This is a genomic window from Mycolicibacterium obuense (assembly GCF_055397605.1).
In genome coordinates this window covers 2,554,573-2,611,389 of record NZ_AP043663.1, presented here as the reverse complement: position 1 = coordinate 2,611,389, position 56,817 = coordinate 2,554,573, and the positions used below count along the sequence as shown (strand labels likewise).

At 67.7% G+C, this 56,817-nt stretch carries 54 protein-coding genes and 2 tRNA genes (1 of these 56 only partly in view); 24 read left to right on the top strand and 32 right to left on the bottom strand.

Annotation, left to right across the window (positions count from 1 at the left end; all coding sequences use genetic code 11):
- The 3 genes in view from argC to pheS are tightly spaced (at most 54 nt apart) and all read right to left on the bottom strand, a layout consistent with a single transcriptional unit that may run on beyond the window.
- Window positions 1-559, bottom strand: the 5' portion of a protein-coding gene (gene argC, locus ACZ50N_RS12515) for an N-acetyl-gamma-glutamyl-phosphate reductase (RefSeq protein WP_464475494.1). It extends 479 nt beyond the left edge of the window; the window shows 559 of its 1,038 coding nt (coding positions 1-559); the start codon lies at window positions 557-559; its stop codon lies off the left edge, out of view.
- A gap of 54 nt (window positions 560-613) precedes the next feature.
- The gene (gene pheT, locus ACZ50N_RS12510) at window positions 614-3,115 is read right to left on the bottom strand and encodes a phenylalanine--tRNA ligase subunit beta (protein ID WP_464475493.1); all 2,502 of its coding nucleotides are present in this window, start codon (window positions 3,113-3,115) and stop codon (window positions 614-616) included.
- Window positions 3,115-4,158 (bottom strand): phenylalanine--tRNA ligase subunit alpha, encoded by a 1,044-nt coding sequence (pheS, locus tag ACZ50N_RS12505; protein ID WP_464475492.1) that lies wholly within the window; start codon window positions 4,156-4,158, stop codon window positions 3,115-3,117. The genes pheT and pheS overlap by 1 nt, the downstream gene beginning before the upstream one ends.
- A gap of 43 nt (window positions 4,159-4,201) precedes the next feature.
- Between pheS and ACZ50N_RS12500 the strand changes: the two genes are divergently transcribed.
- On the top strand, window positions 4,202-5,779 hold the full coding sequence (locus ACZ50N_RS12500) for an FMN-binding glutamate synthase family protein (protein ID WP_464475628.1): 1,578 nt from the start codon (window positions 4,202-4,204) through the stop codon (window positions 5,777-5,779).
- Here ACZ50N_RS12500 and ACZ50N_RS12495 read toward each other — a convergent pair.
- Together ACZ50N_RS12495 and ACZ50N_RS12490 are read right to left on the bottom strand one after the other, a co-directional pair.
- A complete protein-coding gene (locus tag ACZ50N_RS12495) occupies window positions 5,686-6,552 on the bottom strand; it encodes a rhomboid-like protein (RefSeq protein ID WP_464475491.1) in 867 nt (288 codons plus the stop codon). The genes ACZ50N_RS12500 and ACZ50N_RS12495 overlap by 94 nt on opposite strands.
- An 8-nt stretch (window positions 6,553-6,560) precedes the next feature.
- Window positions 6,561-7,406, bottom strand: coding sequence for an adenylate/guanylate cyclase domain-containing protein (locus tag ACZ50N_RS12490; RefSeq protein ID WP_464475490.1), 846 nt, complete (start codon window positions 7,404-7,406; stop codon window positions 6,561-6,563).
- A gap of 145 nt (window positions 7,407-7,551) precedes the next feature.
- On the opposite strand from ACZ50N_RS12490, the gene ACZ50N_RS12485 reads away from it, so the two are divergent.
- The gene (locus tag ACZ50N_RS12485) at window positions 7,552-8,586 is read left to right on the top strand and encodes an oxygenase MpaB family protein (protein ID WP_464475489.1); all 1,035 of its coding nucleotides are present in this window, start codon (window positions 7,552-7,554) and stop codon (window positions 8,584-8,586) included.
- A gap of 50 nt (window positions 8,587-8,636) precedes the next feature.
- Window positions 8,637-9,416, top strand: coding sequence for an SDR family NAD(P)-dependent oxidoreductase (locus tag ACZ50N_RS12480; RefSeq protein WP_073682025.1), 780 nt, complete (start codon window positions 8,637-8,639; stop codon window positions 9,414-9,416).
- A gap of 3 nt (window positions 9,417-9,419) precedes the next feature.
- Here ACZ50N_RS12480 and ACZ50N_RS12475 read toward each other — a convergent pair whose 3' ends face one another.
- The 4 genes from ACZ50N_RS12475 to infC are packed head-to-tail and all read right to left on the bottom strand — an operon-like array spanning window position 9,420 to window position 11,457.
- Window positions 9,420-10,169 (bottom strand): TrmH family RNA methyltransferase, encoded by a 750-nt coding sequence (locus ACZ50N_RS12475; RefSeq protein ID WP_464475488.1) that lies wholly within the window; start codon window positions 10,167-10,169, stop codon window positions 9,420-9,422.
- Between the two features lie 32 nt (window positions 10,170-10,201).
- Entirely contained in the window at window positions 10,202-10,591 is a 390-nt protein-coding gene (rplT, locus tag ACZ50N_RS12470) for a 50S ribosomal protein L20 (RefSeq protein WP_046366217.1), read from the bottom strand.
- Between the two features lie 53 nt (window positions 10,592-10,644).
- The gene (gene rpmI / locus ACZ50N_RS12465; RefSeq protein WP_046366216.1) at window positions 10,645-10,839 is read right to left on the bottom strand and encodes a 50S ribosomal protein L35; all 195 of its coding nucleotides are present in this window, start codon (window positions 10,837-10,839) and stop codon (window positions 10,645-10,647) included.
- A gap of 6 nt (window positions 10,840-10,845) precedes the next feature.
- Window positions 10,846-11,457 (bottom strand): translation initiation factor IF-3, encoded by a 612-nt coding sequence (infC, locus tag ACZ50N_RS12460; RefSeq protein WP_073682027.1) that lies wholly within the window; start codon window positions 11,455-11,457, stop codon window positions 10,846-10,848.
- 253 nt (window positions 11,458-11,710) lie between these two features.
- Between infC and ACZ50N_RS12455 the strand changes: the two genes are divergently transcribed.
- From ACZ50N_RS12455 to ACZ50N_RS12435, 5 genes are all read left to right on the top strand, one after another.
- Window positions 11,711-12,073: a DUF1844 domain-containing protein gene (locus ACZ50N_RS12455; RefSeq protein WP_046366214.1), complete on the top strand. Its 363-nt coding sequence runs from the start codon at window positions 11,711-11,713 to the stop codon at window positions 12,071-12,073.
- A gap of 58 nt (window positions 12,074-12,131) precedes the next feature.
- Window positions 12,132-15,461, top strand: coding sequence for a bifunctional lysylphosphatidylglycerol synthetase/lysine--tRNA ligase LysX (lysX, locus tag ACZ50N_RS12450; RefSeq protein WP_464475487.1), 3,330 nt, complete (start codon window positions 12,132-12,134; stop codon window positions 15,459-15,461).
- Between the two features lie 110 nt (window positions 15,462-15,571).
- The gene (locus ACZ50N_RS12445) at window positions 15,572-16,924 is read left to right on the top strand and encodes an alpha/beta hydrolase (RefSeq protein ID WP_133414460.1); all 1,353 of its coding nucleotides are present in this window, start codon (window positions 15,572-15,574) and stop codon (window positions 16,922-16,924) included.
- 23 nt (window positions 16,925-16,947) lie between these two features.
- A complete protein-coding gene (locus ACZ50N_RS12440; RefSeq protein WP_464468122.1) occupies window positions 16,948-17,208 on the top strand; it encodes a hypothetical protein in 261 nt (86 codons plus the stop codon).
- Window positions 17,209-17,245: 37 nt separating this feature from the next.
- Complete coding sequence (locus ACZ50N_RS12435) at window positions 17,246-18,424, top strand: winged helix DNA-binding domain-containing protein (RefSeq protein WP_464475486.1); 1,179 nt, start codon at window positions 17,246-17,248, stop codon at window positions 18,422-18,424.
- A gap of 3 nt (window positions 18,425-18,427) precedes the next feature.
- Here ACZ50N_RS12435 and ACZ50N_RS12430 read toward each other — a convergent pair whose 3' ends face one another.
- Window positions 18,428-19,273 (bottom strand): SDR family oxidoreductase, encoded by an 846-nt coding sequence (locus ACZ50N_RS12430; RefSeq protein WP_464475485.1) that lies wholly within the window; start codon window positions 19,271-19,273, stop codon window positions 18,428-18,430.
- A gap of 88 nt (window positions 19,274-19,361) precedes the next feature.
- On the opposite strand from ACZ50N_RS12430, the gene ACZ50N_RS12425 reads away from it, so the two are divergent.
- The gene (locus tag ACZ50N_RS12425; protein ID WP_046366428.1) at window positions 19,362-20,264 is read left to right on the top strand and encodes a LysR family transcriptional regulator; all 903 of its coding nucleotides are present in this window, start codon (window positions 19,362-19,364) and stop codon (window positions 20,262-20,264) included.
- Here ACZ50N_RS12425 and uvrA read toward each other — a convergent pair.
- Window positions 20,254-23,157 carry an excinuclease ABC subunit UvrA gene (gene uvrA / locus ACZ50N_RS12420; RefSeq protein WP_048424242.1) on the bottom strand — a complete coding sequence of 968 codons (2,904 nt, stop codon included), beginning with the start codon at window positions 23,155-23,157 and terminating at the stop codon, window positions 20,254-20,256. The two genes, ACZ50N_RS12425 and uvrA, sit on opposite strands and share 11 nt — an antisense overlap.
- Before the next feature lie 137 nt (window positions 23,158-23,294).
- Between uvrA and ACZ50N_RS12415 the strand changes: the two genes are divergently transcribed.
- Both ACZ50N_RS12415 and ACZ50N_RS12410 read left to right on the top strand, forming a co-directional pair.
- On the top strand, window positions 23,295-23,972 hold the full coding sequence (locus ACZ50N_RS12415; protein ID WP_464475484.1) for an MBL fold metallo-hydrolase: 678 nt from the start codon (window positions 23,295-23,297) through the stop codon (window positions 23,970-23,972).
- 35 nt (window positions 23,973-24,007) lie between these two features.
- Complete coding sequence (locus ACZ50N_RS12410) at window positions 24,008-24,892, top strand: fructose bisphosphate aldolase (RefSeq protein ID WP_046366429.1); 885 nt, start codon at window positions 24,008-24,010, stop codon at window positions 24,890-24,892.
- Between the two features lie 63 nt (window positions 24,893-24,955).
- Here the strand turns inward: ACZ50N_RS12410 and ACZ50N_RS12405 are convergent, their stop codons facing one another.
- The 8 genes from ACZ50N_RS12405 to uvrB form a co-directional block, all read right to left on the bottom strand.
- Window positions 24,956-25,399, bottom strand: a complete 444-nt coding sequence (locus ACZ50N_RS12405; protein WP_464475483.1) for a universal stress protein — start codon at window positions 25,397-25,399, stop codon at window positions 24,956-24,958.
- Between the two features lie 181 nt (window positions 25,400-25,580).
- Window positions 25,581-26,414, bottom strand: coding sequence for a hypothetical protein (locus tag ACZ50N_RS12400; protein WP_464475482.1), 834 nt, complete (start codon window positions 26,412-26,414; stop codon window positions 25,581-25,583).
- 147 nt (window positions 26,415-26,561) lie between these two features.
- Complete coding sequence (locus tag ACZ50N_RS12395) at window positions 26,562-27,239, bottom strand: cutinase family protein (protein ID WP_464475481.1); 678 nt, start codon at window positions 27,237-27,239, stop codon at window positions 26,562-26,564.
- A 166-nt stretch (window positions 27,240-27,405) separates the two neighbouring features.
- Complete coding sequence (locus ACZ50N_RS12390; protein WP_201778393.1) at window positions 27,406-27,726, bottom strand: DMT family transporter; 321 nt, start codon at window positions 27,724-27,726, stop codon at window positions 27,406-27,408.
- Complete coding sequence (locus tag ACZ50N_RS12385) at window positions 27,726-28,082, bottom strand: DMT family transporter (protein ID WP_464475480.1); 357 nt, start codon at window positions 28,080-28,082, stop codon at window positions 27,726-27,728. Before ACZ50N_RS12385 ends, ACZ50N_RS12390 begins: the two co-directional genes overlap by 1 nt.
- A gap of 31 nt (window positions 28,083-28,113) precedes the next feature.
- Window positions 28,114-28,184 (bottom strand) — tRNA-Cys (locus ACZ50N_RS12380).
- A 48-nt stretch (window positions 28,185-28,232) separates the two neighbouring features.
- Window positions 28,233-29,666, bottom strand: coding sequence for an MFS transporter (locus ACZ50N_RS12375; protein WP_464475479.1), 1,434 nt, complete (start codon window positions 29,664-29,666; stop codon window positions 28,233-28,235).
- Window positions 29,667-29,705: 39 nt separating this feature from the next.
- Window positions 29,706-31,868 carry an excinuclease ABC subunit UvrB gene (gene uvrB, locus ACZ50N_RS12370; protein WP_046363867.1) on the bottom strand — a complete coding sequence of 721 codons (2,163 nt, stop codon included), beginning with the start codon at window positions 31,866-31,868 and terminating at the stop codon, window positions 29,706-29,708.
- Window positions 31,869-31,963: 95 nt separating this feature from the next.
- On the opposite strand from uvrB, the gene ACZ50N_RS12365 reads away from it, so the two are divergent.
- From ACZ50N_RS12365 to ACZ50N_RS12355, 3 genes are read left to right on the top strand one after another with little or no spacing between them, the layout of a single operon-like run.
- Window positions 31,964-32,470 (top strand): ribonuclease FAU-1 family protein, encoded by a 507-nt coding sequence (locus tag ACZ50N_RS12365; protein WP_464475627.1) that lies wholly within the window; start codon window positions 31,964-31,966, stop codon window positions 32,468-32,470.
- Window positions 32,471-32,479: 9 nt separating this feature from the next.
- Window positions 32,480-33,025: an Rv2576c family protein gene (locus tag ACZ50N_RS12360; protein WP_464475478.1), complete on the top strand. Its 546-nt coding sequence runs from the start codon at window positions 32,480-32,482 to the stop codon at window positions 33,023-33,025.
- Between the two features lie 60 nt (window positions 33,026-33,085).
- Complete coding sequence (locus tag ACZ50N_RS12355) at window positions 33,086-33,847, top strand: MerR family transcriptional regulator (protein ID WP_464475626.1); 762 nt, start codon at window positions 33,086-33,088, stop codon at window positions 33,845-33,847.
- Here ACZ50N_RS12355 and coaE read toward each other — a convergent pair.
- Both coaE and rpsA read right to left on the bottom strand, forming a co-directional pair.
- Window positions 33,841-35,046, bottom strand: a complete 1,206-nt coding sequence (coaE, locus tag ACZ50N_RS12350; protein WP_046363865.1) for a dephospho-CoA kinase — start codon at window positions 35,044-35,046, stop codon at window positions 33,841-33,843. The two genes, ACZ50N_RS12355 and coaE, sit on opposite strands and share 7 nt — an antisense overlap.
- 84 nt (window positions 35,047-35,130) lie before the next feature.
- Window positions 35,131-36,582: a 30S ribosomal protein S1 gene (gene rpsA, locus ACZ50N_RS12345; protein WP_046363854.1), complete on the bottom strand. Its 1,452-nt coding sequence runs from the start codon at window positions 36,580-36,582 to the stop codon at window positions 35,131-35,133.
- A gap of 151 nt (window positions 36,583-36,733) precedes the next feature.
- Between rpsA and ACZ50N_RS12340 the strand changes: the two genes are divergently transcribed.
- Window positions 36,734-37,843: a PrsW family intramembrane metalloprotease gene (locus tag ACZ50N_RS12340; protein WP_464475477.1), complete on the top strand. Its 1,110-nt coding sequence runs from the start codon at window positions 36,734-36,736 to the stop codon at window positions 37,841-37,843.
- A gap of 27 nt (window positions 37,844-37,870) precedes the next feature.
- Window positions 37,871-38,503, top strand: coding sequence for a trimeric intracellular cation channel family protein (locus ACZ50N_RS12335; protein WP_046363852.1), 633 nt, complete (start codon window positions 37,871-37,873; stop codon window positions 38,501-38,503).
- Between the two features lie 3 nt (window positions 38,504-38,506).
- Here the strand turns inward: ACZ50N_RS12335 and ACZ50N_RS12330 are convergent, their stop codons facing one another.
- Window positions 38,507-39,313: an acyl-CoA thioesterase gene (locus ACZ50N_RS12330; RefSeq protein ID WP_048424252.1), complete on the bottom strand. Its 807-nt coding sequence runs from the start codon at window positions 39,311-39,313 to the stop codon at window positions 38,507-38,509.
- A 58-nt stretch (window positions 39,314-39,371) separates the two neighbouring features.
- Window positions 39,372-42,095 carry a DNA polymerase I gene (gene polA / locus ACZ50N_RS12325; protein ID WP_464475476.1) on the bottom strand — a complete coding sequence of 908 codons (2,724 nt, stop codon included), beginning with the start codon at window positions 42,093-42,095 and terminating at the stop codon, window positions 39,372-39,374.
- Between the two features lie 121 nt (window positions 42,096-42,216).
- Between polA and ACZ50N_RS12320 the strand changes: the two genes are divergently transcribed.
- A complete protein-coding gene (locus ACZ50N_RS12320; RefSeq protein ID WP_464475475.1) occupies window positions 42,217-43,014 on the top strand; it encodes an alpha/beta hydrolase in 798 nt (265 codons plus the stop codon).
- Complete coding sequence (locus ACZ50N_RS12315; protein WP_464475474.1) at window positions 43,011-43,595, top strand: TetR/AcrR family transcriptional regulator; 585 nt, start codon at window positions 43,011-43,013, stop codon at window positions 43,593-43,595. The genes ACZ50N_RS12320 and ACZ50N_RS12315 overlap by 4 nt, the downstream gene beginning before the upstream one ends.
- Here ACZ50N_RS12315 and ACZ50N_RS12310 read toward each other — a convergent pair.
- Window positions 43,573-44,460 (bottom strand): LysR family transcriptional regulator, encoded by an 888-nt coding sequence (locus ACZ50N_RS12310; protein WP_464475473.1) that lies wholly within the window; start codon window positions 44,458-44,460, stop codon window positions 43,573-43,575. The genes ACZ50N_RS12315 and ACZ50N_RS12310 overlap by 23 nt on opposite strands.
- Before the next feature lie 70 nt (window positions 44,461-44,530).
- Between ACZ50N_RS12310 and ACZ50N_RS12305 the strand changes: the two genes are divergently transcribed.
- From ACZ50N_RS12305 to ACZ50N_RS12295, 3 genes are all read left to right on the top strand, one after another.
- On the top strand, window positions 44,531-45,199 hold the full coding sequence (locus tag ACZ50N_RS12305) for an alpha/beta fold hydrolase (RefSeq protein WP_464475472.1): 669 nt from the start codon (window positions 44,531-44,533) through the stop codon (window positions 45,197-45,199).
- A 62-nt stretch (window positions 45,200-45,261) separates the two neighbouring features.
- Complete coding sequence (locus ACZ50N_RS12300; protein ID WP_046363846.1) at window positions 45,262-45,696, top strand: Zn-ribbon domain-containing OB-fold protein; 435 nt, start codon at window positions 45,262-45,264, stop codon at window positions 45,694-45,696.
- A complete protein-coding gene (locus ACZ50N_RS12295) occupies window positions 45,693-46,892 on the top strand; it encodes a lipid-transfer protein (protein ID WP_046363845.1) in 1,200 nt (399 codons plus the stop codon). Before ACZ50N_RS12300 ends, ACZ50N_RS12295 begins: the two co-directional genes overlap by 4 nt.
- A 103-nt stretch (window positions 46,893-46,995) precedes the next feature.
- Here ACZ50N_RS12295 and ACZ50N_RS12290 read toward each other — a convergent pair whose 3' ends face one another.
- The 7 genes from ACZ50N_RS12290 to ACZ50N_RS12260 all read right to left on the bottom strand — a co-directional run bounded on the left by ACZ50N_RS12290 (window position 46,996) and on the right by ACZ50N_RS12260 (window position 53,177).
- Window positions 46,996-47,169: a hypothetical protein gene (locus tag ACZ50N_RS12290; RefSeq protein ID WP_157850947.1), complete on the bottom strand. Its 174-nt coding sequence runs from the start codon at window positions 47,167-47,169 to the stop codon at window positions 46,996-46,998.
- Between the two features lie 175 nt (window positions 47,170-47,344).
- The gene (locus ACZ50N_RS12285; RefSeq protein ID WP_046363844.1) at window positions 47,345-48,088 is read right to left on the bottom strand and encodes an ABC transporter ATP-binding protein; all 744 of its coding nucleotides are present in this window, start codon (window positions 48,086-48,088) and stop codon (window positions 47,345-47,347) included.
- On the bottom strand, window positions 48,072-48,899 hold the full coding sequence (locus ACZ50N_RS12280) for an ABC transporter ATP-binding protein (protein WP_046363843.1): 828 nt from the start codon (window positions 48,897-48,899) through the stop codon (window positions 48,072-48,074). The genes ACZ50N_RS12285 and ACZ50N_RS12280 overlap by 17 nt, the downstream gene beginning before the upstream one ends.
- Window positions 48,896-50,053, bottom strand: coding sequence for a branched-chain amino acid ABC transporter permease (locus tag ACZ50N_RS12275; RefSeq protein ID WP_046363842.1), 1,158 nt, complete (start codon window positions 50,051-50,053; stop codon window positions 48,896-48,898). The genes ACZ50N_RS12280 and ACZ50N_RS12275 overlap by 4 nt, the downstream gene beginning before the upstream one ends.
- Entirely contained in the window at window positions 50,050-51,060 is a 1,011-nt protein-coding gene (locus ACZ50N_RS12270; protein WP_046363841.1) for a branched-chain amino acid ABC transporter permease, read from the bottom strand. Before ACZ50N_RS12270 ends, ACZ50N_RS12275 begins: the two co-directional genes overlap by 4 nt.
- Window positions 51,061-51,133: 73 nt before the next feature.
- The gene (locus ACZ50N_RS12265; RefSeq protein WP_464475471.1) at window positions 51,134-52,345 is read right to left on the bottom strand and encodes a branched-chain amino acid ABC transporter substrate-binding protein; all 1,212 of its coding nucleotides are present in this window, start codon (window positions 52,343-52,345) and stop codon (window positions 51,134-51,136) included.
- A gap of 202 nt (window positions 52,346-52,547) precedes the next feature.
- Complete coding sequence (locus ACZ50N_RS12260; protein ID WP_464468143.1) at window positions 52,548-53,177, bottom strand: two-component system response regulator PdtaR; 630 nt, start codon at window positions 53,175-53,177, stop codon at window positions 52,548-52,550.
- Window positions 53,178-53,274: 97 nt separating this feature from the next.
- On the opposite strand from ACZ50N_RS12260, the gene ACZ50N_RS12255 reads away from it, so the two are divergent.
- The 3 genes from ACZ50N_RS12255 to ACZ50N_RS12245 all read left to right on the top strand — a co-directional run bounded on the left by ACZ50N_RS12255 (window position 53,275) and on the right by ACZ50N_RS12245 (window position 55,328).
- A tRNA-Leu gene (locus ACZ50N_RS12255) sits at window positions 53,275-53,351 on the top strand.
- A gap of 100 nt (window positions 53,352-53,451) precedes the next feature.
- Window positions 53,452-53,748: a hypothetical protein gene (locus tag ACZ50N_RS12250; protein ID WP_464475470.1), complete on the top strand. Its 297-nt coding sequence runs from the start codon at window positions 53,452-53,454 to the stop codon at window positions 53,746-53,748.
- 278 nt (window positions 53,749-54,026) lie between these two features.
- Complete coding sequence (locus ACZ50N_RS12245) at window positions 54,027-55,328, top strand: hypothetical protein (RefSeq protein ID WP_464475469.1); 1,302 nt, start codon at window positions 54,027-54,029, stop codon at window positions 55,326-55,328.
- Here the strand turns inward: ACZ50N_RS12245 and ACZ50N_RS12240 are convergent.
- Window positions 55,287-56,405, bottom strand: a complete 1,119-nt coding sequence (locus ACZ50N_RS12240; protein WP_464475468.1) for a PE-PPE domain-containing protein — start codon at window positions 56,403-56,405, stop codon at window positions 55,287-55,289. The genes ACZ50N_RS12245 and ACZ50N_RS12240 overlap by 42 nt on opposite strands.
- Window positions 56,406-56,817: the final 412 nt, after the last annotated feature.

Sequence of the window (56,817 nt, the reverse complement as noted above, 5' to 3'; positions counted from 1 at the left end):
CGGCGCGGCCCGCACCCGAGGTGCCGCTGACCGCGACGACGGTCACGGCCGGCTCGACGAGTCCGGCCGCCACCGCCGGCCACAACGCCAGCAGGGCGGCGGTCGGGTAGCAGCCCGGCACGGCGATCCGGGTGGCGCCACGCAACCGCTCGCGGGCGCCGGGCAGCTCGGGCAGTCCGTAGGGCCAATTGCCCGCGTACTGCGAGCCGTAGAAGCGCTCCCACGCGGCGGCATCGGTGAGCCGGAAGTCCGCGCCGCAGTCGATGATCACGGTGTCGGGACCGAGCTGCTCGGCCAACGCGGCGGAGTGGCCGTGCGGCAAACCCAGGAACACGACGTCATGGCCCGCCAGCACCTCGACGTCGGTGGGCTCGAGGACCCGATCAGCGAGCGGCAAGAGATGCGGGTGGTGTTCGGCGAGGGTGGTTCCGGCACTCGCTGCCGCGGTCAGGGCGCCCAGAGTGAGCGTGCCCTGCGCGTATGCGGGGTGCCCGAGCAACAGCCGCAGGATTTCTCCCCCGGCATATCCACTGGCTCCGGCCACGGCGACGGACGTCATGTCACGATCCTTGCATGCTTATGCAGGAACATGCAAATTCATTATTGAGGCTGGTCAGCGCCGCTGCTGGGCACCCACAGCGCTGGCCGCTGCGGCCACGGCCGCGTCGCGCGCCGCGCTCGCCTCGTCCTCGGTCAGTGTCCGGTCATCGGCACGGAACCGCAGCGCCAGCGCCAGCGACTTACGCCCCTCGCCGACCTGCGGTCCGGCGTAGACATCGAAGAGCCGGACGTCTTCGAGCAGCTCGCCGGCGCCGTCGCGCACCGCGTCGACGACCCGCTGTGCCGGCACCTCCTCGTCGACGACGAGCGCGACGTCCTGGAACACCGCGGGGAACGGCGAGACGCGCGGAGCCGGTAGCAGCTCGGTGATCGGCACCGCGTTGAGGTCCACTTCCAGCGCGCAGGTGCCCTTGGGCAGGCCCGAGCGTTCGATGACCGCGGGGTGTAGCTGACCGGCGTGGCCGACGACGGTGTCCCCCAGGCAGATCGCGGCGCACCGGCCGGGATGCCACGGCAGGTACTCGACGCTGCGCAGCGTGAACTCCACGCCGGCGGCCCGCCCGATGATCCGGACCGCCTCGAACGCGTCGAACGGCTCGACCGGCCGTCCGGGACCCCACGGGCCTGCGGGCTCGCGCAACCCGGCCAGCACCGCCCCGACGTGCTGCGGCTGGCGCGGCAGCGACGCGTCCAATGTGGCGATCTCGTCATCGGTGGGGCGACGGTCGGTGGGGATACGGTCCACCGCGCGTGTCGTGGTGGTGGATTCGACGACCTGCGCGAGCGCGAACAGCGCCGCGTCGGTGGCGCCGCGGGAGACGTTGCGGCTCAACGCTTCCAGCAGGCCGGGTAGCAGCGTGGTGGCCAGCGCCGGGCGGTCGGACTCCAACGGATTGAGCACCCGGGTGGTGTGCCGGCGTGGGTCTTCGGCCGGCAGCCCCCACTGGTCGAAGATCCCTGCGGGCAGGAACGGCGTCGGGAGGATCTCCACGAAGCCGCCGAGCGCCAGGGCTGTGCCGATCGCCCGGCGCCGCTTCTGCGCCGGTGTCAGACCGCGGCCGGCGGGAGCGGCGGGCAGCACCGACGGGACGACGTCGAGGCCTTCGAGCCGCATGACCTCTTCGACCAGGTCCGCCGGCTCGCGCAGATCGGGACGCCAGCTGGGCGGTACGGCGGTGAGCTCGTCACCGTCGACGGTGACCGAGGCGCCGATCTGAGTCAGCCGCCGCTGCGCGGTTCCGGGGGCGTACTCGACCCCGGCCATCCGGTCGGGCAGGCCGACGGGCATACGCACCGGCGCCGGCGACCAGTCCTCGCGGGGCGGCTCACCCCGCCAGTCGGTGAGCGTGGGTTGCACGGTGCCGCCGGCGATCTCGGCGAGCAGCGCGGCTCCCCTGTCGAGCGCGGCGACCGAGATCGCCGGGTCGACGGTGCGTTCGTAGCGGCGACCCGCTTCGCTGTGCAGTCGGAGCCGGCGCTGGGTGCGCGACACCGCGGCCGGATCCCAGACCGCGGCCTCGAGCAGGACGTCGGTGGTGCTGTCGCGGACCTCGGTGGTGCCTGCGCCCATGACGCCGCCGATAGCAGCAGTCGCGGCGTCGTCGACGATCAGGACGTCGGCCGGATCGAGCCGGCGCTCGACGTCGTCGAGCGTGACGACGGTCTCCCCCGGCTCGGCGAATCGCACCCGGAAGCCGCCGTTGATCAGGCTGCGGTCGTGCGCGTGCATCGGGTGGCCGAGTTCGAGCATGACGTAGTTGGTCACGTCGACGGCCGGTGAGATCGCGCGGATCCCGCTGAGCAGCAGGCGCCGTCGCAGCCACCATGGCGAGACCGCGGCCGGGTCGATACCGGTGACCGGACGCAGCGCGAAACGCTGCACACCGGCGGCGGGATCGATCGTTACCGGCAGCGCATCACCCTCGCTGGGGAGGCCGGGAACCTCCAGCACCGGATCGACGTAGTCGAGGTCGTAGGCGTTGGCGATCTCGCGGGCCATGCCACGCACCGAGAGGCAGTAGCCGCGGTCCGGGGTGATCGCGAGGTGGAACACCACGTTGTCGAGCCCGAGCACCTCGTGGGCGGAGTCGCCCGGCTCAGCGGTGCCCGGCGGGAGGACCATGATGCCGGAGTGGTCCGCGCCGAGGTTGAGCTCGGCCGACGAGCAGATCATGCCGTCGGAGGTGCGGCCGTAGGTCTTTCGGGTGGCGATCGTGAACTCGCCAGGCAGCACAGCGCCGGGCAGAGCCACCACGACCAGGTCGCCGACTGCGAAGTTGGTTGCGCCGCAGACGATGTCGCGCGGCTCGCCGTCCACATTCTGCGAGCCGACGTCGACCTTGACCGCCCTGATGGGCTTCTTGAACTCGGTGAGTTCCTCGATCGATTCGACCCGTCCGATGGTCAGCGGACCGCGTACGGGTCCGACCGGGATGATCTCCTCGACCTCGTGACCGATCCGGATCAATGTCTGCTCGAGCTCTTCGGGGGTCACGTCCCAGCCGGGAGCCCCGGCTGCCACGACGTCGCGCAGCCAGCTGTAGGGAAGACGCATCAGGCGCCCACCCCGAACGGCAGGGAGAAGCGCACGTCACCTTCGACCATGTCGCGCATGTCCGGGATGCCGTTGCGGAACTGCAGAGTGCGCTCCAAACCCATGCCGAATGCAAAGCCGGAGTACTCGTCGGGGTCTATCCCACACGCGCGCAACACATTCGGGTTCACCATGCCGCAGCCGCCCCATTCGACCCAGCCGGGTCCGCCCTTCTTGTCGGGGAACCACACGTCGACCTCGGCCGACGGTTCGGTGAACGGGAAGAAGTGCGGCCGCAGCCGGGTCCGGCCCTGCGGCCCGAACTGCGCGCGCGCGAACGCGTCCAGCGTGCCGCGGAGGTTCGCCATGGTCAGTCCTTTGTCGACGGCCAGTCCCTCCACCTGGTGGAAGACCGGGGTGTGGGTGGCGTCGAGTTCGTCGGTGCGGAAGGTTCGTCCGATCGAGACGATGTAGACCGGCAGCTCACGGTCGAGCAGCGCACGGATCTGCACCGGGGAGGTGTGGGTGCGCAGCACCTGACGCGAGCCGTCGGGCGCCACGTGGAAGGTGTCCTGTTCGCTGCGGGCGGGGTGGTCGGGCGGGAAGTTCAACGCGTCGAAGTTGAACTGCTCGGTCTCGACTTCCGGGCCCTCGGCCAGCTCCCACCCCATCGCGACGAAGGTGTCGGCGACGTGCTCGGCCAGCAGCGTGATGGGGTGCCGGGCCCCGAGCGGCTGACGCGTCGAGGGCAGCGTCACATCGATGCGTTCTGCGACCAATACTGCGGCGTCGCGTTCGGCGCGCAGTGCAGCCAGCCGCTCGTCGAAGGCACTCTGCGCGGCGGTCCGCGCGACGTTGACCCGCTTGCCCGCGTCGGCCCGCTCGGTCTTGGGTAGGGCGCCCAGAGCCTGGCGGGCCAGCGCGATCGGCGACCGGTCACCGAGGTGTTCGGTCTTCGCGCGAGCCAGGTCGTCGAGGGTCGCCGCGTCGGCGAAAGCGCGAGCGGCTGCGCTGACCGCATCGGTCAACGCGTCGTCGGTGAGGTTCCCTGGCTGATCAGCCACCCGGCGATCATAGGCGATGGCGCGTTACCCTCACGCCGTGGTGATCCGGCCGCTGGTGATCGCAGGAATCTGGCTGCTCGCGGTGGGCGCGGTGGCGCTGACCGCGTTCGCGCACGCAGAGTGGGGCGTCGCGGCGGCGGTGCTGCTGGGGCTCGCCCTGCTCGGTTCGTGGGACCTGATCCAGCGCCGGCACACGATCCTTCGCCTGTACCCGATCATCGGCCACGTGCGGTTCCTGATGGAGATGATCCGCCCGGAGGTCCGGCAGTACTTCATCGAGTCGAACATCGAGGCAACACCCTTCGACCGGGAGACGCGCGATCTGGTGTACGAACGTGCCAAGGGCACCAAGAGTGACGAACCGTTCGGCACCGAGCGCGACGTCACCGCGCTCGGCTACGAGTTCCTGCGCCATTCACTGCGTGCACGATTCGCCGACGATCTCGATCCGCGGGTCCGTCTCGGCGGCCCGGACTGCACGCAGCCCTACGACATCGCGCTCCTCAACGTCTCCGCGATGAGTTTCGGCGCTCTGTCGGCCAACGCGATCAGGGCACTGAACACGGGCGCGGCGCGCGGCGGCTTCGCCCACGACACCGGCGAGGGTGGGATCAGCCCCTACCACCTCGCCGGCGGCGGCGATCTGATCTGGGAGATCGGGTCGGGATACTTCGGGTGCCGGGATGCCGACGGGCGCTTCGATGCCGCCCAGTTCGCGGAGAAGGCCGCGCTTCCCGCGGTGAAAGCCATCTCGATCAAGCTGTCCCAGGGCGCCAAGCCCGGACTCGGTGGCGTGCTGCCGGGCGCGAAGGTCAGCGCCGAGATCGCCGAGACCCGCGGAGTCCCGGTGGGCCGCACCGTCGTGTCCCCTCCTGCGCACACCGCATTCGGTACCCCGGTGGAGTTCGCGCACTTCATCGCGGCGCTGCGGCGCGCCTCCGGCGGTAAGCCCGTCGGTTTCAAACTGTGCGTCGGCGCGCGCACCGAGTTCCTGTCGCTGTGCAAGGGATTCCTGGCCACCGGGATCACGCCCGATTTCGTGATCGTCGACGGCGCCGAAGGCGGAACCGGTGCCGCCCCACAGGAATTCGAGGATCACGTCGGGATGCCGTTGACCGAGGGACTGATGCTGGTGCACAACTGCCTCGTCGGCACCGGGCTGCGGGATCGGGTCGCTGTCGGTGCCTCGGGCAAGGTGGCGAGCGGGGTCGACATCGTCAGCCGGGTCTGCCAGGGTGCAGATTTCACGATGGCCGCGCGCGCGATGATGTTCGCGGTCGGCTGCATCCAGGCGCTCAAGTGCCACACCAATCGCTGCCCGACGGGTGTGGCGACCCAGGATCCGGCCCGTGGCCGTGCCCTCGACGTCGCCGACAAGGCCGCCCGGGTGGTCAACTTCCAGCGCGCCACCGTCGCCAGCGCCGCACAGATCGTGGCCTCCATGGGACTCGAGGGCTTCGACGAGCTGTCTCCGGCCATGCTGAACCGCCGCATCGAAGGGCAGCGCACCAACACCTACGCCGAGATCTACGAGTGGCTGGCACCCGGGGAGCTGCTCGGGGATCCGCCGCAGTCCTGGCGTTCGGACTGGATTTCCGCGTCGGCCGACGCGTTTGTGTGAGCGTCCGCTGACGCGTTCGTGTGAGAACCGTGCCGCAGACGTTCGACGCCGGCGGCGGCGAGTGCCCCCGCGGTGCCCCACGCGCCGCCCTCGATGACGCCCACCACACCGTCGGCGAGCATCAGGAACGCGAACGCCGACCCCACGCACAGCAGCGCTGCCGTGGGCGCCGTCCAGCGCGCAGGTGCGCGGAACCGCGTCGAGACGACCATGCCCAGACCCAGCGCCACCACGTGCCCGACGTCGGTGAACCCGCCGCCACCGGTCACCACGACCACCGCGGCCGCACTCCAGAACCCGATCCACGCCGCGCGCCATCGTGCGGGTAGCGCCGCGGTCAACACCCCGACCACCGCCATCGCGCCGTAGCTCATGCCGACATCGGACGCTCGCGCGATCGACGCCGACAGCCATTCGAGTTTGACGGCGGCGACCAGTCCCACGGCCACCAGCAGCGTCGCCCCGATGTGGCCGGTCGCGAACATCAGCGCGGTCCGGCTGCCGCCGAGGGTCAGCTCGGCCACCAGGAGCAGGCAGACCAGGCCGGGCAGCCACAGGTAGATCGGGCCGGCGTCGACGACGAAGGCGCTGCTGATCAGCGTGCCGAATCGGCCCCGGCTCAGGTTGTGCAGGTTCGTGCTGGCGTGCCGGATCAGCGCGTCGTGCATCGCCGGATCCATGCGCAGCATGGCCGCGGTGACCGCCGAGACCAGGACGGCATAGCTCAGCGTGAACCGCGCGCGGCGGAGGCCGACGAGCAATCCGGACTGCACCACATCCACTATGCGCCGGGGGCTGCGCCGTTCTCGTCCTCGTCACCTGCGAACTGCCTGCGAGTTCTGACCCGGTACATCACGAAGTCGTCGGGTACGCCGTCCTGCTTGCCCGCGAACACGGGTTTCCGTAGCCGTTTGACGGTGACACCGAGACGGTCGAGCTCCTCCTCCGGGATGCGCTCCAGTGTCGCGGCCGAGACCACGAGCTCACCGCGCGTCGCGCGTTCCATCACCCGCGCAGCCAGGTTGACGTCGATGCCCAACCAGTCCGCGCCGATCCGCTGGGGACGGCCGGTGTGCACCCCCACCCGCATGCGCGGGGTGTACCCGTCGAGCTCGACGGTCCTGATCGCCTCCCGGGCGGCCAGCACGGCACCGAGTGCGGTCTGCGGATCGGCGAACACCGCCATCAGACCGTCACCCATGCGTTTGACGATGTGTCCCCGCGCCTCCAGCAGCGGCGGTTCCACCACCTGCGCCACCCGGCGCAGCAACCGCAGCGTCGCATCGTCTCCGGCGCGCAGCGACCACGCGGAGAAACCGACGAGGTCGGTGAACACGAGCGTCACCTCGTCGTTGGCGGGCCGGCCCGACACCCGCTCGGTGAGGGCCTGCCACACCTGCAGAGCGCCGAGACTCACTTCGCGGGTCAGCGCCTCGCGCTGCAGCAGCCGGTCAGCCGCGCGGGCGGCCGCGCGGGGCCCGCCCTCCCCTGCCGTCGAGAGCGGGTCGCCGAATTCGGGATCGCCCGGCAGCGCGCGGCGGGCTCGCCGCAGGAACGCGACGGCGCCGGCGTGGTGGTTGACCGTGTGCAGCCATCCCCGTGGCCTCGACGAGTCACTGTCCTCCACAGCGGTCAGCGTAATCGGAGTGGTTCACCGGTATCGAGAGGCTCTGAACGACCAGGTCACGCGCGCGCGACCGCCCGATGGCGGTGGAGTAACAGCGGGCACCGAGCCATAGACAACGGTCGTTGTCAGTCGTTAGCGTGAGGTGATGCGATCACCGGCGATGGCGCAGCGCACCTCGGCATCGGACCCGCTGGGTCCGGACTCGCTGACGTGGAAGTACTTCGGCGATGTCCGCACCGGCATGCTCGGCGTGTGGATCGCCGCGATCCAGAACATGTACCCCGCACTCGGCGCGGGTGTGGAAGACCATTCGATCCTGCTGCAGGAACCGCTGCAGCGGGTCGCCCGCTCCGTGTACCCGATCATGGGCGTGGTCTACGACGGTGAGCGAGCCGCCCAGACCGGCGCGCAGATCAAGGGCTACCACGCCACGATCAAGGGCGTCGACGCGTCTGGCCGCCGCTACCACGCGCTCGATCCGGACACGTTCTACTGGGCGCACGCCACGTTCTTCATGCTCATCATCAAGACGGCCGAGTACTTCTGCGGCGGCCTCACCGACGCGGAGAAGCGGCAGTTGTTCGACGAACACGTCCAGTGGTACCGGATGTACGGCATGAGCATGCGGCCGGTGCCGGGCTCGTGGGAGGAGTTCTGCGAGTACTGGGATCGGACGTGCCGTGAGGACCTCGAGATCAACCGGGCGACCCGCGACATCTTCTCGATCCGCATCCCCAAGCCGCGCTTCGTGCTGATGCCGACGCCGCTGTGGGACCAGATGTTCAAGCCGATGGTCGGCGCGCAGCGCTGGATCGCCGCCGGGCTCTTCGATCCCGCCGTGCGAGAGAAGGCCGGGATGCGGTGGACGCCCGGCGACGAGGTGCTGTTGCGGCTGTTCGGCAAGTTGGTCGAGTTGGCGTTCGTCGCGGTGCCCGACGAGATCCGGCTGCATCCCCGGGCGGTGGCCGCCTACCGTCGGGCCGACGGGACGATCGCGCCCGACTCGCCGCTCGTCGAGGCGCCCGCGTTCATGGGGCCGCCACGGGAGCGCCGCGGCCTTCCCATGCACTACGTACCCCACGGCAAGACGCTCCTCGATCGCGCCGGCGCGCTGGTGCACACCACGTTCGCGCTCGCGGCGTTGCGGCCGGCACGCCCGCGGGGTCGCACCGCGGCCTGACACACGGCCGCCTGACAGAATGTGAGCTCCGAGCACGAAGGAGCACCCGGATGCAATTCGGCAACAGCACAGCGTTGATCACCGGCGCCAGCGGTGGTATCGGCGAGGAGTTCGCCGTGGCGCTCGCAGCGCGCGGCGCCGATCTCATCCTGGTGGCCCGCCGCGCCGACCGGCTCGAGGCGCTGCGGGAACGCTTGACGGCGCGTCATCCCGGCATCACCGTCGACATCGTGACCGCCGACCTCGCCCGGCCGGGCTCCGGCGCCGAATTGGCGGCACGCGTCGGTGAGCTGAACCGCGACGTCGACGTCCTGGTCAACAACGCCGGAATCGGGCTGCACGGGGCGTTTCACACCCAGGATCCCGAGGCCAATACCGGTGCAGTGCAATTGAATTGCGCAACCCTGGTCGATCTGACCGCACGCTTTCTGCCCGCCATGATCGAACGCCGCCAGGGCGTGGTGATCAACGTGGCCTCCACCGCGGCGTTCCAGCCCACGCCCGGTATGGCGGTCTACGGCGCGACGAAGGCGTTCGTGCTGTCCTTCACCGAGGCGTTGTGGCACGAGAATCGCAAGACCGGGGTGCGGATCCTCGCGCTGTGCCCCGGAGCGACACAGACCGAGTTCTTCGACCGCACCGGCGAGAAGTTCATGACCGACGGGCGCCAGAGCGCCACCGAGGTCGTCGACACCGCGCTCGCAGCACTAGACAAGTCGTCGCCCACCGTGGTGTCCGGAGTGCGCAACGCGATTCTTGCGATGGGGTACCGCGTGGCACCGCGCAAGCTCTTGCTCGCGGTGTCAGAGCGGATGCTCAGGGCCGAATAGCGGTCAGCGCTGTTCGATGCGGCGGCTGCGGGCTGACGCGTAGAGGCAGATCGCCGCTGCCGAGGCGACATTGAGGCTCTCGGCCTGCCCTGGCATCGGAATGCGCACCCGCGCGGTCGCCAGCGCGGCCACCTCCTCGGCGAGGCCGTGCGCCTCCGCGCCGAACAGCCACGCCGTCGGCGCCGCGTCGACGTCGTCGACGCTCGCATCCCCATCGAGGACCGTGGCCAAAATCTGCAGGCCCGCGGCCTTCAGTCGTGAAACCAGCTGCAGCACATCGGGTTCGCTCAACACCGGAACCGAGAAGATGCTGCCCGCCGAAGCACGCAGGCATTTGCCGTTGTAGGGGTCGACGCTCTCACCGGCGAGCACCACGGCATCGGCGCCCATCGCGTCGGCCACCCGGATCAGGGTGCCGGCGTTGCCGGGCTCGGAAATGCCGACCGGGACGGCCAGCATCGTCGGCTGCGCGGCGAGCACGCCGTCCAGGTCGAGGGTCGGCTGCTCGCACACTGCGACGAGCCCCACCGGAGTCACGGTGTCGGACAACGCTTTCGCGGCCTTTTCGGTGACCAGTTGGACGGTCGTCCCGGTCAGCAGATAGGCGAATCGCTGCGCGGCGGCTTCAGTCGCGAACAGCTCGGAAACGAGTCCGCGCCGCAACGCGGCCTCCACGAGGTTGGGTCCCTCGGCGAGAAAGCGTGCGGCGCGGCGGCGCCCGGTGTGGCGGTGCAGCTTGGCTGCCGCCACCACCCGGGCAGATCGCTCCGTGAGCTCTGACAGAGTCAGGCAGCCTCACCCGACGGTGCATTGACATCCTCGGGCAGCGCCGCCTTGGCCGCCTCGGCCAGCGCGGTGAACGCAGCCGGATCGCTGACGGCGATCTCGGCGAGGTTCTTGCGGTCCACCTCGATGCCAGCGGCCTTGAGGCCCTGGATCAGACGGTTGTAGGTGATGTCGTTCGCCCGTGCGGCGGCGTTGATGCGCGAGATCCACAGCTTGCGGAATTCGCCCTTACGAGCACGCCGGTCACGGTAGGCATAGGTCAACGAGTGCAGCTGCTGCTCTTTGGCCTTGCGGTACAGGCGTGACCGCTGACCGCGGTAGCCCTTCGAGGCCTTAAGGACTGTGCGCCGCTTCTTCTGCGCGTTGACTGCGCGCTTCACGCGTGCCATGGGTGTTTCCTATCTGGGTTGGTTAAGGGAGAGGGCGCGAGCGCCCGAAAGAGTCAGCCGTTGAGCATCTTCGCGACACGCTTGGTGTCGTTGGCAGCCACGGCGGTGCGGCCGTCGAGCCTGCGGGTGCGCTTGCTCGCCTTGTGCTCGAGCAGGTGGCGACGGCCGGCCTTCTGGCGGACGATCTTGCCGGTCCCGGTCTTACGGAACCGCTTCGAAGCGCCGCTGTGGGTCTTCGCCTTGGGCATGTTTCCTCAGTTCTGTGGTGTGTCGGTTGGGGCTTCGGGCGCCTGTGCGCTGGCGCGCTGGGCTGCCGGTGCGTCCGCATCGTGGGCCGCCTTGGCACGAGTCTTCGCACCGCGGTGCGGGGCCAGCACCATCGTCATGTTGCGGCCGTCCTGCTTGGCCGACGTCTCGACGAAGCCGTAATCGGCGACATCGGCGCCCAGGCGCTGCAGGAGGCGGAAACCCAGTTCGGGCCGGGATTGCTCACGGCCGCGGAACATGATCGTCACCTTGACCTTCGATCCGGCTTCCAGGAAGCGGATGACGTGACCCTTCTTGGTCTCGTAATCGTGCGGATCGATCTTGGGACGGAGTTTCTGCTCTTTGACGACGGTCTGCTGCTGGTTCTTGCGAGACTCGCGAGCCTTCTGCGCCGTCTCGTACTTGAACTTGCCGTAGTCCATGATCTTGCACACGGGCGGCTTGGCGTCCGGCGCTACTTCCACGAGGTCGAGATCGGCGTCGGCGGCGACGCGGAGTGCATCTTCGATGCGCACGATGCCTACCTGTTCACCGCCCGGTCCGATCAGACGGACTTCAGGTACGCGGATGCGCTCGTTGACGCGGGTCTCAGTGCTGATGGGGCCTCCCGGGGTAGATCCTGTTGGTCACGCGCAGAATCCCCGCCCCGGCGGCAGACGTCCCCATAGGAACGAACAAGCCCTGCTCATCGCAGGGCCCAAAGCCGACCAGGCCAGATACCGATGACGACGTCACCGATGTCCGGACCGGACCGCGCTACCTTGGATGGATCATCGGTAGGCGGTGGGAGTGGGACTCCACTTGCTGTCCCTGGCGTCAGCCGGGACGGTCGCGCATGCCAGTCTAGCAGGCATGACCGAGAGCTCTGAACATCCCGAACCGGACGCCGGACCGCCCGCGCGCGAGCTGGCCGACGTACCCGCGGTCGAGGTGATCACCCGTGCCGCGGTGATGCTGATGAGCGCGGCCGCCGAGAAGCTGGGCCTCTCGGCCGACGATCCGGACGACAGCCCCCACCGCGACCTCGACGAAGCGCGTCGCCTGATCACCGCACTGGCCGGGTTGGTGACGGCGTCGGCGGAATACCTCGGTCCGCACGCCGGGCCGGTCCGAGACGGCCTCAAGAGTCTGCAGCTGGCGTTCCGCGAGGGCAGCGCGGCTCCCGATGAACCCGGCAAAGGTCCCGGCGAGAAGTACACCGGCCCGGTCTGGTGAGTCGGCGCGCGGCCGACATGCAGCCGCGACGCAGCGTGAGGGCCTATCCTCGCGGCCTATGACCACCACTGGCGTTGCGAGGACACGTCCTGCCACCAGTTTCGGCTGGGTCCCTGCTGCAGCCGGCTGGATCGTCGGCGTCATCGCGACGCTGTCGCTGCTGGCGAGCATCTCGCCGTTGATCCGCGCGGTGATCAAGGTGCCCCGCGAATTCGTCGACGACTACATCTTCAACTTCCCGGACACCAGCTTCGCGTGGGCCTTCGTGCTGGCGCTGCTGGCCGCCGCGCTGGCCGCCCGCAAACGCCTCGCGTGGTGGATCCTGCTCGGCTACATGGTGGCCTCGGTGGGCTGGAACGTTGCCGGCGCCGCCGATCGGGGTGAGCGATGGTTCCAGGAAGCCGGCGAGATGGCGGGCCTGGCATTCCACCTCGCCGCCATCGTGTGCCTGGTGCTGGCACGCCATCAGTTCTGGGCGCGGGTGCGCAGGGGCGCTCTCCTCAAAGCGGCGCTGACACTGCTCGCCGGTATGACGGTGGGCACGCTGGTCGGCTGGGCGCTGCTGGAGGTGTTCCCCGGCAGCCTGGCCCGCTCGGATCGCTTCTGGTACGCGCTCAACCGGGTGGGCGCGTTCGCCGGCGCGGACGCCGACACCTTCGCAGGCCACCCGCATGTGTTCGTCAACGCGCTGCTCGGTCTGTTCGGCGCGCTGGCGCTGATGGTCGCCGCGATCGTGCTGTTTCAGTCGCAGCGCGCGGACAACGCGCTCACGGGCGAGGACGAATCCGCGATCCGCGGGCTGCTGGAACTGTTCGGCAAGAACGATTCGCTGGGCTACTTCGCCACCCGACGTGACAAGGCCGTCGTCTTCGCCCCCAACGGCCGCGCCGCCATCACCTATCGCGTCGAGGTCGGGGTGTGCCTGGCCAGCGGCGACCCCGTGGGTGATCCTCGCGCGTGGCCTGCCGCGATCGCCGCCTGGCTGCAGCTGTGCGAGACCTACGGGTGGGCCCCGGGTGTGATGGGCGCCAGTTCGACAGGGGCGCAGGCCTTCCGCGAGGCCGGGCTCAGTGCCCTTCAGCTCGGCGACGAGGCGATCCTGCATCCCGACGAGTTCCGGCTGTCCGGACCGGACATGCGTGCGGTGCGGCAGGCGGTCACCCGCGCCCGCCGCGCCGGTGTCACCGTGCGGATGCGTCGCCATCGGGATCTGTCGGCCGACGAGATGGCCGCGGTGATCGCCCGGGCCGACACCTGGCGCGACACCGAGGACGAACGCGGCTTCTCGATGGCCCTGGGCCGACTCGGAGATCCCGCGGACGGCGATTGCCTTCTCGTCGAGGCGATCCAGGAGTCGGCCGCTGGTGGCAGCGAGGACGCCGAAGTGGTCGCGATGCTCTCGCTGGTGCCGTGGGGCACCAACGGGGTGTCCCTCGATCTGATGCGCCGCTCCCCCGGATCGCCCAACGGCACCATCGAATTGATGGTCAGCGAGCTGTGCCTGCAGGCCGGGGAGATCGGCGTGACGCGGGTGTCGCTGAACTTCGCGATGTTCCGGTCGGCGTTCGAGCAGGGCGCCCAACTCGGCGCCGGACCCGTGGCCCGCATGTGGCGGGCCCTGCTGGTGTTCTTCTCCCGGTGGTGGCAGCTGGAGACGCTGTACCGGTCCAACATGAAGTACCAGCCGGAGTGGGTGCCGCGCTACGCGTGCTACGAGGAGGCGCGCCTGGTGCCGCGGGTCGGGGTCGCCTCCGTCATCGCCGAAGGCTTTCTCGTGCTTCCGTTCTCGCGCCGCCACGAACAGCCTCACACGGGACACCACATCGCCGTACCCGGCTCGCTGATCGCGACCGGCACGTTGCACAGCGACGGTAGCGCACCCGACCCGGGCGGCTTGGGTGCAGAGGCCCCCCCAGACAGCCCCGCGCCGCGATTGCCCGAGCAGGTGCGGGTGCGCATGGCCAAGCTGAAGGCGTTGCAGGACGACGGCGTCGATGCCTATCCCGTCGGCAGTCCGCCCAGCCACACCGTGGCCCAAGCGCTCGAAAGCCCCGAGGGCGCAGCGGTGACCGTCGCCGGACGGGTGCTGCGACTGCGCGACTACGGCGGCGTGCTGTTCGTCGAGCTGCGGGACTGGTCCGGCGATGTGCAACTGCTGCTGGACAATTCGCTTCTCGAGTCGGGCTGCACCGCCGACGTCACCCGGACCATCGACCTCGGCGATCTGATCGAGGTGGCCGGCGCGATGGGGCGCAGCCGCAACGGCACCTGGTCGCTGCTGGTGCGCTCCTGGCGGTTGATCGGCAAATGCCTGCGTCCCCTGCCGGACAAGTGGAAAGGCATGACCGACCAGGAAGCCAGGGTGCGTGCCCGCTACGTCGACCTCGCGGTCAACACCGAGGCCCGCGAGCTGATCCGGGCCCGCAGCGCGGTGCTGCACTCGATCCGGGAAACGCTGGTGGGCAAGGGTTTTCTCGAAGTCGAGACGCCCATCCTGCAGCAGATCCACGGCGGCGCCAACGCGCGGCCGTTCCTCACCCACATCAACGCCTACGACCTCGACCTGTACCTGCGGATCGCACCGGAGCTCTACCTCAAACGGCTCTGCGTCGGCGGCGTCGAGCGGGTCTTCGAACTCGGTCGCGCGTTCCGCAACGAGGGCGTCGACTTCAGCCACAACCCCGAGTTCACGCTGTTGGAGGCCTATCAGGCGCACGCCGACTACCGGGTGTGGATCGACGGTGCCCGCGAACTGATCCAGAACGCCGCCCAGGCCGCCAACGGCGAGCAGGTGTTCCTCCGCCCGCGGGAGGACGGCACCCTCGAACCGGTCGACATCTCCGGACCGTGGCGGGTGACCACCGTGCACGACGCGGTGTCCGAGGCGCTGGGTGAACACATCGGGCCCGACACGGATCTGCCCACACTGCGCCGCCTGTGCGACAAGGCGACGATCCCGTACCTGACGCACTGGGACACCGGCGCCGTCGTTCTGGAGATGTACGAGCACCTCGTCGAGGACCGCACCGAGGCGCCGACGTTCTACACCGATTTTCCCACCTCGGTGTCCCCGCTGACCCGTCCCCACCGCAGCATCGCCGGGGTCGCCGAGAGGTGGGATCTGGTGGCCTGGGGTGTCGAACTGGGCACCGCCTACAGCGAACTCACCGATCCCGTGGAGCAGCGCCGCCGCCTGCAGGAGCAGTCACTGCTGGCCGCCGGCGGAGACCCCGAGGCGATGGAGCTCGACGAGGATTTCCTGCAGGCCATGGAGTACGCGATGCCCCCCACCGGCGGGCTGGGAATGGGCGTGGACCGGGTCGTGATGATGATCACCGGCCGCAGCATCCGCGAGACATTGCCGTTCCCGCTGGCCAAACCTCGTTAGCAGCGACGTCACAGCGTGCTCCAAGCTTCGGGCGTCAAGGTGGAGCCGTGACGACGTCCGGTCCCTTCTCCCAGACCTTTTGGGAATCCACTCGCCACCATCTGTCCCTGATGCACGGGTGGCTGCCCGTGGTCGTGCAGGTTCTGGCGTTCGTTGCCCTGGTGACCGCCATCGGCTGGCGCACCCGCCGCTGGCGGCTCGTGTGGCTGCCGTGGTCGGCGGTGATCGGGGTGATGCTGACCGTCGGCGCCTACTGGTACACCGAGACCGCGGGGGTGGCCGACGACTCCAACCCGGCGCCTCAGACGTTGTGGGTGTGGATCGCGTTGTCCGGTATCGCGGTCGGCGTGCTGGTCTCGGGGTGGCGTGATGCGCAGTGGTGGCGGCGAGCCGTGGCCCTGGCAGCGGTTCCGCTGTGCGCCCTGTGCGCGGGGCTGGCGCTGAACGTGTGGACGGGTTACTTCCCCACCGTGCAGACCGCCTGGAGCCAGCTCACCGCGGGCCCGCTGCCGGACCAGACCGATCAGGTGACGGTCAAGGCCATGCAACGCACCCACACGATCCCGATCAAGGGCAGCGTCGTACCCGTCGACATCCCCGACACCGCATCGGGTTTCAAGCACCGCGGCGAGTTCGTGTACCTGCCGCCCGCCTGGTACGCCACGGATCCGGCGCCTGCGCTGCCGACGGTAATGATGATCGGCGGGGAGTTCAACACCCCCGCCGACTGGATGCGCGCCGGTAACGCGATCAAGATCCTCGATGACTTCGCGGCCGCACACCACGGCGTCGCTCCCGTGGTCGTGTTCGTCGACCCGGGTGGCGCGTTCAACAACGACACCGAATGCGTCAACGGCTCGCGCGGCCAGTCGGCCGACCACCTGACCCGTGATGTCGTGCCCTACATGAGGGCGAACTTCGGGGTCAGCGCCGCCGCGGCGAACTGGGGTGTGGTCGGCTGGTCGATGGGTGGCACGTGCGCGGTGGATCTGGCGGTCATGCATCCGGACATGTTCAGCGCGTTCGAGGACATCGCCGGTGACCTCGCCCCGAACTCCGGCAACCAGGCCCAGACCGTCGCCCGACTGTTCGGCGGCAACAGCGCCGCCTACGCGTCGTTCGATCCGAGCACGGTGATCACCCGACACGGCCCGTATCGCGGTGTGCAGGGCTGGTTCGACGTGAACGGGCCGGTGCCCGGGTCGGGAACCGGTAAGCCGAACGACCAGGCGATCGCCGCGTCGACGCTGTGCTCGCTGGCTAGCACGTCGGGTATCGACTGCGCGGTGGTCAACCAGCCCGGTAACCACGACTGGCCGTTCGCCTCCACCGCGTTCGCGACCGCGCTGCCGTGGATGGCCGGCGCGATCGGCACCCCGGGGGTGCCGCCGGTGGCGCTGCCGGGTGGCCCGCCGGCGCCGCCCCCATCGGCGGCGATGGTGGAGAAGACGGCCGCCCGCTGACGTGTGTCGGTAGCGTGGGGAGCATGCCCGAGGACCCGTCCACCCCCTCCGTACCCGCCGACAGCGGTTACACCGACGACGGGGTACCGACGTACGACGCGGTACGGGAGAAGATCGAGAACCGGTACGCGACCTCGCTGGGTTCGGCCGAGCTGGCCGCCGAGACCCCGGAGGGCCGGACCGTGGCCGAGCAGTACGACGCGCGCCAGCGTGCCGCGGCAGAGCGGCTGGCAGAGATCCGGAAGTCCATGCGCGGCGATGAGGCCGACACGGACTCTCGGTAGTCGGCGTCGGCGGCCAGGAGCTCTACCGTCTGCAAGCGTGCGTACCATCACCGTCGAACAGCGCCGGGCCCGCCTGGCGCGACGACACCAGCTGAGCCCGACTGCGGCGCTGTCGGCGTCGGTAGCCGACGTCACCGAACGTCTTGTCGCCCTGCACGCCACCGACCCCGCGACGCCGTATCTCTCGCTGTGGGCCCGGCTGCCGGGGGTGGCCCGTGATGACGTCGATGCCGCGCTGTACCGGGATCGCTCGGTGGTCAAACATCTCGCAATGCGCCGGACGCTGTGGGTGGTGCGGCCGGCGGACCTGCCCGCGGTACAGGCGGCCGCCAGTGACCGGGTTGCCGCCAACGAGGCGCGGCGGCTGGCCGCCGACGTGGAGCGCGCCGGCGTGGCCGCTGACGGCGCGGCCTGGTTGGATGCTGCCGGCGCCGCAGTGCTGCGGCATCTACGCGACGAAGGCCCCTGCAGCGCACGCGAGTTGCGTGAGGCGTTGGCCGAGCTCACCGGGACCTACAACCCCGCGCCCGACAAGGCATATGGCGGCGAGGGCCACCTGGCGCCGCGGGTGTTGACGGTGCTGTCGGCTCGCGGTCACATCGTGCGCGGCGTCAACGACGGCGGCTGGCTGACGTCGCGGCCACGCTGGACGCTCACCGAGGCATGGCTGCCTGGTCTCGCCACTGCCGCAGAGGCCGACGCCGCAAGCGCCGAGTTGGTGCGCCGCTGGCTGGCGACCTTCGGACCCGCGACGCTCACCGACATCAAGTGGTGGTTTGGCACGACGTTGACGTGGGCCCGAAAAGCGTTGTCCGCCATCGGTGCCGAGGAAGTGCGACTGGACGGTGGCACCGGGTATGTGACACCTGGCGACGGTGACGATTCCGCCGACGAGCCGGATCCCGAGCCGTGGTGCGCCCTGCTGCCATCGCTGGACCCGACGACGATGGGGTGGTTCGACAGAGACTGGTACCTCGGCCCGCACCGGGCCGAGGTGTTCGACCGCAACGGCAACGCCGGGCCGACCGCGTGGGTCGACGGCCGGGTGGTCGGCGCGTGGCGTTCCGACGATGCCGGTCGTGTCGAGCTGGTCTTGCTGGAGAACGTCGGACGCCGAGCGGCCTCCGCCCTCGCAGACCGGGCCGCGGAGCTCACGGACTGGCTCGGTGGTGCACGGGTCAGTCCCCGGTTCCCGTCCCCGGCCTGTAAGCGCTGACCCTCAGGGCAGGAAGGCATCCCGATGGCTGACGGCCCAGTCGCCGAAGGCGGTGGCGGGGCGGCCGGTGACCACTTGAACCGCCTGCGTCACGTCGGCGGGTTCGGTGACCTCGAAAGCCCACTGGGCCATCAGCAGGTCGAGGTACTGCGGCGGCAGCACCTGGCCGTAGAGGGCACGGGCGTGCGCATCCGAGAGCAGGGTGATGTCGATCGATGCGTTGATCGCGCGGCCGACGAGGCCGACTTGCTCACGCATCGTCAACGACTCAGGCCCGGTGAGGACGATCTTCTGCCCGTCGAGCGCAGACGTGGTGAGGGCTTCGACGGCGACCGCAGCGATGTCGTCATCGGCTATCGGCGCCTGCTGCGATTCCGGGAAAGGCAGCCCGACACTCCGGTGCTCGCGAATCTGCCGCGCCCAGAAGCGGATCGCGTTGCGGGCGAAGGCACCGGGGCGTAGGCACACCGTGGTGAAGCCACCGTCGATCACCGCGTTCTCGACGGCGAGGTGGCGCTGCTTGTTGTACTCGACGAACGGCTCGGTGCGCGTGGTGTCGATCGTGGACAGCACGACGACTTTTGCGACTCCTGCCGCCGCCATCTCCTCGGCCAGTTCGCCCAGCACCTGCGGTGGGGCGAAACTGACGAGGAACACGGCATCGACGCCCTCGAGTGCGGGGCGCAGCGTGCGCGGCTCACCGAGATCGCTCGCGACGTTGTCCACCCCTGGCCAGCGCTGCGGGTCCGGTCGCCGACTTGTCGCACGCACCTCCACACCGGTGTCACTCAGGCGGCCGATCAGCGTGGAACCGACCCCACCGCTCGCTCCGGTGACCAGTACTCGCATCGTCGCTCCTTTCGTCGTCTCGATATCGACGCTACGAACGACGAGTCATCAGCGCCAATCATGAGTCGTGATGTGCAACATTCATCAGGTGAATCTCGCCGGTGTCGACCTGAACCTGCTCGTCGTTCTGCACGCGGTCATCGAAGAGCGCAGCGCCACCCGGGCCGCGGCACGTCTGCATCTGACCCAGCCCGCGGTGTCGAATGCGTTGGCGCGCTTGCGGATTCTGCTGGGCGACCCTCTGGTGGTGCGCACCGGCCGCGGCCTGACCCCCACTCCCGCCGCGCTGGCCGTGCAGCCCCGCCTGGACGAGGCCCTGCGCCTCGTCCAGGGGATCGTGGCCGGTCTCGACGCGTTCGATCTGGCCACCACGACCCGCGAGTGGGTGATCGCCTTCGCTGATCTCTACGGCCCCCTGCTGCTGCCCGGGCTGGACCGTCTTCTCCAGGAGCGCGCTCCCAGGTCACGCGTGCGAGTGCAGGCACTGGACCGGATCAGCGTTGCTGACGCCCTGGCGAGCGGCGAGATCGATGTCTACCTCGGCATTCCCTCGACCACACCGGCGGCCTGGCACTGCGAACCGGCATTCATCGACGACATGGTCGGCATCATCGCCGAGCAGCACCCCGACGCCGGCACCGCAATGTCGCTCGAACGATTCGTCGACCTACCGCACGCGCACGTCCGGATCAGCGCAGGACGCGGTCGCGAAGTCGACGACGCCCTGGCGCGTATCGGCCTGACCCGGCGGATCCGACTCATCGTGCCGCACTACAGTTCTCTGTTCCCTGTCGTCGAGAACGGCCACTGCATCGCCGTCGCTCCCCGCCGCTTGGCCGAGCACCATGCCCGCACCTCGGCGATCACGCTGTTCGAGATTCCGCTGCAACTCCCGGCCTACGACGTTCGCGTGTTCTGGCACTCCCGATCAGACACCGACCCCGGCATCACGGCGTTCCGCGGACTCCTGCACGAGGCCCTCAGGCGCTGACCTTCCTGCGGGCGCGCGACTTGGGTTTCGGCCGCGCCATGCCCAGGGTTTCGGCGAGGAAGTGACCGGTGTAGCTGTCCGGGTTGACCGCCACGTCTTCCGGCGTACCCGTCGCGACCACGGTGCCGCCGCCGGAACCGCCTTCGGGCCCCATGTCGATGATCCAGTCCGAGGTCTTGATGACGTCGAGGTTGTGCTCGATGACGATGACCGTATTGCCTTTGTCCACAAGGCCGTTGATCACGGTCAGCAGCTTGCGGATGTCCTCGAAGTGCAGACCCGTGGTCGGCTCGTCGAGGATGTAGATGGTCCGGCCGGTCGACCGCTTCTGCAACTCGGAGGCCAGTTTCACGCGCTGCGCCTCGCCGCCGGACAGCGTCGGCGCCGGCTGCCCGAGCCGCACGTAGCCGAGGCCGACGTCGACGAGCGTCTTGAGGTAACGGTGAATCGAGCTGATCGGCGCGAAGAACTCCGCCGCCTCCTCGATCGACATGTCGAGCACTTCGGCGATGGTCTTGCCCTTGTAGTGCACCTCGAGGGTCTCGCGGTTGTAGCGCGCGCCCTGGCAGACCTCGCACGGCACGTACACGTCGGGCAGGAAGTTCATCTCGATCTTGATGGTGCCGTCACCCGAACACGCCTCGCAGCGGCCACCTTTGACGTTGAACGAGAAGCGCCCGGGCTGATACCCGCGCACCTTCGCCTCCGTCGTCGCGGCGAACAGCGTCCGGATCTTGTCGAACACCCCGGTGTAGGTGGCCGGGTTCGAGCGCGGTGTGCGGCCGATCGGTGACTGGTCCACCCGCACCAGCTTGTCCAGGTGATCCAGGCCGTTGACGCGGGTGTGCCGGCCCGGCACCAGACGCGCACCGTTGAGCTTGTTGGCCAGCACAGACGCCAGGATGTCGTTGACCAACGTCGACTTACCAGAGCCGGACACGCCCGTCACGGACGTCAGCACCCCCAGCGGGAACGCGACATCGATTTCGCGCAGGTTGTGCTCGCGGGCTCCGACGACGGTCAGCTGACGCTTCTTGTCGGGCACCCGGCGCATGTCGGGAACCTCGATCTCCTCTTTGCCCGACAGATAGGCGCCGGTGATCGACTCCGGGTTCGTCAGCAGGTCCTGGTAGGTACCGCTGTGCACGATCTGACCGCCGTGCTCACCGGCGGCGGGGCCGATGTCGACCACCCAGTCCGCGTGGGCGATGGTGTCGAGATCGTGTTCGACGACGATCAGTGTGTTGCCGAGGTCGCGCAGCCGCACCAGCGTGTCGATCAAGCGGCGATTGTCGCGCTGATGGAGGCCGATCGACGGCTCGTCGAGCACGTAGAGCACGCCGACGAGACCGGATCCGATCTGGGTGGCCAATCGGATGCGTTGGGCTTCACCGCCGGACAGGGTGCCCGCGGCCCGCGACAGCGACAGATAGTCCAGGCCGACGTCGAGCAGGAAGCCCAATCGGGACTGGATCTCCTTGAGAACCTGTCCCGCGATCGCGGCCTCGCGGGTGCCGAGGGTGAGGGCGTTGAGGAACGCCGCGCAGTCGGCGATCGACAGTTCTGCCACTTCGGCGATCGACTTGGGGCCGTACTCGCCGGCCGTCATCGTCACGGCGAGGATCTCGGGCTTGAGGCGGGTGCCCTGGCATTCCGGGCACGGCACATCGCGCATGAAGCCCTCGAGGCGCTCCTTCATCTGCTCGGAATCCGTCTGCTCCATGCGGCGCTGCAGGAACGCCATCACGCCTTCGAAGTCGGCGTAGTAGGACCGGGTGCGGCCGTAGCGGTTCTTGTACCGCACGTGCACCTGCTCGTCGCAGCCTTCGAGAATCGCCTTGCGCGCCTTGGCGGGGAGCTTCTTCCACGGGGTGTTCACGTCGAAGCCGAGCTGGTCGCCGAGGCCGGCGAGCATGCGGGTGAAGTACTCGGCGGTGTGCCCCATCGACCACGGGGCGATCGCCCCCTCGGCCAGCGTCAGGTCGGTATCTGGCACCACCAGGTCGGGGTCGACCTCTTTGCGGATGCCGAGGCCGGTGCATTCCGGACACGCACCGTAGGGCGAGTTGAACGAGAACGACCGCGGTTCCAGGTCGTCGACGGCCAGCGCGTGGCCGTTCGGGCACGCAAGTTTCTCGGAGAACCGCTGCTCGCGGTGTGGGTGGTCGTCTTCGCGGTCGACGAACTCGAGCACCACGATGCCGTCGGCGAGGTTCAGCGCGGTCTCGACCGAATCGGTGAGCCGCTGCTTGGCCGACGCCTTGACCGTGAGGCGGTCGACGACCACCTCGATGTCGTGCTTCTCCTGTTTCTTCAGCTTCGGCGGATCCGTCAACGGGTGCACCACGCCGTCGACGCGGACACGGCTGTAGCCCTGGGTGTTCAGCTTGTCGAACAGGTCGACGAACTCACCCTTGCGGGTGCGCACGACCGGCGCGAGCACTTGGAACCGCAGGCCCTCGTCCATCGCGAGCACCTGGTCGACGATCTGTTGTGGGGTCTGGCGCGCGATCCGCTCCCCGCAGACGGGGCAATGCGGCGTGCCGGCACGGGCGTAGAGCAGACGAAGGTAGTCATAGACCTCCGTGATCGTGCCGACGGTCGACCGCGGATTGCGGTTGGTCGACTTCTGGTCGATCGACACCGCGGGCGAGAGGCCCTCGATGAAGTCGACGTCGGGTTTGTCCATCTGGCCGAGGAACTGCCGGGCGTAGGCCGACAGCGATTCCACGTACCGTCGCTGGCCCTCGGCGAAGATCGTGTCGAACGCCAGCGACGATTTACCGGACCCGGACAGCCCGGTGAACACGATCATCGCGTCGCGCGGCAACTCCAGATCGACGCCACGCAGATTGTGCTCCCGGGCACCTTTGACGACTAGGCGGTCAGCCACGATGTCCTTTCCCTCCGAGGAGAAAACGTGCCCGATGCGTCCGCTGGACGCAGTACAGACTCATGCTAGGTCGACCCACCGACAGGTTTCACCCGCGGTGGCGGCGCAGGTCGCGCGGCGAAGTAACGTGGGTCACCATGACCGTCGTCGACGACAACTACACCGGCCACGTCGAACCGCACACAGCGGCGCGGCGCACTCTGCCCGGCGCGTTCATCGTCAAAGCCTCGGTGGGTCCCATGGACAACAACGCCTACCTGGTGACCTGTTCCCGCACCGGCGCGACGCTACTCATCGACGCCGCGAACGATGCGGAGATCCTGCGCAGCCTCATCGCCGACCACGCGCCGAAGCTGTCCCTGATCGTCACCACCCACCAGCATCAGGACCACTGGATGGCGCTCGAGGAGGTGGCCGGCGCCACCGGCGCGCCGACCGCAGCGCACCGACTCGACGCCGATCCGCTGCCGGTCACACCGCAGCGACTGCTCGCCGACGGGGACCGCCTCGACATCGGCGACCTGCATTTCGACGTCATCCATCTGCGTGGCCACACGCCCGGCTCGGTGGCGCTGGCGCTGCGCGGCGCCGACGGAAACGACCGGGTGCACCTTTTCACCGGGGACTGCCTGTTCCCCGGTGGCGTCGGCAAGACCTGGAAGGACGGGGATTTCGAGCAACTGCTGGGTGATGTGTCCAGCCGGGTGTTCGACGTCTTCGCAGATTCGACCGTCGTGTATCCAGGGCACGGCGACGACACCACCCTCGGAACCGAGCGGCCACACCTGGACGAGTGGCGCGACCGCGGTTGGTGACCGCGGGAGGTGCCGAGAATCATCAGGAAGGGAACATGAACACCGAACAATTCAGCAAGGTGCAGCGTGGCGCCGGCTTCATCGCGGCCCTCGACCAGAGCGGCGGCAGCACGCCCAAGGCGCTGAAGCTGTACGGCATCGACGAGGACGCCTACTCGGGCGACGCGCAGATGTTCGATCTCGTGCACGAGATGCGGACCCGCATCATCACCAGCCCGAGCTTCGACGGCGACCGGATCCTGGGCGCGATCCTGTTCGAGGACACGATGGATCGTGACGTCGACGGCCGGCCCACGGCCGACTACCTGTGGAACGTCAAGAAGGTCGTGCCGTTCCTCAAGGTGGACAAGGGCCTGGCCGACGAGCAGGACGGCGCGCAGGTGATGAAGCCGATCCCCGGGCTGGACGATCTGCTCAGCCGTGCCCGCGACAAGGGCGTCTTCGGGACCAAGATGCGGTCGGTCATCAAGGCTCCCGGCGCCGGCCTGCAGGCGGTCGTCGATCAGCAGTTCGAGATCGGCAAGCAGATCCTCGCTGCCGGCCTGGTGCCGATCATCGAACCCGAGGTCGACATCCACAGCCCGCAGAAAGCCGAGGCCGAGGATCAGCTGAAGGCCGCGCTGCTCGCCGCGTTGGACGCCCTCGATGAGGGGCAGTCCGTGATGCTGAAGCTGACGCTGCCCACTACCGACGACCTGTACCGCGAACTCGTCGACCACCCGAAGGTGGTCCGGGTGGTCGCGCTGTCCGGCGGTTACGACCGCGACCAGGCGTGCGACAAGCTGGCCGCCAACCACGGCGTGATCGCGAGCTTCTCGCGCGCGCTGACCGAGGGTCTGACAGCACAGCAGAGCGACGAGGAGTTCAACGCGACTCTGGACGCCGCGATCACCGCGATCGCCAAGGCTTCTGCGACCTGACCTCACCGACGACGAGAAAACCCTGGGTCGGTTCGCCGACCCAGGGTTTTTTGTGGTCAGGTGTCAGGACGTGTGCACGATGAGCACGTCCGACTTCGCCCGGCGCGCGACGTTCGCGGGCACCGAACCCAGCAGCCGACCGGCGATGGTGCTGAGCCCGACGTTTCCGACGACGAGCAGGTCGGCGCCCACCTCCTCGACGAGGTCGACGAGGGCATCCACCGGAGCGCCGATGACGGCCTTCTCCTCGATGTTCTCGGCGCCGGCGGCCTTGGCACGGTCGCGGGCCTCACGCAGGATCGCGTAGATCGGGGCGTTGCCGGACATCTTGTAGCCCTCGTCCTTGAGCAGGTCCGCCGCACGCTGATCCTCGCCCTGCGGGAAGTAGGCCGTCGAGACGATCAGCTTGGCGCCCGCTCCGGCGGCGATCTGACCGGCACGTTCCACCGCACGCAACGACGAGTCCGAACCGTCCGTGCCGACCACCACGGTTTGGTAGGCGCTCATTCATATCCTCCCGATGTGAGTTGCTGCTCTGCCATTCCCAGGCCAATCGTGACAGTAACCCGGTATCCGGCGAACACGGGTGCGAATCACGACACCCGCACGCCATTTGCCCTGGATCGACGTGATTGCACGCTGGCAACGTCACCTTATTGCGTACGACGTGACCCGTCCGACACGGCGGTCACCAGGCGGTGCCCTCACACATCAGGTCTCGCGGGATCGGCAGGCCGCCGGGAAGCGCGGGAAGCGGGGCGGCCGCGTCTGCCGACGGTGACACCACCGGCACGACCGGCGCACCAGCGGGAGCGGTTGCGGGCACGACCGGGACGGCGGGACCCGGCAGCGGTGCTGCGACGTCTGCGGCGTGCACCACGGGAGCGGCTTCGGGGGCTGCGGCCAGATCAGCCATGGGAGTGCCCGCACCGTCTGCGGCAGGCATCGGCGCCGAGTCCACCGAAGCGGCCTGCGCGACAGGTGGTTCCGCGGGTATCGACGGCGGTATCGGCGGCGGCGCCACCGGCGCGTCGGGCACTGCCGCACTGGCGGGGACGACGGGTGCCACCGGAGCGGCGGGTGGCGCCACTGGCGCCCCTGGCGGCACGTCAGCCACGGCAACCGGCACCGGCGGCGCTGCCGGGGGCACGACCGGCACCACAGGTACTGCGGGCGCGGCCGGTGGCGCGGGTACTGCGGCGGACAAATCAACCGGTGCGGCCATCAACGGCGGCGCGTCGACGGGAGCGAGCACGGGACCGGGTGGGGCCGCCGCGGAGAGCCCGTGGGCGGTCTCGAGGGCCGGCGCATCGGGAACCTGTTGAGGTACAAAACTGTTGAGCGCCGTAGCGGCACTCTCGATGACGTCGGGAACCGGTGGCGGATCGGCAGCCAGATCGTGCAAAAGATCCATGCACGGCACCCCGGGGCTCGGCTCGGCCGACGCGCCTGCGATCGAGTGCAGCGACAGCAGCGCGGCAATTGCGACAGCACACGCGACACGACCAACGTTGCCTGGCATGACTCCCTGCACTCTCCGTCGATCCCCCGCCGACGAAAAATCTAGCGCGTTGCCCCGCAGCCGGTTGAGCTGGTTATCGAATAGATATCCATCGGTGATCTGTCGCTGTGGGATTACGGAACATGGTGCAGCGCAGGCAGTTTGACGTCAGCTTGCGAGACCGGTCACCCGCCGGGCGGCGAACGTGGCGGCCTCTTCGATCATTCCGTTCCACACGTAGGAATAGTGAGCGAACATGTCGAACCCCTTGGAGCAGTAGGGATCGTTCGTCGCACACAGGTCGATGGCCCTGCTGCCGTAGAGCGGGCTGATCGTGGTCAGCGGTCCGAGATTGGCGTAGTCCCGCGAGGGGTTGCCGAAGACGGCGATCGCCGCGACGTGGTTGACCATCGCGTCGGGCAGCGGCGAGGGCGTGAAGAACCACAACTTGCGCTTGCCGATGGTGATGAGGTCGATCACCCCTGCGCCCTGGGAGATTCCGCCGAGCACGATCTTGGTCGTCGGACACATGCCGGCGATGTACTGAACGTGTTTGTTGGCGTCGACCGCTCCCTCGGAGGTCGATTTCGAGAAGTCCCAGCTGGCCGAGTAGTCGACCGCGTAGGCCTCGATCTTCTTGGTGCTCAACTTCTTCTGCAACGCTTTGACGAACAGCGTGCCCACTGGACCGAAGCCCGGTTTGTCGCTGGTGCCCCGAGCGAACACCACCTCGACGTCGGGGCAGGAGGCCGCCACTGCGATCGGCGCGCGAACGGTCATCGCGCACAGCGCCAGCGCGCTGGTGACCGCGATGCCGAGCGCACGAGCTGCCTGGCGAGTGCTCACGCGAACACCGTGGCACAGTTTCAGCAAACGTTGCCACACCGGCGACTCAATGGTGATCGTTGCGTTGCCGAACTGTGTTGCGGCGACGGTACAAAGCACTGCGACGTGCCGTTATTCGCCCACGACCCTTTCGCTCAACGGATAACCGTTGACGCGTGCGTCGATGTCAGTGGGCGGCGCCGAGCTCGACCAGTAGTACGCCAGCCACGATCAAACCCATCCCCGCGAGCATCGTGGGCGTGAGCGGCTCGCGGAAGAGGACGCGCGATGCGGCGGCGGTCAGGGCGACTCCCGCAGCGGCCCAGATGCCATAGGCGATGCCGAGCGGCATGCCGTGCTGCAGCGATGCCGAGAGCAGGGTGAACGCGATGACGTAGCCGATGATCACCACGACGTAGAAGAGGTGACGGCCGCCGGCGGCGACCCGCAAGGCCAGGGTGCCGGTGACCTCTGATCCGATGGCCGCCAGCAGCAGGACGTAGTGCATCAGGGCGCCCCGGCAGCGGCGTCGTCTGCGGTGTCATCGGCGCGGTGAGAGCCCATCTCGACCAGCAACACGCCGCCGATGATGAAGACCATGCCGATACCCATCACGACGGTGAACGCTTCACCGAAGACGATCGACGACAGGATCGCGGTGAGCGCCACGCCGATCGCACCCCAGATGCCATAGGCCACACCGAGGCCCATGCCCCGTTTGAGCACGAGCGCCAGGAACACGAACGAGGCGAGGTAGCCGCCGACCACGACGATGTACAGCGCAGGTGTGGTGACGGCGGCCTTCAGCGACAACGTCGCGGCGACCTCACTGACGATGGCGCAGAGCAGGAGAAGCCACGTCATGAGGACTCAAGGTACCCGGATACTTCATGCGAGCGGATGACGGGATTCGAACCCGTGTAAACGGCTTTGCAGGCCGGTGCCTAGCCACTCAGCCACACCCGCACTGCCCGTCACTCTGCCTGCCCGCTCGGCGCAGGCCCAGGCTTGCGCTCACCGTGATCCTGGACCGGGCACGGGCCGGCCGCTGCGCGCCGCGGAGACGGCGGCCGCTGCCGCCAGCACCGCGAACACGCCGAACAGCCAGTGCGCGGCCGTCGCATCGCCGCGATCGGCGACGTTGACCACGACCCCGGCCAGCGCGGCTCCGAACGCCCCGCAGATCACCTGCACGGTGTTGATGGCTGCTGCGGCCGCAGGCCCCTCGGCAGGATCACGCACCTTGCCCATCGCCCACGCCGACAGGTGCGGCCACGCCATGCCGATCCCCGACCCGGTGATCACCAGTGCCAGCGCCCACGCCGCGACGAACCACGCCGACGCGTCCTGCCGCTGCGTCACCGCACCGATCGCCAAGCCTGTCGCCATCACCAGCGGGGCCACCGCCACCACTCGCACGACGACGGCGGGCCTGCTCAGCGACGCGCTGGTGATCTCCCCCACCGTCCATCCCACAGCCAGGCCCGCGCCGAGAAAACCCGCCGCCAGCGGGGCGAGATGGCCGAGCCGCTGCGCGAACAGCGGCACGTACATGTCCACCATCGTCGCGGCCATCAGCATGCCGAGCGTGAGGTAGACCCACTTCAACGGTCCAGGGGCGAACGCACTCGGTGGCAACACCGCGGCGCGGGCTCGACGGTCGACGACTACGAACACCGGGATCAACACCAGACCCGCGGCCACCAAACCCGCCGTGGCCCGCACGTCATGCGGGACCCCGGCCGCCGACACCAGCAGCGCGGCCGTGCCGAGCAGCAGCAGCGAGCGGATCGGGATGCCGACCCGCGCCGGTGGTGTCGCGTCGGCGGCGCGGCCGGGTAGCGCCACCGGCACCAGCAGCGACATCGCCGTCGTCATCACCACGAGCAGCCCGAAAGCCCAACGCCACGAACCGAACTGGGCGAACAAGCCGCCGGTCGCCGGCCCGACCAGAGTGCCGACACCCCACATCGCGGACACCAGGGCCGAGGCTTTGGTCCACAACCTGCTGGGTAGAGCGGTGTTGATGACGGCATACCCCAGTCCGGCCAGCATGCCGCCGGCCGCACCCTGCACCGTCCGGCCGACGAGCAGCAGCTCCATCGTGGGCGCCGCGGCGCACGCGAGGCTGCCGACCCCGAACATGCTGAGCCCGAACAGGTATGAGCGCCGCGGACCCCACCGCGTGAGGACGGAATGCACGGTGGTGGCAGCGACCACCGACCCGACCAGGTACACCGTGGTGACCCACGCGTAGAGCCGCTGCCCGCCGATGTCGGCGACCGCGCTGGGCATCAGGCTGATCGTGAGGAACTCGTTGGTCGCATACAGCGCCACGCCGCCGGCGAGCACGGTCGATGCACCCAGGTAGCGCGGGCCCAGCAGGTCGCGCCACGTTCCGGTATTCGGCTGCTCCACTGCAACCCCGTCAGCGTCGATGTCAGTCACGCCGTCGACCGTAGGACCTCAACCGCGGTTCAGATCAAGCTATTTCAGGCCCGCCGCGTCCATACCCCGCAGTTCCTTCTTGAGGTCCTGGATCTCGTCGCGGATCCGCGCGGCCAACTCGAACTGCAGATCGCGCGCCGCGGCCATCATCTGCGCCGTCAAATCCTTGATCAGATCGGCCAATTCGGCCCGCGGCATATTGCTGGTGTCGCGACCCTCGATGACGCCGGCGCTGACCGCCCGGCCGGGTTCCCCCTGCGCGCGCCGGCCGCGCGAGGCGTTGCGGCCCGAGCCGCCCACCTCCACCGCCGCGTCCGTGTCGTCGGCCTCCCGGTACACCTGGTCGAGAATGTCGGCGATCTTCTTGCGCAGCGGCTGCGGATCGATCCCGTGTTCGGTGTTGTAGGCGATCTGCTTGGCCCGACGGCGATCGGTCTCGTCGATCGCCTCCTTCATCGAGTCGGTGATCTTGTCGGCGTACATGTGCACCTCGCCGGAGACGTTGCGCGCCGCACGGCCGATGGTCTGGATCAAGCTGCGGGGCGAGCGCAGGAAGCCTTCCTTGTCCGCGTCGAGGATCGCCACCAGTGACACCTCGGGAAGGTCCAGGCCCTCTCGCAGCAAGTTGATGCCGATGAGCACGTCGTACTCCCCCAGCCGCAGCTGCCGCAGCAGCTCGACACGACGCAAGGTGTCGACCTCCGAGTGCAGGTACCGCACCCGGATGCCCATCTCCAGCAGGTAGTCGGTGAGATCCTCCGCCATCTTCTTCGTCAGGGTGGTGACCAGCACCCGCTCGTCGCGCTCGGTGCGCAGACGGATCTCCCCGATCAGGTCGTCGATCTGCCCCTTCGTCGGCTTGACGATCACCTGCGGGTCGATCAGACCGGTCGGCCGGATCACTTGCTCGACGAACTCACCACCGGTCTGGCTGAGCTCGTACGGCCCGGGTGTGGCCGACAGATACACCGTCTGACCGATGCGGTCGGCGAACTCCTCCCAGGTCAAGGGTCGGTTGTCGACGGCCGACGGCAACCGGAAGCCGAACTCGACCAGGTTGCGCTTGCGGGACATGTCGCCCTCGTACATGCCGCCGATCTGCGGCACCGTCACGTGGGACTCGTCGATGACGAGCAGGAAGTCCTCCGGGAAGTAATCGATGAGTGTCGCGGGCGCCGAGCCGGCGGGCCGGCCGTCGATGTGGCGCGAGTAATTCTCGATACCCGAACAGAATCCGACCTGACGCATCATCTCGACGTCGTAGTTGGTGCGCATCCGCAACCGCTGCGCCTCGAGCAGTTTGCCCTGCCCCTCCAGTTCCGCCAGCCGAGCCTCGAGTTCGGCCTCGATCGTGGAGATCGCCTGCGCCATCCGTTCGGGCCCGGCGACGTAGTGGGTGGCCGGGAAGATCCGCAGCGAGTCGACCTGCCGGATGATGTCGCCGGTCAGCGGGTGCAGGTAGTACAGCGCCTCGACCTCGTCACCGAAGAACTCGATACGCACCGCGAGCTCCTCGTACGACGGGATGATCTCCACGGTGTCGCCGCGCACGCGGAACGTCCCGCGGGTGAACGACATGTCGTTCCGGGTGTACTGCACGTCGACGAGCAGCCGCAGCAGCCCGTCGCGTGGCACCTCGTCGCCGACCTTCAACTCCACCGAACGGTCCATGTACGACTGCGGGGTGCCGAGGCCGTAGATGCACGACACCGACGCCACCACCACCACGTCGCGTCGGGAGAGCAGGCTCGACGTCGCCGAATGCCGCAGCCGCTCGACGTCGTCGTTGATCGAGCTGTCCTTCTCGATGTAGGTGTCGGTCTGCGCGATGTACGCCTCGGGCTGGTAGTAGTCGTAGTACGAGACGAAGTACTCGACGGCGTTGTGCGGCAACATCTCCCGCAGTTCGTTGGCCAACTGGGCGGCCAGTGTCTTGTTCGGCGCCATCACCAGCGTGGGCCGCTGCAGACGCTCGATGAGCCACGCGGTGGTCGCCGACTTACCGGTACCCGTCGCGCCGAGCAGGACAACGTCGCGTTCCCCGCCGCGGATGCGCTGCTCGAGCGCCTCGATCGCCGCCGGCTGGTCACCGGCGGGCTGATACTCGCTGACCACCTCGAACCGGCCGCCCGCCCGCACCACCTGATCGACAGGGCGGTACTCCGAATGAGCGAGCACCGGGTGTTCAGTCGCGAAAGCCATGTTCACCAGGGTAGAACCCGGCACCGACAAGTTCTCTTCCCCGCCGATTCCCACCCGACCCGTGCGCTGCCTATCCTGTGCCTATCCATACCGGCATCCATCCACCCAAACGCGAGACCTTCGAACTCGTCGCCCGGACGAACACCGATCCGAAAGGCGTCGTGCGGGACGTCGACGTCTACGACCTGCACCCCTGGGGGCTGTACATGGCCAGGCCCGCCCCGGGTCGGGCCCAGTTCGGCTACCTCGAGTCCTGGTTGCTGCCGGCGCTGGACCTGCGGGTGACCGTCTTCCATTTCCATCCCGGCCACGAGCGGGACCAGGATTTCTACCTCGACGTCGGTGTCTACACGCCCGGCCCGCAGTTCTGGATCGGCGAAGACCACTACCTCGACCTGGTGTTACGCACCGGCCGCGGCGTCGACGTCACCGACGTCGACGAACTCGTCGCAGCGCTCGGCGACGGCCTCCTCGACCCCGGCGACGCCGAGCGTGCCATCCACACCGCGGTGCAGACCGTGGAGGCGCTCGCCCGGCACGGCTACGACCTGGACCGGTGGCTGGCAACCATCGGCATCACGCTGACGTGGCGCGGAGCATAGACTCCCGATGTGAGTTCGAGCAGACGGACGCAGAGCGCCCGCACGATCGCGGCCGCCGCGATCATCGCGGCGGGTGCGCTCACAGTCCCAGCCGGCGGAGCCATCGCCGTAGCCGATCCTGCTGCCCCCGGCGCGGAGCCGCCCGCACCGCCGGTCCAGCACAACGTGATCTACCGTGCGCGCGCAGACGGCACCTCGCGCGGCGCGGTGGTCGCCTACAAGCAGGACGATCAGAACGTCAACAGCGCGCAACCGACGATGCTGCCAGGGCAGACGTTCGAGGTGGACACCGTGCTGACCGACCCGAAGCTGGCCGGGATGCAGATCTCGATCCAGTGGCCCTACGGCTCGAACCTGCACTGCGAGATCCTGGTCGACGACCAGATCGTGGCGCAGGCCGATCAGTTCATCGCGCCGCGGTTCTTCCGCGTCAAGGACGATCCGCTCTACGGCACGTTGCAGTGCGGCGCCCCGCTGGACATCCCGGTCGGTGGCGAGCCCGCACCGCCCGCTGACCCCGCCGCGGCCGCGGACCCCGCGCCACCGCCTGCCTGAGGACTTGACCCTCACGGACCGTGAGGCACCAACCTGGTCGACGTGACGCAGGAGATGGGTGTGGAAGAACTCACCGTCGGTGAGGTCGCGCAGCGGTTCGGCATCACGGTCCGGACGCTGCACCACTATGACGACATCGGGTTGCTGACCCCGGGGCGCCGGAATTCGTCGGGATATCGGGTGTACACCGCCGAGGATCTGACGCGGTTGTCCCAGATCATCGTCTACCGCCGGCTCGAGCTGCCCCTCGACGAGATCGCGCAGCTCCTGGCCGACGGCGACAACGTCAGCCACCTGATCCGTCAACGCGAACGCGTCATGTCCCGGCTCGAGGAGACGAGAGATCTCCTCGAGGCCATCGATCAGGCATTGGAGAAAGCAATGGCGAACACCCCCATGACCGACGACGACATGCGCGAGCTGTTCGGGGAGGGCTTCGACGACTACCAGGCCGAGGCCGAGCAGAAGTTCGGCGAGTCCGAGGAGTGGAAGGAGTCCCAGCGCAGGACGAAGTCCTACGGCAAGGAGGACTGGATCCGGATCAAAGCCGAGGGCGAGGCGGTCGAGAAGGCCCTCTCCGAGGCCTTTCGCGCCGGGCTTCCCGCCGACTCCGACCCGGCGATGCGCGCTGCCGAGCAGCATCGGCGCCACGTGAACCGGTGGTTCTACGAGTGCCCGCCGGCCATGCACCGCACCTTGGGCGACATGTACGTCAGCGACCCGCGTTACGTGGCGCGATACGACGACTCATTCGAGCTGCCGGGCTTCGCGGCGTACTGCCGAGACGCGATCCATGCGAATGCGGCTCGAGCCGGTCACTGAGGCGGTTGCCAGCCCGTCGCATCGGCCCACGCCCACGCTCGGCGGTACGCGTCGGCGAACCACGGCTCCTTGGCGTCCGCGTAATCACCGGTGGTGGCATGGCCCTCGGCGGCTACGCGGCGTTTGAGCTCTAGGTAATCGGCGCGCGCCGCCGGCTCGGCTGTCAGCCAGTCGACGAACAGCAGCGCGAACCGCTGGTTGGGCCACCCGTCGACCCGGACATGCACGTTGGTCGGACGGCCGGGGTCGGCCGAGCAGTAGAGCCGCTTGCCCCACTGGCCGTCGACGCCGGGCTTCGCGGTGTCCTTGGCGATGTCCTTCGCGACGTCCTCGGTGATCTCCGTGCGGACGTACCCGGCGCCCAACAGCGCATCGGCGAGGTCGTCGGCAACGTCCAGAGACGCGACGGTGACCTGTACGTCGATGACGTCTTTGGCGTCGAGTCCAGGTACCGCCGTCGAACCGATGTGGTCCACCCGTGAGGCGTGATGCCCGCAGGCGGTGCGCAGCCTGGCGAGAATCCGTTCGGCCTGAGCGGGCCACTCGGGATCGGGCGGAACCAACCGTGGCTCAGTGGGGGCCGGCCGGCCCGCGCGCAGATTGTCCGCAAACGGCTCGATGCGGTCGTTCCACAGAGTTCGCGCAGCGGCCTTCAGTTGGTCGGCGGTGCCGGCATTGTCGAGCCAGACATCGGCGACGGCTCGCCGGTCGGCCTCTGTGGCCTGCGCCGCGATGCGTGCCCGCGCGTCGTCTTCGGTGAACCCGCGGTGTTCGATCAGCCGCTTCACCCGGACCTCTTCGTCGGCGTGAACGATGATGACCAGGGGAAAGAAGGGCGCCATGTGGGATTCGACCAGCAGCGGGATGTCCTCGATGATCACCGCGTCGTCGGCCGCGGCGGCGATCAGCTCCGAACGTCGTTGTCCGACAAGCGGATGCACGATTCCGTTCAGCGTCTTGCGCTTCTCTTCATCGCTGAACGCGATCGCGGCCAGCGCGGGCCTGTTCAACGTTCCGTCCTCGGCGAGGATGCCCTCCCCGAACGCCTCGACCAGCTTCGCGAGCCCCTCGGTACCAGGCTCGACGACCTCCCGGGCGATGACGTCGCCGTCGACGACGATGCCGCCGAGTTCGTCGAATGTCGCCGACACCGTCGACTTGCCCGCCCCGATTCCTCCGGTCAACCCGATACGCAGCACGCCCCACAGTCTGTCAGGACGACTGCCACGCAAACGACGAAGGCCCCGACTCTTGCGAGCCGGGGCCTTCGATCGTGAACTGACTTACGCGTTGCCTGCGAGCTTCTCACGCAGCGCGGCGAGCTGGGCATCGCTGGCGAGCGAGCCCCCGGTCGACTCCTCCGAGCGACCGTTCGACGACGATGACGATGTCGTCGGACGCGCCGCCTCTTCGGCCTCGGCCGCGGCGAACTTCTCCATCTGCGCGGTGTGCATCTTGTACCGACGCTCGGCCTCGGCGTACCGGGCCTCCCACTCGTCCCGCTGCTTCTCGAAGCCTTCGAGCCATTCGTTGGTCTCGGCGTCGAAGCCCTCGGGGAAGATGTAGTTGCCCTGGTCGTCGTAGCTGTCGGCCATGCCGTACTTCCAGGCCTCGAACTCTTCGCTGTTGTAGTCCTCGTTGGCCTGCTTGAGGCTCAGCGAGATGCGGCGACGCTCCAGGTCGATGTCGATGACCTTGACCATCGCGTCGTCGCCGACCTGGACCACCTGGTCCGGCACCTCGACGTGACGCTCGGACAGCTCGGAGATGTGCACCAGACCCTCGATGCCCTCTTCGACCCGGACGAACGCACCGAACGGCACCAGCTTGGTGACCTTGCCGGGCACGATCTGACCGATCGCGTGGGTGCGGGCGAAGTGGCGCCACGGATCTTCCTGAGTCGCCTTGAGCGACAAGGAAACCCGCTCGCGGTCCATGTCGACGTCGAGCACCTCGACGGTGACCTCGTCGCCCACCTGCACCACCTCGGACGGGTGATCGATGTGCTTCCAGGACAGCTCGGAGACGTGCACCAGACCGTCGACGCCGCCGAGATCGACGAACGCGCCGAAGTTGACGATCGAGGAGACGACACCCTTGCGGATGGCGCCCTTGGTGAGCTGGTTGAGGAACTCGCTGCGCACCTCGGACTGGGTCTGCTCCAGCCAGGCGCGGCGGCTGAGCACCACGTTGTTGCGGTTCTTGTCGAGCTCGATGATCTTGGCCTCGATCTCCTTGCCGATGTACGGCTGCAGATCGCGGACTCGACGCATCTCGACCAGCGACGCGGGCAGGAAGCCGCGCAGGCCGATGTCGAGGATCAGGCCGCCCTTGACGACCTCGATGACGGTGCCCTTGACGGCCTCGTCCTTCTCCTTGAGCTCTTCGATGGTGCCCCAGGCGCGCTCGTACTGGGCGCGCTTCTTGGACAGGATGAGGCGGCCTTCTTTGTCCTCTTTGGTGAGGACCAGCGCTTCGACCTCGTCGCCGACGGACACAACCTCATTGGGGTCGACGTCGTGCTTGATCGAGAGTTCGCGAGAAGGGATGACGCCTTCGGTCTTGTAGCCGATGTCGAGCAGGACCTCGTCGCGGTCCACCTTGACGATGGTCCCTTCGACGATGTCGCCATCGTTGAAGTATTTGATGGTCTTGTCGATGGCGGCGAGGAAATCCTCCGCGGAGCCGATGTCGTTGAGGGCTACTTGCGGAGACGTGACGGAGGGACTTGGCATGTGGTGGGTTGCTCCGGACAGGTTCAATCGTAGGGACAGTGAGTGTTTTGTTGATCGCACCCGCGAATAGAACGCACAGGTACCTGTCAAGGCTACTCGACGGGGCACACGCAGGACAAACCCACCCCCAGCGGCCGCTACTGTGCTCAGCGTGACACGTGTTCGCCGGGTCGGCGCACCTCTGGGTCTGCTCATCGCACTCGGCACCGTCGCCGGGCTGATCGTGATCGTGCTCACCGCCATCAATCCGGTCGGGACGTCCATCGGTTTCGTGCTCTCCAGCATCGCGATGACCGTGGTGGTGCTGTCCTACCTGTGGTTGGACCGCTGGGAGCCGGAGCCACCCCGGCTGCTGCTGTTCGCGTTCCTCTGGGGCACATCGGCGGCGGTCGTCATCTCAGCGGTCCTGCAGATCGTGCTCGAGGCCTGGGTACACCCCGCAGGCTCCAGCGACATCAGTCCGTTCACCCTGGTGGTGGGTGCGCCGGTGACCGAAGAAGCCGCCAAGGGCGTGTTCCTGCTGCTGATGATGACGGGCGTCCGGCGCCACGAGCTGAACTCGCTGACCGACTGCCTGGTGTATGCGGGCCTCGTCGGCGCCGGGTTCGCGTGGCTGGAGGACATCCTCTACATCGCGAACGGTGAGTCGGTGGCCGAGTCGCTGGTGACCGCGGCCCTGCGCCTGATCATGTCGCCGTTCGCACACTCCCTGTTCACCACGATGACGGCCATCGGGGTCTGGTACGCGCTGCATCGCCGCTCGGCCGCCGGCAAGGCAGGAGCTCTGCTGCTCGGGTACGCGGCGGCGGTGCTGCTGCACGGGATGTGGAACGGTTCGTCGCTGCTCGGGGCGGGCGCCTACTTCGCGGTCTACGCGCTGTGGATGGTGCCGGTGTTCGCGCTGGCGATCACGCTGGCCGTGCGCAGCCGCCGCCGCGAACAGGTCGTGGTGGCGGGCAAGCTCCCCGGAATGGTGGCCGCCGGATTGATCAGCCCGAACGAGGCGACCTGGCTGGGGTCGCTGAAGACCCGGAAGCTGGCCGTCGACACGGCGCACCGCTTCGGCGGAAAACCGGCGGCGGCCTCGGTGCGGCACTTCGCCCACCGCGTCATCGAGCTGGCGTTCGTGCGCGACCGGATCGATCGGGGCTTCGGCGATCAACGCGTCACGGCCCTGCTCCACGAGGAGACCTACGCGCTGTACGCGGCACGCGCCACCTCACCGGCGTTACAGCACATGGCCGGCTTCCGGGCGTACTGACGGCCCGCGGGCCGCCATACTCGGCTGGTGATCCAGCACATCCTCAACTACCTCGGCATCGCGGCCGCCGCGGCATCCGGTGCCGTCCTCGGGGTCCGCAAGGGGTTCGACGTGTTCGGGATCGCGGCGATGGCGGTGCTGACCGGCGTCGGCGGCGGAGTGTTGCGTGACGTCCTGCTCGACATCGATCCCCCGCAGTCCCTGCAGCGCTGGCCCGATGTCACCGTCTGCCTGGCCGCGGCCGCCCTGGCCACGCTGTTCGCGCGCACGGTCATCAGGCTTCATCATCCGGTCGCGATGCTCGACGCCGTCGGGATGGGGTTCTTCGCCACCTCGGGTGCCGCGCTGGCCGTCGACCACGGCGCCAGCTGGTTCGCCGCGGCGCTGCTCGGCATGGTGTCGGCCTTGGCCGGCACCATCATTCGCGATGTCACGGCCCGCGACGTGCCCGTCGTGATGGGTCCCGACGACATGTACGCCGTCCCGGCGATGCTGGGCTCGGTGATCTATGTCGTCATCGACTACTACGGCCCGCAGTGGATCGGCGTTGCCGTCGGCACACTGGTGGCGACGCTGCTCCGGCTGGCGGCGATCACCTTCCACTGGCGGCTGCCGACCGGTCCCCGCGAGCTGATCGTGCGCGGCAATCCGCCGTCGTAGTCGCTATGTCTTGAAGTAGACGATCTGATGCGTGGTGGCCAGCAGGGTGCCCGAACGACTCCAGATCTCTGCGGACTGATCGAAATAGCCACCGGAGAATCGGTTTGCCGATGCGCAGCCGAGTACGAAATCGTCTCCTGCCGAGGCGAGTTCGAGGGCGGTGGCGTGAAAGTAGGTGGTCAGCGAGATCGTGCCGGCCGGCGTGGGCGCGCCGAGGCGCAAGTAGATCCGCGGATAGAAGATGTCGCTGGCGGCAGTGAGCGAGGCGTAATCGAGAGGGCGTCCCAGTCGATCGCGGGCCCACAGCATCGTGGTCGACGAGTCTGACGGTCCCGCACCCTTGCTGGGAGCCGCGCCGTCGATGAAGCGCATGTCGTAGTTGCGGGCCCACGCGATCACCGGCGGCAGCCCCCGCTCCTCCACCTCCTCGGGCGCGGGAACGTGAGGCATGCGCTTCTCGGTATCCGACCACGTATCGCGCCGTAGGCCGAACACCGCGGTCGCCGTCGTCGTGACGGTCCCGTCTTGGACCATGTCGACGAACCAATGCTGGTTTGTCCTGTTGGTGCGCATGGGACGCGCGGTGACGTCGAACTCGCCGTCGGCAATGGGTGCCGCGAAGTTGACGGTGAGCGACAGGGGCGCACCGGTGCGCTCCGGATGCATGTCGATCGCGCGCAGCATCAGAGCCGCGGTCATGCCGCCGAACGGGCCGACCATGTTGGCCCACGCGGCAGTGGTCTTCCCGCGCAGCACGCCGGCTTCCACCGGTTCGAGTCGAATCGACTCATCGAACGAATGCTCGGCCACGTCTTAGCCTCCTGCTCATACCCACCACATTATGTAGGTGTGCATATATAGCAGACGTTCAGTGCGCCGCGGCGTCCCAGCTGCGGCCGTACCCCACCGACACCTCCAGCGGGACGTCGAGCGCATAGGCGCCGCCCATGTGTTCGCGCACCAGCGTTTCCAACGCGTCCCGTTCGCCGTCGGCGACCTCGAAGAGAAGCTCGTCGTGCACCTGGAGCAGCATGCGGGAGGTCAAGCCGGCGTCGGAGATCGCGCGGTCCACGTTGATCATCGCGACCTTGATGATGTCGGCGGCGCTGCCCTGGATCGGCGCGTTCAGCGCCGCCCGCTCCGCGGCCTCGCGCACATTGCGGTTACCGCTGTCGAGTTCGGGCAGGTAGCGCCTGCGACCGAACACCGTCGAGGTGTAGCCGTCCTTGCGCGCCTGGTCGACGACGTCACGCAGGTAGTCGCGGATACCGCCGAAGCGGGCGAAGTACTGATCCATCTGGACCTTCGCCTCCTCGGTGGAGATCTTGAGCTGCGCGGACAGCCCGTATGCGCTCAACCCGTAGGCCAGGCCGTACGACATCGCCTTGACCCTGCGTCGCAGTTCCGCCGTCACCTCGTCGATCGGGACGTCGAACGCCCGGGACGCCACGAACGAGTGCAGGTCCTCGCCCGTGTTGAACGCCTCGATGAGGCCCTCGTCGCGGGACAGGTGCGCCATGATGCGCATCTCGATCTGGCTGTAGTCGGCGGTCATCAGTTCGCTGTAGCCCGTGCCCACCACTGACCCGCCGACAACGAAGGCGTCGCGGATCCGGCGGCCCGCCTCCGTGCGGATCGGGATGTTCTGCAGGTTGGGCTCGGTCGAGGACAACCGGCCGGTGGCCGCGATCGTCTGGTTGAACGTCGTGTGGATCCGGCCATCGCCGGCCACCGAGTTCAGCAACCCGTCCACGGTGACCTTCAGGCGCGTGGCGTCCCGATGGGCCAGCAGATGCTGCAGGAACGGGTGGCCGGTCTTGTCGAAAAGGCCCTGCAGCGCGTCGGCGTCGGTGGTGTAGCCGGTCTTGGTGCGCTTGGTCTTCGGCATCTCCAGCTCGTCGAACAGCACCACCTGTAGCTGCTTGGGTGAGCCGAGGTTGATCTGCTTGCCGATCACCGCGTAGGCGGCTTCCGCGGCGTCGCGGATCTGGCCGGCGAATTCGCTCTGCAGTTCGGTGAGCATGTCCAGATCGACGGCGATGCCCGCGGTTTCCAGATCGGCGAGCACCCGTAGGACGGGCAGCTCCATGCTGCCCAACAGTGCCGAGGAGTCGATGCGGGCCAGCTCCTCATCGAGGGCGTCGGCGAGATCCTTCACCGCATTGGCCCGCAGCAGCAGCGTCTGCACCGCTTGATCGTCGACGCCATCGCTGTCGTCGAGCAGCGAAAGTTGTTGCTGCTCAGCATTGTCGGCGCGGAGTTCGCGCTTGAGATACCGCAGCGAGAGATCGTCGAGGGTGAAGCTGCGCTGACCGGGCCGCACCAGGTAGGCCGCCAGCGCGGTGTCGGACGTGACACCGGCGAGCGTCCACCCCCGGCCCTGCAGATCGTGGATCGCGAGCTTGGCCTCGTGCAATGCCTTCGGCTGGGAGGGGTCGGCGAGCCAGGACGCCAACGCGGGCTCGTCCTCGGGACTGAGCGAGGTCGTGTCGATGTAGCGGCCGTCGCCGTCCGGCGCGACCAGCGCGAGCGCGGTCGCGTCGCTGTCGAACGCCAGGTGATTGCCGACCACTGCGATGCCGAAGCGGCCGCCGTCGGCGTGCTGGGCGAGCCAGGCCGCCAACGTGCCGGGCGCCAGGGCTTCGCCACGCACCTCGAAGCCCTCGTCCACTTCCGGGTCGGCCGAGGCCAGCGTGTCGAACAGCCGGTCGCGCAGCACCCGGAACTCGAGGTCGTCGAACAGGCGGTGGATCTGGTCGCGGTTCCACGGCTGCATCCGCAGCGTGTCCGGAGTCTGGGCCAGCGGGACGTCCTTGACCAGATCGGTCAGCTCGCGGTTGAGGATGACGCTGGACAGGTGCGCGCGCAGCGCGTCACCGACCTTGCCCTTCACCTTGTCGGCGTTGTCGACGAGGGACTGCAGCGTTCCGTACTCCGAGATCCACTTGGTCGCGGTCTTCTCCCCCACGCCCGGAATGCCCGGCAGGTTGTCGCTCGGGTCGCCCCGCAGGGCTGCGAAATCGGGGTACTGCGCGGGTGTCAGCCCGTACTTCTCGACGACCGCCTCGGGGGTGAACCGCGTCAGCTCGCTGACCCCCTTGCGCGGATAGAGCACCGTGACGTCGTCGCTGACCAACTGCAGCGAGTCGCGATCGCCGGTGACCACGAGCACCCGGTAGCCCTCGTTCTCGGCTTGCGTGGCCAGCGTCGCGATGATGTCGTCGGCCTCGAATCCCGCCTCGGCCAGCACCGTGATGCCCAGCGCCCCGAGTACCTCTTTGGTGATGTCGATCTGTCCGCGGAATTCGTCCGGGGTGGCCGACCGGCCTTCCTTGTACTCCGGGTACTTCTCCTTGCGGAACGTCTGGCGGGACACGTCGAACGCGGCGGCGACGTGGCTGGGCTGTTCGTCGCGCAGCAGGTTGATCAGCATCGCGGTGAAGCCGTACACCGCGTTCGTGGTGAGCCCGCCCTGGGTCTTGAAGTTCTCGGCGGGCAGGGCGTAGAACGCGCGGAAGGCCAGCGAGTTGCCGTCCAGCAGCATCAGGGTCTGTTTCTGATCGGTCGCCGGTGCGGTCTTGGCTGGGCTCACGGCCTTCACTCTAGGCATCCCGACCGACACGGCGACCGGCGGGAATGAACGCGAGGTCGACGCGGTTACAGCGGATGTCCTTCTTATGTAACATCGTTCTATAACGGTCAGGAGCACCGCCATGACGAACATCGTCTTCATCCACGGCCTCTGGGTCGCCCACACCGCATGGCAACCCTGGATCGACTACGTCGCCGAGCACGGCCACCACGCCGTCGCCCCCGCCTGGCCCGGCGAGCTGCCGACGGTCGAGGAGACCCGGCAGAACCCCGCGGCACAGGCCGGCGTTGGCATCGACGAGTTGACCGCGCACTTCGCAGACGTCCTCGCCCAGTTCGACACCCCGCCGGTGGTGATCGGCCACTCCTTCGGCGGCCTGATCGCCCAGAAGCTGCTGGGCGAGAACAAGGCCGCGGCAGCCATCGCGATCGACCCCGCTCCGATCAAAGGCGTGACGGGACTGCCGCTCACGCAGCTGCGCTCGGCGTTCCCGGTGCTGGGCAATCCGCTCAATCGCGGGCGCGCCAAGGGCCTGACGCGGGCACAGTGGCGGTACGGCTTCGGTAACGCGGTGAGCCAGGAGGAATCCGACGCTCTGTGGGAGCAGTGGTCGATCCCGTCGCCGGGCAAGCCGCTGTTCGAGGCGGCCAGCGCCAATCTCCACCGCCACTCGCCCGCCGCAGTGGACACCGCCAATGCCACGCGCGGACCGCTGCTGATCACCGCCGGATCGGCCGATCACACCGTGCCGCGCTCGACCGCTGCGGCCGCCCACCGGCTATACCGCAGCGATGCCGTCACCGACTTGCACGAGTTCGAGGGTCGTGGCCACTCGCTGACCATCGACCACGGGTGGCGCGAGGTCGCCGACGACGCGCTGGCGTGGCTCGCGCGTCAGGGCATCGCCGAGGCGGCGTGACGGTGGCCCGGCGCCGCACCGCGAGTGAACAGGTCTCGGCCGCGCTGTTGAGCGCGGCCGAGACGGTCCTCGACCGCGGCGGTGCCGGTGCGGTGACGGTGCGGTCGGTCGCCCGAGAGGCCGGGGTCGCACCGATGGGCGTCTACAACCGATTCACCAACAAGGACGGTCTGCTTGCGGCACTCGCGCTCAGGGCGTTCGACGATCTCGCCGCAGCGATCGACGTGGGGTCCGACACCGGTAGCCCGGCAGACCGCCTACGCCGCGCCTGCCAGGGGTACCGCCGGTTCGCGCTCGCCCATCCCGCGCGCTATGCACTGATCTTCGCCACGGGATCACCCGCCGCAGACCCCGCCTCGCCCGTGACCACTCGGGGCCGCGAGGTGTTCACCATCCTGGTCGACATGGTCGCCGGGCTCGCTCTGCGCGCCGATCTCGACCCGGTGGACGCAGCCCAGGCGATGTGGAACGGCCAGCACGGCGCCGTCACTCTGGAACTCGCCGGGGTGAGTCAAACGTCAGATGCAGCAGCATCTTTCACCGAGACGATCGACGCGCTCATTCGCGGTCTGCAGACCTGAGGGAACGGCGCGCCATCGCGCAGAACGCTCGCGCAGCCGGGCCGATGGAGTCACGGCGCCACGCCCACACCAACCGTCCGCGCAGCGTCGGCGTCAGCCGCAGGGCATGCAGGCCGGCGTCCCCGCGAGCCATCGACCGGGGCAGGATCGCGACGCCCAGTCCGTGGCGGGCCAGGTCGGCCAGCTCCTGCGGATTGGTCGCCTCGAAGCCGATTCGGGGCCGCACGCCTGCCGCCGCACAGGCCTCGTCGAGGCGGGATCGCAACCCGGTGCCGACGGGCAACGAGATGAGCGGCAGTTGGCACAGCTCGGGCAGCGTCACCGTCGCGCGTCGCCGTAGCGGATGGTCGAGAGCCACTGCGGCCTCGATGATTTCGTCGGTGATCGAGACCCCGTCGAGCCCGTCGGGCATCACGTCGGCGGCAACTGACACGATCGCCAGGTCGAGCCGTCCATCGGCGAGCCCCACGAGCAGCTCATCGGAGTTGTCCGTGAGGAGGGTCAGCTCGACCTGTGGATGGTCACGGTGGAAATCGGCCATCAGAGCGGCGACGTCCACTGGATGCAGTGTCACCGTGCCGATCGCCACGGCGCCCCGAACGATGTCGGCCACCTCGTCGACGGCGTGCTGAGCGGCACGGACCGCGGCCAGCGCGGCCCTGGCGTGGGGCAGCAGTGCCGCGCCGGCTTCGGTCAGCCGCACCTCGCGACTGGACCGCGTGAGCAGCTGCTGGCCGACCATGCGCTCCAGGCGTCGGATCTGCGCGCTCACCGCGGGTTGCGCCACCCGTTCGCGCTGCGCAGCCCGGGTGAAGCTGCCCTCTTCCACGACGGCGACCAGATATTCGAGCTGACGCAGCTCCATAACGATCGATTATAGGAAAGAGAACAAAGATGTATTGGACTTATGGCCGAGCACGGTTCACCGTGGAGACATGACCACGTACATCCTCGTTCCCGGAATGTGCCACGGCGCATGGTGTTTCGATCAGCTGGCCACCTCGCTTCGCGCGGCCGGTCACCACGTTGTCGCCGTCACCCTCAGCGGCGTCGCCGAACGCGCCCACGTGCTACGCGGCGGGGTGAACCTCGACACCCACATCACCGATGTCGTCGCTGCCATCGGTCCCACCACCGACGGACTCGTCCTGGTCGGGCACAGCTACGGCGGGATGGTGATCGCCGGTGTCGCCGACCGCATCCCCGAGCGGGTGGACTCGCTGGTGTTCATCGATGCCGTGGTACCCCGAGACGGTGAATCCTGTTGGGATCTGGTCAACGACGACGAGCGGCGCTGGTATCTCGACGTCGACGAGAGCGGCTTCGGGGTGCCGCCGCTGCCGTTCTTCGACGCGCGAGCGACGTCGCACCCGCTGGCGTCGTTACTGCAGAAACTGAGGCTGTGCAGTGACCTCGACCGGCTCCGGCAGCGCACCTACGTCTATGCGCTCGACTGGCCCGGCGACTCCCCGATGCGCCTGTCCTACGACCGCGTCCGCGACGATCCGGCCTGGATCGCCCATGAACTCGACGGCAAACACAACCTGATGCGCGACAGACCCGACGAGCTGCTCGACATCCTGCTGGCGTCGAGCCCTCGATAGCCTTCGAGCACTTGAATTGGAACACGTTTCAGTTTTCCGCCGGGACTGGGTACGCTGACCGCGTGTCAGCTTCCACGCAACCCGCCGTCGACGGCTGGTTCGCCACCGATGGTTCTGGCGAGGCCTACCTCATCGGCGCCAAGTGCCATCAGTGCGGGACCTACGTCTTTCCCCCACGCGAGAACAACTGCCCCAATCCCGGCTGCGACGGCGACGACCTGGCCCAGGTGCCCCTGTCGCGGCGCGGCACGCTGTGGAGCTACACCGAGAACCGCTACGCACCACCGCCGCCGTACCCCTCGCCGGATCCCTTCGAGCCGTTCGCCGTCGCCGCGGTGGAACTGGCCGCCGAAGGACTGATCGTCCTGGGCAAGGTGGTCGAGGGCACGCTCGCCGCCGACCTGAAGGTCGGTATGGAGATGGAGTTGACCACGATGCCGCTCTACGTCGACGACGACGGGACCGAACGCATCGTGCACGCCTGGAGGATCGCATGAGTCCCGAACCGGTCTACATCCTCGGTGCCGGCATGCACCCGTGGGGCAAGTGGGGACGCGACTTCACCGAGTACGGCGTCGTCGCCGCGCGCGCGGCGTTGGCCGAGGCCGGATTGGACTGGAAGCAGATTCAGCTCGTCGCCGGTGCCGACACCATCCGCAACGGCTACCCCGGCTTCGTCGCCGGCGCGACGTTCGCCCAGAAGCTGGGCTGGAACGGCATTCCCGTCACCTCGAGCTACGCCGCCTGCGCCAGCGGGTCGCAGGCCCTGCAGAGCGCTCGCGCCCAGATCCTGGCCGGACTGTGCGACGTTGCGCTCGTGATCGGCGCCGACACCACGCCGAAGGGCTTCTTCGCTCCCGTCGGCGGCGAACGCAAGAACGACCCGGACTGGCAGCGATTCCACCTGATCGGCGCCACCAACACCGTGTACTTCGCGCTGCTCGCCCGGCGCCGGATGGATCTCTACGGCGCGACACTCGAGGACTTCGCGAACGTCAAGGTCAAGAACGCCCGCCACGGTCTGAACAACCCGAATGCGCGCTACCGCAAGGAAGCATCCGTCGAGGACGTGCTGGCCAGTCCAGTGGTGTCCGATCCGCTGCGGCTGCTCGACATCTGCGCCACCTCCGACGGTGCGGCCGCGGTGATCGTGGCCAGCAAGGCGTTCACCGAGAAGCACTTCGGTTCCGTCTCCGGTGTTCCCTCGGTACGCGCGGTGAGCCTGCAGTCGCCGCAGTATCCGCAGCATCTGCCCGAATTGCCCGACATCGCAACAGATTCCACCGCTGTCGTGCCGGGTCCCAAGCGAGTGTTCAAGGACCAGATCCTCGATGCCGCCTACACCGAGGCCGGGATCGGACCCGAGGACCTCAGCCTGGCCGAGGTCTACGACCTGTCCACTGCGCTGGAACTGGACTGGTACGAGCACCTCGGACTGTGCAAGAAGGGTGAGGCCGAGCAGCTGCTGCGCAGCGGCGCCACCACGATCGGCGGCCGCATCCCGGTCAACGCCTCCGGCGGGCTGGCGAGCTTCGGCGAAGCCATTCCCGCGCAGGCCATCGCTCAGGTCTGCGAGCTCACCTGGCAGCTCAAGGGGCAGGCCACCGGGCGCCAGGTGGAGGGTGCGACCGTGGGCATCACCGCCAATCAGGGCCTGTTCGGCCACGGCTCCTCGGTCGTCGTCGCCCGGTAGGGCTTCGTGCCGCGAGCGTGCGTGTCCGCGGCCAACACGCCGCACAGATTCGGGACATTCCGCACGCTCGTGCCGACGAGCGGGCAATCGACGGAAACGCCGATCAGTAGCCCGGGCGGCCGCTATAGGTCGGCGGGCTGGATGTCGTGGTGACCACAGTCGACTGGCTGGTCAGATCGTGGCCGGACGGCGCCTGACCCGGCGCGACAGTCAGGGCGACCGCGCCGACAACGGCCATGCCGGCGAGGCCACTCGCGGCGATGAGCTTGAGCATCATGAGTCCACTCCGTTTCCGGGCGCCTCAGCATCGACACCCCTACACAGGGATCACGACGGAGAGCGGTGCCGGGTTCATCGTCCCGGCGCTCGAAAGCAGCGAGTGTGCGTGAACTCGCGAATCCGCCCGGCGTGGTGCCCGCAGACACGCACGCTCGCGGGGAAGGGTGGCGCGGTCAGGCGACACCGAGGTAGGCCGCGCGAATACTGTCGTCTGCCAACAACTCTCGTGCGTTGCCCGACCGGGTGACCTCACCGGTCTCCAGGATGTAGGCCCGGTCCGAGCGGCTGAGCGCCTGCTGGGCGTTCTGCTCGACGAGCAGCACGGTGGTTCCCGTCGAGTTGATCTCGGCGATGATCTTGAAGATCTGCGAGATGACCATCGGCGCGAGACCCATCGACGGCTCGTCGAGTAACAGCACCTTGGGTCGAGCCATCAACGCCCGGCCGATCGCGAGCATCTGCTGCTCGCCCCCGGACAGCGTGCCCCCCACCTGGGTCTTGCGCTCCGCCAGCCGCGGAAACGTCTCGAGAATCCAGTCGAGCTTCTCGTCGTGCTCGGCTTTCGACGCGAACTTGCGCCCATAGCAACCCATTTCGAGGTTCTCGAGAATGGTCATGCCGGGGAACACGCCGCGCCCCTCAGGCGCCTGGATCAGGCCGTCGGTGACGCGTCGGTGCGCCTTCACCTTGCTCACGTCCTGCCCGTCGAACCACACCGAACCCGACGTCAGCGGCAGCAGCCCGGAGATCGCCCGCATCATCGTGGTCTTGCCGGCTCCGTTGGAACCGAGCAGCGTGACGAGTTCACCCTCGTGCACCGTCAACGACACCGAATGCAGCGCCTTGATCCGGCCGTAGTGCACCACGACATCGCGGGCCTCCAGAAGCACCGGTCGGGACTCAGCTGAGTTCGTCATCGGGCACTCCCAGGTAGGCGGCGATGACCTTGGGGTCCTCGCGGATCTCGGCGGGCAGGCCGTCGGCGATCTTGCGACCGAACTCCAGCACCACGATGCGGTCGGTCACACCCATCACCAGGCGCATGTCGTGCTCGATCAGCAGCACCGTGTAGCCATCGTCCCGGATCTTGCGGATGAGGTCGATCAGCGCCGACTTCTCGCTCGGGTTGAACCCGGCTGCGGGCTCGTCGAGGCACAGCAGCTTCGGTTCGGTGGCCAGGGCGCGGGCGATCTCGAGGCGCCGCTGGTCACCGTAGGAGAGGTTCTTGGCCTTCTCCTCGCCGCGATGCGCGATGCCGACGAAGTGGAGCAGCGCCGCCGAACGTTCGATCGCCGAGCGCTCTTCGCGCCGGTGCCTCGGCGACCGGAACAGCGCACCAGGCACCGACGTCCGGTGTCGGGCATCGGTACCGACCATCACGTTCTCCAGCGCCGTCATCTCCCCGAACAGCCGGATGTTCTGGAAGGTCCGGGCGATGCCGCGGCGGGTGATCTGGTGCCGTTTGATCCGTCCCAGCGTCTCGCCGTCGAATGTCACCGAACCGGCGCTGGGCCGGTAGACACCGGTGATCGCATTGAAGCAGGTGGTTTTTCCCGCCCCGTTCGGTCCGATCAGGCCGAGGATCTCGCCACGCCGGATGTCGAACGTCACCGAGTCCAGCGCGGTCAGACCGCCGAACTGCACCGTCAGATCCTTGGTGGCGAGCAGCACCTCACCCTCGTCGGCCGCGATCTCGCGGTGTACGCCGGCCAGGTCCTCGATGCTCATTGCGCCGACTCCTTCTCCGCCGGGCCGGTTCTGAGCAGATTGCGCGCCGCCTTGCCGTAGGTGAGCAGCTGCTGGCGAGCCGGAAAGAAGCCCTGCGGCCGGAAGATCATCAGGACGACGAGTGCCAACCCGAAGAACAGGTATTTCAGGTTGCCCATGTCGATGCCCAGGAAGTGCACGCCGAGAAGGCGATTGGGCAGGTAGACGATGATGAACGCGCCCAGGATCACGCCGAGCTTGTTGCCTTGACCGCCGAGCACGACGGCGCACAGGAACAACATCGAGTTGATGATGTTGAACGTCGGCGGTGCGACGTACTGCACCTGGCCCGCGTAGAGCGCCCCGGACAGCCCGCCGATCGCTGCACCGATCGTGAACGCCCACAGCTTGAACTTGAAGGTGTTGACGCCCATCACTTCAGCGGCGTCCTCGTCTTCGCGCACCGCGATCCAGGCGCGCCCGACCCGGCTGCGTTCGAGATTGCCGACCAGCAACAGGATGATGACGATCAGGAGCAGGCCCACCCAGAACCACCAGGTGCCGTAGTTCGCGTCGCCGGTGGAATTCGACACCGAGAACACCCCGCGCGGGTTCTTGTCGCTTTCCAGGATGTGCGGGAAGGCCACCTCGTTGAGTCCACGAGGGCCGTTGGTGATGTCGGCCAGGTTGTCGGCGAGCAGGCGAATGATCTCGCCGAAGCCGAGCGTGACGATCGCCAGGTAGTCGCCGCGCAACCGCAGCGTGGGGAATCCGAGAATCAGCCCGGTCAGCGCGGTGACGGCCATCGCCAGCGGAACACACGACAACCACGCCCACGGCTCGCTGAAGAAGCCCGTCGCGCCCATCCGGTTCCACGGGCTCTCCGGGCTGGTCAACAGCGCGACCGTGTAGGCGCCCACCGCGTAGAACCCGACATACCCGAGATCGAGCAGACCCGCTTGTCCCACAACGACATTGAGGCCGATCGCGATGATCGCGACCATGGCGAACTGCGCCATCGTGCCGCCGAAGCTGATGCCGGGAGTGTCGATGAAGGGCGGGGTGAACAGCGGCGACAGCCCGACGCCGAGGAACAGGATGACGCCGAAGACCCACTTCTGCGGACGGGACAGACCGTCCCACCAGTCCGTCACCCTCGCGATCAAGCCGCTCATGCTCGTGCCTTTCCGAGGCTCTCGCCGAGTATGCCCGTCGGGCGCACCAGCAGCACCAACACCAGCAGCACGAACGCCACCACGTCCCGCCACTGCGTACCGAAGACCGCCTGGCCGTAATTCTCCATGATGCCCAGGATCAGACCGCCCAGAAGGGCGCCGCGCAGATTGCCGATACCGCCGAGCACCGCGGCCGAGAACGCCTTGATGCCGAGCAGGAAGCCGCCCGAGTAGATGATGCCCTGGGGAACCTTGAGCGTGTACAGCAGTGCTGCCGCGCCGGCGAGCAGTCCGCCGATCAGGAACGTCGTCATGATGATGCGCTCCCGGGACACCCCCATCAGCGTGGCGGTGGTCGGATCCTGCGCGACGGCGCGGATACCGCGGCCGAATTTGGTGCGGTTGATCGCGATGTCGGTCAGCACCGCGAGCACCAGTGCGGCGACGATGATGACGATCGTGACGTTGGAGATGGCCACCCCGAAGAAGGTGAACTGAGTCTTGGGCTGCACCAACACGATCGGCTGCTGAGCATTCGGCCCGCCGTAGCCCGGGATCAGCTTGGGCAGGATGAAGAGCACGAACTGCTGCAGCACGAACGACATGCCGATCGCGGTGATCAGGAACGTCAACGAGCGAGCGTGGCGTTTCCGCAGCGGCCGGTAGGCGATGAACTCAAGACCGACGGCCGCGCCGCCGGAGACGAGCATCGCGAACAACATCGCCACGCCGAGATAGACGACGGTCAGCAGCACCCCCTTGTTGTAGGCGTTGCCGCTTGGGGTGAAGCCCAGGATCATGTCCAGCGCGAAATACGCGCCGAACATGCCGAGCATGAAGATCTCGGAGTGGGCGAAGTTGATCAATCGCAGCACCCCGAACACCAGGGTGTAGCCGACCGCCACCAGGGCGTAGATGGCGCCCCAGGACAATCCGTCGATCGTCAGCTGCCAGAAGCTGTCGAACAGCGCCCCGACGTTGAAGTTGATGTTGGCGGCCAGGAACATCGGCGTGGCGTACTCCTCAGGGAGTGCAAAACGCGTCCGAGCCATCAAGCCCGGACGCGTTTCGCGTCAACAGTTACTGAACCTCGTACATCCAGATCAGCGTGGTGGTGAGCTCACCGGCGGGCGTCCACTGGTACTTGCGTGCCACGCCCTGGCCGTCGTAGTTGCGCACGAAGTCGAGCAGCGCGGGCCGGGTGATCGCCCCGGAGTCGATGCCCTTGAGCAGGATCGTCCCCAGGTCGTAGCCCTCGGTGCTGTAGGTGCCGGGCTCCTGGTTGAACTTCTTGGTGTATTCGTCGGCGAAGGCACCGGTGGCCGGGCCGCACGGGCAGGACAGCAGTGCGCCCTTGGAGGATTCACCGGCCTGCTTGACGAACTCGGGGTCCTTGGTGCCGTCGGCGCTGACGAACTTGCCTTCGAAGCCGCCGTCCTTGAGCTGCTGGATGAACGGTGCCGCCTCGGCGTAGTAGCCGCTGTAGAACACCGAATCCGGCCCTGCACCCTTGACCTGCGTGACCGCCGCCGAGAAGTCCTTGTCGCCCTTCTTGACCGAGATGTTGCAGGCCGCGTCGGCCACCGGGCCCAGCGTGTCACGCACCGCCTGAGCCAGGCCCAGGCCGTAGTCGGTGCTGTCGTCGACGACGCACACCTTCTTGTTGGAGAGCGTGTTCTTCAGGTAGTTGGCGACCGAGGGGCCCTGCACGCCGTCGTTGGCCAGCCCGCGGAAGAAGGTCTTCCAGCCGTTCTCCGAGAGGGTCACGTTGGTCGCCGACGCGGTCGCGGCGACGAGGCCGGCCTGGTCGAAGACGCCGCCGGTGGCTTTGGTCTCCCCGGAGAACGCCGGTCCGACGAGGCCGATCGTGTACTGGTCGTCGACGATCTGCGGCGCGATGGCGGTGGCCTTCTGCGGATCGCCTTCGGTGTCGAACGGCTTGAGCTGCACCTGGCAGCCCGGGTTGGCGGCGTTGTGCTTGTCGATCGCCAGCTGCACGCCGTTCTTGATGTTGATGCCGAGCGCGGCATCGGGGCCGTTGAGCGCCCCGGCCATCGCGATCGACACCGGCGGGCAGGTCGCCTTGCCGTCACCGGCCGGATCCGCCGGCGCCGCACCCTCGGCGGCCTTGACCTCCGCGCCGTTCTCGTCGATCTGCACCTTCTCGACGATCTTCAGATTCGCCTGCGACGCCTGCTCCTCGGGCGCACCCTGGTTGCAGCCGGCCAAGGCCAGCATAATCAGGCTCGCTCCCCCGAGAGCAAATGCATTGCGTGCCACGCGACCGCGCACGTCCCACCTCCGGTTCATGTGTTGATCGACACCGACGTGCCTCCCCCGGACGGTGTTGGCGGCGGTGCTTCGCCGACGACCATAACCAACGCATCGCCGTGGTGCGCGATGTTGAGGAACGCGCGGCGCGCATCCGGCGCCCGGATTCAATATCTGGCGGTTCCGGAAACGCAGTCTTAACGGACGGGGTGCTGTTCTGCCGTCATTCCGCGGGTGCGGCGGCCTCGGCGGCCGGCGGGTCCAGTGTTTCGAGGACGACCTCGGCGACGCGCTTCATCGTGGTGCGGCGGTCCATCGCGGCCCGCTGAATCCACTTGAACGCTTCCGGCTCGGACATGTTCTGCTTGCTCTGCAGCAAACCCTTCGCCCGCTCGACGAGCTTGCGCGTCTCCAGGCGATCGGAGAGGTTGGCGACCTCTCTCTCCAACTCGGTGATCTCGCTGAACCGGCTGACCGCCACCTCGATGGCCGGGATCAGATCGGTGATGTTGAAGGGTTTGACCAGATAGGCCATCGCGCCGGCGTCGCGGGCGCGCTCGACGAGCTCGCGCTGGCTGAAGGCGGTGAGGATGACGATCGGCGCGATGCGTTTGGTGGCGATCTCCGCGGCGGCGTCGATGCCGTCGCGCCGAGGCATCTTGACATCCATGATCACCAGATCAGGGCGCAGGGATTCGGCGAGGTCGACGGCCTCCTGACCGTCGCCGGCCTCCCCGACGATCTCGTAGCCCTCCTCGCGCAGCATCTCGGCCAGGTCCAGGCGGATCAGCGCCTCGTCCTCGGCGATGAGCACTCGGTGCGGCGCGGCGGCATCTGTCGGGGACCCAGTCATGCTCCACATTCTGTCCGGCGACGCCCGAATGAGCGAGCGCGGGGCCATCCTCTAAGGTGAGAGGCCGCACTGAGCGCCGCAGCGCAACGTGCGGGACGCCCCCGTATCCCAACTGGCAGAGGAAACGGATTCAAAACCCGTCCAGTGTGAGTTCGAATCTCACCGGGGGCACCACGACTGGACTTTGAACGGCCGTAGGTCAGAACTTTCCCGTCATCGCCACGGGTTGCTTTCCATCTTTTGCAGCAATCCGACTGCGTCCTACCCTTCATCCATGGGGGAACGGGGGGATCGCTTCGCGCGCTGGTTCGTCGCGCTACCGAAGGGGCGAAAGTTCATTCTGTCGGCGGTCATGGCCTCGACCGCGATCCTGGCGCCGGCGCTGCTCGCAACGCAATTCATTGCAGCGGAGACGGGGTCGTCGAACGAGATCACGGTGTGGTGTGACCCGCAGGGTCGAAAGACCATTGATGGAGTGGAGACCCCGAAGGTCACCATCAGCCGAGACGATCCACGGTTCGACGAATCGGATCTGGACGCCACCATGTTTCGACTCTGCGCCCTGATGTGACCTCTGACGGCGGAACTTTGCGATTGCTCTGCCTGGGATCACGCCGAGCAAAGCACCGTGACTGGTCCTGACGACGAGTGTCGGCGTCGCACCCGCCGCTGCAGATCACCTCCCGACGACCGCCGACGGCGACAATCCGCATGAAAACTGTCGCCTACGTGGTCAAATAAGCATGGACGTCAATTCCTTGATTTTGCCGGGCGGCCTCGAGAGGACAGCCCCCGCGATGTCCGCGACGCGGGATGAGCTAGCCAGCAGTGCAGGTCAGCAAATTGATCATGATTGGCTCGAAACGCCACAGAAGTTTGCCGGTGACGATAATGTCCCCCGCTGAGGGATCAGGGGGATCTCCTGTTGCGGGAGGAAACAACGTGAAGACGGGTTCAATTCTCGCTGCCGGCATGTCAGCGACGGCGGCGGCACTTCTCTTCGCACCGGTGGTCCATGCCGCGCCCGTCGGCGACCCGGACAGTCGGGACGATGCCGGGCTGCACCACACGGTCGATGCCACCACGGCCGGCGACTCCTACACCACCAACCCAATCCCGCACACGAGTGCCGTGCGGCCACTGCGAGCCGCCGTGGAGAACTCCGACGGGCCCAGCCACGACCAATTGGTGAAACTGTCGACGATCCTCGAGCGGATCCTGGACTCGGAGGACGTCCACGACAGCGGCCATGAGAAGAAGAGGTGGCAGACCGCTCCATACCAGCGAGTCGATCAGCGGAGCGGTTCGCAGAATCGCGAGACAAAGGTGTCGGCGCTCGCGGCAGTATCGGGGTCGATTGCCTACATGGACGGCATCTTCAACGTCGGCCCCGGCTGGCGGACCATCACCATGCCCGACGGCAGCAAGTGCGGCGCCGGCTGCAACGAGGTGACATGGAACTACATGTCCAGCACCGGTAAGACGGGCTCGGCGGCAGCGGCCGGGGCATGGATGGATGCCCACAACACGCCGGATGCGGTGCTCTACACCTACTCTGGGTCCGCTGTCGGCGCCCAGGATGCACGTGCGCTCCGTCCTGAATGGCAGGGCACGATCATTCAGCTGGGCTCCCCTGCCCGTCCCAACAACGGGGCGACCTACGAGCAGGGTGGTCGTCCCGTGCTGCAGGTCGGCGGCGGGAACATCGAGTACATCAGCACCAAGAGCGACGAGGCAGCGGTGCGAAGATGGCCTTTGGGCAGCCACACCATTGGCTACCGGGGGCGGGATTTCTCTAAGGAGACGCCTCTGTCGGAGAACCGGTACGGCGACAACGTGACCGACCGGGTCTACGCCGATCCGCCGCTCGGGACCGTGTTATTCGGCGGCCTGTTCACCCCGAAGCCCACTCCCGAAAAGATGCTCGACGACGGTTATGTCGGTAAGCACCGCCTTGACGAAACGTCAACGGAGCGTAGGCAAGTGATGAAAAACCTGGTGGACGACGTCAAAAGGGTCACCACCACGACGAAGAGGGAGACACGGTATCTGAACAAGAAGCCCCGCCTCCGTGACGAAGGCGGGGCTTCCCGGGAGAGCTGGAGCGGGTCAGCTCTCCGATCCGGTGCTGTTGCTCCCGGAGTCCGATGACGAAGCGGCGCCGGCCGTTTCCTTCTTTTCCGGCGCGGCTTCTTTCGTCGCCTTCTTGTCCTTCTTGGTGGTCAACTTCTTGACCTCGGTCTTGATGGTGTCGCCCAGGTCCTTGAGCACGTTCTTCTTGACCTTCGTCGTGTCGGCGCTGTCGTCGTCGGCATCCGCGGCGCGGTGCTTACCCACGTAGTCCGACAGGGTCTTGCGTACCGGCGGCGACACGGCGTCTTGCGAATCATCGATCGGGACAGAGACTTTGAGTGTCTGATTGACGACGTTGGACGGCGCGGCTTCCGGCAGTGGAATGCTGACGATGCCGGTCTGCCACTTCTTCTTCTCGAAGTAGCTGTTGCGCTTGTACGCCGAATCAATGATCGGCTTGAGCATCGTGCTCAGCTTTGCCAGCTGCGCGGGATCAGCGCCCGCCTCCAACATCGGGTGTAGTAGCGGCAGGATGTCCCCGGTGTAGGGAATCACGATCGTGGTGGTCTTCCCGCCGTCGGCGTTCGTGTCCACCTTGTAGAGCGTCGGGTCGTTCACGAAGTCGGTGTTGAATGCCGCGTCCACATGGAGCAGGTCCGCCCCCTGCATCGCGTTCAGCACCGCGAGGATGTTCAGCATGTTGTCGGGCATGTCGGCGACACCGTCGTACTCCGCCGACACCATGTAGACGTCGTACGGGGTGACGGGGATGTCGGGCCGGTACTTGACGCCGGCGTAGTAGATGCGGCTCGGCGCCCCGTAGATCATCACGTTCATGTGGTCGGCGTCGGGGACCGTGCCGCCGGCCTCCCGAGTCGCCTCCAACTGCCGCAGCGCCTGGAGCACCGACGGCGCACCCTTGGACACGCCGCCGATGGTCAACACGATGTCCGGGTCGGCAGTCTTGGCGTCGACGACCGCGTTGTACAGGTTTGTCGCACCTTCCGGGATGGACTTCGAGAAGTCGGCATCCCCGGGGAACGGAACGCTGACGCGTTGGTCATAGGGGCGGAAGTAGCCCCCGAACGCCGTTTCCATCTGCTGCTCGGTGAGGGTGGCATAGGACCCCTGCCCACCCACCAGCAACGCCGTCACCCCGTTGCATCCCTTCTCGGGACATGGAACGACGTCTGCCGCTTGAGCGACAGGAGCAAATATCAGCGCACCAACGATCGCGCTCCCCGCGAACTGAACTGAGCGCCTGTGAATGCGCGTGATTGTGACACTGTTTCCCATTGATACCCTCCCCCGATCAAAAATAGGAACTCTATTGAGACCCCCATTTGAGGCACTTTAGCAGTAAGAAACGTCTGATTGCGTGCTTACAGCAAATATTGACGAGCATTGGTAGCCATCGAAGAACTCCCGGCGCCGGAAGGCGGGTCGTCCAGACCGAGTCGAGCTGAAACACGCACCGAGGTGCAGTTTCAGCAAGCAAACATGATCGCCGTGCAGCGCCACTGAGAGCCACCCCTGCGGACGATGTGCAATTCCGCGCTGGCACGCT

Excerpts from the sequence above, each read along its gene's own strand:
- pheT (WP_464475493.1), bottom strand. The coding sequence starts at position 3,115 with ATGCGTCTTCCCTACAGCTGGCTGCGCGACGTCGTGGCAGCCGGGGCT.
- ACZ50N_RS12485 (WP_464475489.1), top strand. The coding sequence starts at position 7,552 with ATGCGATCACCGGCGATGGCGCAGCGCACCTCGGCATCGGACCCGCTG.
- ACZ50N_RS12480 (WP_073682025.1), top strand. The coding sequence starts at position 8,637 with ATGCAATTCGGCAACAGCACAGCGTTGATCACCGGCGCCAGCGGTGGT.
- rplT (WP_046366217.1), bottom strand. The coding sequence starts at position 10,591 with ATGGCACGCGTGAAGCGCGCAGTCAACGCGCAGAAGAAGCGGCGCACA.
- rpmI (WP_046366216.1), bottom strand. The coding sequence starts at position 10,839 with ATGCCCAAGGCGAAGACCCACAGCGGCGCTTCGAAGCGGTTCCGTAAG.
- ACZ50N_RS12455 (WP_046366214.1), top strand. The coding sequence starts at position 11,711 with ATGACCGAGAGCTCTGAACATCCCGAACCGGACGCCGGACCGCCCGCG.
- lysX (WP_464475487.1), top strand. The coding sequence starts at position 12,132 with ATGACCACCACTGGCGTTGCGAGGACACGTCCTGCCACCAGTTTCGGC.
- ACZ50N_RS12445 (WP_133414460.1), top strand. The coding sequence starts at position 15,572 with ATGCACGGGTGGCTGCCCGTGGTCGTGCAGGTTCTGGCGTTCGTTGCC.
- ACZ50N_RS12440 (WP_464468122.1), top strand. The coding sequence starts at position 16,948 with ATGCCCGAGGACCCGTCCACCCCCTCCGTACCCGCCGACAGCGGTTAC.
- ACZ50N_RS12430 (WP_464475485.1), bottom strand. The coding sequence starts at position 19,273 with ATGCGAGTACTGGTCACCGGAGCGAGCGGTGGGGTCGGTTCCACGCTG.
- ACZ50N_RS12415 (WP_464475484.1), top strand. The coding sequence starts at position 23,295 with ATGACCGTCGTCGACGACAACTACACCGGCCACGTCGAACCGCACACA.
- ACZ50N_RS12410 (WP_046366429.1), top strand. The coding sequence starts at position 24,008 with ATGAACACCGAACAATTCAGCAAGGTGCAGCGTGGCGCCGGCTTCATC.
- ACZ50N_RS12405 (WP_464475483.1), bottom strand. The coding sequence starts at position 25,399 with ATGAGCGCCTACCAAACCGTGGTGGTCGGCACGGACGGTTCGGACTCG.
- ACZ50N_RS12400 (WP_464475482.1), bottom strand. The coding sequence starts at position 26,414 with ATGCCAGGCAACGTTGGTCGTGTCGCGTGTGCTGTCGCAATTGCCGCG.
- ACZ50N_RS12390 (WP_201778393.1), bottom strand. The coding sequence starts at position 27,726 with ATGCACTACGTCCTGCTGCTGGCGGCCATCGGATCAGAGGTCACCGGC.
- ACZ50N_RS12385 (WP_464475480.1), bottom strand. The coding sequence starts at position 28,082 with ATGACGTGGCTTCTCCTGCTCTGCGCCATCGTCAGTGAGGTCGCCGCG.
- uvrB (WP_046363867.1), bottom strand. The coding sequence starts at position 31,868 with ATGGCTTTCGCGACTGAACACCCGGTGCTCGCTCATTCGGAGTACCGC.
- rpsA (WP_046363854.1), bottom strand. The coding sequence starts at position 36,582 with ATGCCAAGTCCCTCCGTCACGTCTCCGCAAGTAGCCCTCAACGACATC.
- ACZ50N_RS12320 (WP_464475475.1), top strand. The coding sequence starts at position 42,217 with ATGACGAACATCGTCTTCATCCACGGCCTCTGGGTCGCCCACACCGCA.
- ACZ50N_RS12310 (WP_464475473.1), bottom strand. The coding sequence starts at position 44,460 with ATGGAGCTGCGTCAGCTCGAATATCTGGTCGCCGTCGTGGAAGAGGGC.
- ACZ50N_RS12305 (WP_464475472.1), top strand. The coding sequence starts at position 44,531 with ATGACCACGTACATCCTCGTTCCCGGAATGTGCCACGGCGCATGGTGT.
- ACZ50N_RS12295 (WP_046363845.1), top strand. The coding sequence starts at position 45,693 with ATGAGTCCCGAACCGGTCTACATCCTCGGTGCCGGCATGCACCCGTGG.
- ACZ50N_RS12290 (WP_157850947.1), bottom strand. The coding sequence starts at position 47,169 with ATGATGCTCAAGCTCATCGCCGCGAGTGGCCTCGCCGGCATGGCCGTT.
- ACZ50N_RS12285 (WP_046363844.1), bottom strand. The coding sequence starts at position 48,088 with ATGACGAACTCAGCTGAGTCCCGACCGGTGCTTCTGGAGGCCCGCGAT.
- ACZ50N_RS12280 (WP_046363843.1), bottom strand. The coding sequence starts at position 48,899 with ATGAGCATCGAGGACCTGGCCGGCGTACACCGCGAGATCGCGGCCGAC.
- ACZ50N_RS12275 (WP_046363842.1), bottom strand. The coding sequence starts at position 50,053 with ATGAGCGGCTTGATCGCGAGGGTGACGGACTGGTGGGACGGTCTGTCC.
- ACZ50N_RS12270 (WP_046363841.1), bottom strand. The coding sequence starts at position 51,060 with ATGTTCCTGGCCGCCAACATCAACTTCAACGTCGGGGCGCTGTTCGAC.
- ACZ50N_RS12260 (WP_464468143.1), bottom strand. The coding sequence starts at position 53,177 with ATGACTGGGTCCCCGACAGATGCCGCCGCGCCGCACCGAGTGCTCATC.
- ACZ50N_RS12250 (WP_464475470.1), top strand. The coding sequence starts at position 53,452 with ATGGGGGAACGGGGGGATCGCTTCGCGCGCTGGTTCGTCGCGCTACCG.
- ACZ50N_RS12245 (WP_464475469.1), top strand. The coding sequence starts at position 54,027 with ATGATTGGCTCGAAACGCCACAGAAGTTTGCCGGTGACGATAATGTCC.